The organism is Pauljensenia sp. UMB3104 (assembly GCF_030217285.1).
Classification (GTDB): Bacteria; Actinomycetota; Actinomycetes; order Actinomycetales; family Actinomycetaceae; genus Pauljensenia.
Window position 1 is genome coordinate 1 of the sequence record NZ_JASONN010000003.1, and the last position, 56,814, is coordinate 56,814.

At 66.2% G+C, this 56,814-nt stretch carries 57 protein-coding genes (1 of these 57 only partly in view); 33 read left to right on the forward strand and 24 right to left on the reverse strand.

Annotated features, from left to right (window positions below; translation table 11 throughout):
• Nucleotides 1–165 precede the first annotated feature (165 nt).
• From QP415_RS02160 to QP415_RS02190, 7 genes are read left to right on the forward strand one after another with little or no spacing between them, the layout of a single operon-like run.
• Nucleotides 166–471 (forward strand): hypothetical protein, encoded by a 306-nt coding sequence (locus QP415_RS02160; protein WP_048676086.1) that lies wholly within the window; start codon nucleotides 166–168, stop codon nucleotides 469–471.
• A gap of 44 nt (nucleotides 472–515) precedes the next feature.
• Complete coding sequence (locus QP415_RS02165; protein ID WP_048676089.1) at nucleotides 516–1,604, forward strand: glycine zipper; 1,089 nt, start codon at nucleotides 516–518, stop codon at nucleotides 1,602–1,604.
• A 4-nt stretch (nucleotides 1,605–1,608) separates the two neighbouring features.
• Entirely contained in the window at nucleotides 1,609–2,037 is a 429-nt protein-coding gene (locus QP415_RS02170) for a hypothetical protein (RefSeq protein WP_048676092.1), read from the forward strand.
• Nucleotides 2,037–2,195 (forward strand): hypothetical protein, encoded by a 159-nt coding sequence (locus QP415_RS02175; RefSeq protein WP_204370745.1) that lies wholly within the window; start codon nucleotides 2,037–2,039, stop codon nucleotides 2,193–2,195. The genes QP415_RS02170 and QP415_RS02175 overlap by 1 nt, the downstream gene beginning before the upstream one ends.
• A complete protein-coding gene (locus QP415_RS02180; protein ID WP_048676097.1) occupies nucleotides 2,192–2,614 on the forward strand; it encodes a hypothetical protein in 423 nt (140 codons plus the stop codon). Before QP415_RS02175 ends, QP415_RS02180 begins: the two co-directional genes overlap by 4 nt.
• Nucleotides 2,611–3,102 carry a hypothetical protein gene (locus QP415_RS02185; protein WP_204370746.1) on the forward strand — a complete coding sequence of 164 codons (492 nt, stop codon included), beginning with the start codon at nucleotides 2,611–2,613 and terminating at the stop codon, nucleotides 3,100–3,102. Before QP415_RS02180 ends, QP415_RS02185 begins: the two co-directional genes overlap by 4 nt.
• Nucleotides 3,099–3,863, forward strand: a complete 765-nt coding sequence (locus QP415_RS02190) for a hypothetical protein (RefSeq protein WP_048676099.1) — start codon at nucleotides 3,099–3,101, stop codon at nucleotides 3,861–3,863. The genes QP415_RS02185 and QP415_RS02190 overlap by 4 nt, the downstream gene beginning before the upstream one ends.
• Before the next feature lie 227 nt (nucleotides 3,864–4,090).
• Here QP415_RS02190 and QP415_RS02195 read toward each other — a convergent pair whose 3' ends face one another.
• The 5 genes from QP415_RS02195 to QP415_RS02215 all read right to left on the reverse strand — a co-directional run bounded on the left by QP415_RS02195 (nucleotide 4,091) and on the right by QP415_RS02215 (nucleotide 9,001).
• Nucleotides 4,091–4,507, reverse strand: a complete 417-nt coding sequence (locus QP415_RS02195) for a hypothetical protein (protein ID WP_048677568.1) — start codon at nucleotides 4,505–4,507, stop codon at nucleotides 4,091–4,093.
• A 165-nt stretch (nucleotides 4,508–4,672) separates the two neighbouring features.
• Nucleotides 4,673–5,500 (reverse strand): glycerophosphodiester phosphodiesterase, encoded by an 828-nt coding sequence (locus tag QP415_RS02200; protein ID WP_285098354.1) that lies wholly within the window; start codon nucleotides 5,498–5,500, stop codon nucleotides 4,673–4,675.
• On the reverse strand, nucleotides 5,497–6,597 hold the full coding sequence (locus tag QP415_RS02205; protein WP_048677567.1) for a peptidoglycan DD-metalloendopeptidase family protein: 1,101 nt from the start codon (nucleotides 6,595–6,597) through the stop codon (nucleotides 5,497–5,499). The genes QP415_RS02200 and QP415_RS02205 overlap by 4 nt, the downstream gene beginning before the upstream one ends.
• Nucleotides 6,598–6,641: 44 nt before the next feature.
• Nucleotides 6,642–7,676 carry a hemolysin family protein gene (locus QP415_RS02210; RefSeq protein WP_016461342.1) on the reverse strand — a complete coding sequence of 345 codons (1,035 nt, stop codon included), beginning with the start codon at nucleotides 7,674–7,676 and terminating at the stop codon, nucleotides 6,642–6,644.
• Nucleotides 7,673–9,001 (reverse strand): hemolysin family protein, encoded by a 1,329-nt coding sequence (locus QP415_RS02215; RefSeq protein ID WP_048677566.1) that lies wholly within the window; start codon nucleotides 8,999–9,001, stop codon nucleotides 7,673–7,675. Before QP415_RS02215 ends, QP415_RS02210 begins: the two co-directional genes overlap by 4 nt.
• Nucleotides 9,002–9,320: 319 nt before the next feature.
• Here QP415_RS02215 and QP415_RS02220 point away from each other — a divergent pair, with 319 nt between their 5' ends.
• The 10 genes from QP415_RS02220 to QP415_RS02265 all read left to right on the forward strand — a co-directional run bounded on the left by QP415_RS02220 (nucleotide 9,321) and on the right by QP415_RS02265 (nucleotide 20,094).
• Nucleotides 9,321–13,181, forward strand: a complete 3,861-nt coding sequence (locus tag QP415_RS02220) for a multifunctional oxoglutarate decarboxylase/oxoglutarate dehydrogenase thiamine pyrophosphate-binding subunit/dihydrolipoyllysine-residue succinyltransferase subunit (RefSeq protein WP_285098360.1) — start codon at nucleotides 9,321–9,323, stop codon at nucleotides 13,179–13,181.
• A 54-nt stretch (nucleotides 13,182–13,235) separates the two neighbouring features.
• A complete protein-coding gene (locus QP415_RS02225) occupies nucleotides 13,236–13,838 on the forward strand; it encodes a GDSL-type esterase/lipase family protein (protein WP_034468004.1) in 603 nt (200 codons plus the stop codon).
• An 18-nt stretch (nucleotides 13,839–13,856) separates the two neighbouring features.
• Nucleotides 13,857–14,519 (forward strand): hypothetical protein, encoded by a 663-nt coding sequence (locus QP415_RS02230; RefSeq protein ID WP_048677563.1) that lies wholly within the window; start codon nucleotides 13,857–13,859, stop codon nucleotides 14,517–14,519.
• Between the two features lie 47 nt (nucleotides 14,520–14,566).
• On the forward strand, nucleotides 14,567–15,280 hold the full coding sequence (locus tag QP415_RS02235; protein ID WP_285098365.1) for a hypothetical protein: 714 nt from the start codon (nucleotides 14,567–14,569) through the stop codon (nucleotides 15,278–15,280).
• Nucleotides 15,281–15,287: 7 nt separating this feature from the next.
• A complete protein-coding gene (locus QP415_RS02240; protein WP_285098368.1) occupies nucleotides 15,288–16,013 on the forward strand; it encodes a hypothetical protein in 726 nt (241 codons plus the stop codon).
• 36 nt (nucleotides 16,014–16,049) lie between these two features.
• Complete coding sequence (locus QP415_RS02245) at nucleotides 16,050–16,919, forward strand: hypothetical protein (protein WP_016461349.1); 870 nt, start codon at nucleotides 16,050–16,052, stop codon at nucleotides 16,917–16,919.
• A 77-nt stretch (nucleotides 16,920–16,996) separates the two neighbouring features.
• On the forward strand, nucleotides 16,997–17,746 hold the full coding sequence (locus tag QP415_RS02250; RefSeq protein WP_285098372.1) for a hypothetical protein: 750 nt from the start codon (nucleotides 16,997–16,999) through the stop codon (nucleotides 17,744–17,746).
• A 186-nt stretch (nucleotides 17,747–17,932) separates the two neighbouring features.
• Entirely contained in the window at nucleotides 17,933–18,634 is a 702-nt protein-coding gene (locus tag QP415_RS02255) for a hypothetical protein (protein WP_285098375.1), read from the forward strand.
• A gap of 19 nt (nucleotides 18,635–18,653) precedes the next feature.
• Entirely contained in the window at nucleotides 18,654–19,340 is a 687-nt protein-coding gene (locus tag QP415_RS02260) for a hypothetical protein (RefSeq protein ID WP_285098377.1), read from the forward strand.
• Between the two features lie 40 nt (nucleotides 19,341–19,380).
• Nucleotides 19,381–20,094, forward strand: a complete 714-nt coding sequence (locus QP415_RS02265) for a hypothetical protein (RefSeq protein WP_285098379.1) — start codon at nucleotides 19,381–19,383, stop codon at nucleotides 20,092–20,094.
• A gap of 78 nt (nucleotides 20,095–20,172) precedes the next feature.
• Here the strand turns inward: QP415_RS02265 and QP415_RS02270 are convergent, their stop codons facing one another.
• The 4 genes from QP415_RS02270 to QP415_RS02280 all read right to left on the reverse strand — a co-directional run bounded on the left by QP415_RS02270 (nucleotide 20,173) and on the right by QP415_RS02280 (nucleotide 22,808).
• A complete protein-coding gene (locus QP415_RS02270; RefSeq protein WP_285098382.1) occupies nucleotides 20,173–21,057 on the reverse strand; it encodes an alpha/beta hydrolase in 885 nt (294 codons plus the stop codon).
• A gap of 536 nt (nucleotides 21,058–21,593) precedes the next feature.
• Nucleotides 21,594–21,668, reverse strand: coding sequence for a 50S ribosomal protein bL37 (locus tag QP415_RS13735; RefSeq protein ID WP_106406425.1), 75 nt, complete (start codon nucleotides 21,666–21,668; stop codon nucleotides 21,594–21,596).
• A 211-nt stretch (nucleotides 21,669–21,879) separates the two neighbouring features.
• Complete coding sequence (locus tag QP415_RS02275) at nucleotides 21,880–22,179, reverse strand: TIGR02949 family anti-sigma factor (RefSeq protein WP_016461355.1); 300 nt, start codon at nucleotides 22,177–22,179, stop codon at nucleotides 21,880–21,882.
• Nucleotides 22,176–22,808, reverse strand: coding sequence for a sigma-70 family RNA polymerase sigma factor (locus QP415_RS02280; protein ID WP_285098385.1), 633 nt, complete (start codon nucleotides 22,806–22,808; stop codon nucleotides 22,176–22,178). The genes QP415_RS02275 and QP415_RS02280 overlap by 4 nt, the downstream gene beginning before the upstream one ends.
• A gap of 197 nt (nucleotides 22,809–23,005) precedes the next feature.
• Between QP415_RS02280 and QP415_RS02285 the strand changes: the two genes are divergently transcribed.
• The 4 genes from QP415_RS02285 (at nucleotide 23,006) to QP415_RS02300 (ending at nucleotide 27,774) form a co-directional block, all read left to right on the forward strand.
• Nucleotides 23,006–23,533 carry a DoxX family membrane protein gene (locus QP415_RS02285; RefSeq protein WP_048677400.1) on the forward strand — a complete coding sequence of 176 codons (528 nt, stop codon included), beginning with the start codon at nucleotides 23,006–23,008 and terminating at the stop codon, nucleotides 23,531–23,533.
• Entirely contained in the window at nucleotides 23,530–24,882 is a 1,353-nt protein-coding gene (gene aroA / locus QP415_RS02290) for a 3-phosphoshikimate 1-carboxyvinyltransferase (RefSeq protein ID WP_285098390.1), read from the forward strand. Before QP415_RS02285 ends, aroA begins: the two co-directional genes overlap by 4 nt.
• Nucleotides 24,882–25,967, forward strand: coding sequence for a ribosome small subunit-dependent GTPase A (gene rsgA / locus QP415_RS02295; protein WP_048677398.1), 1,086 nt, complete (start codon nucleotides 24,882–24,884; stop codon nucleotides 25,965–25,967). Before aroA ends, rsgA begins: the two co-directional genes overlap by 1 nt.
• 1,354 nt (nucleotides 25,968–27,321) lie before the next feature.
• Nucleotides 27,322–27,774, forward strand: a complete 453-nt coding sequence (locus tag QP415_RS02300) for a hypothetical protein (RefSeq protein ID WP_048675164.1) — start codon at nucleotides 27,322–27,324, stop codon at nucleotides 27,772–27,774.
• A gap of 45 nt (nucleotides 27,775–27,819) precedes the next feature.
• On the opposite strand, the gene QP415_RS02305 is transcribed toward QP415_RS02300, so the two are convergent.
• A complete protein-coding gene (locus tag QP415_RS02305) occupies nucleotides 27,820–28,548 on the reverse strand; it encodes a glutamine amidotransferase-related protein (RefSeq protein WP_048675166.1) in 729 nt (242 codons plus the stop codon).
• A 101-nt stretch (nucleotides 28,549–28,649) separates the two neighbouring features.
• Here QP415_RS02305 and QP415_RS02310 point away from each other — a divergent pair, with 101 nt between their 5' ends.
• Together QP415_RS02310 and QP415_RS02315 are read left to right on the forward strand one after the other, a co-directional pair.
• Entirely contained in the window at nucleotides 28,650–29,855 is a 1,206-nt protein-coding gene (locus QP415_RS02310) for an exonuclease SbcCD subunit D (protein WP_048675062.1), read from the forward strand.
• Nucleotides 29,852–32,926 (forward strand): SMC family ATPase, encoded by a 3,075-nt coding sequence (locus QP415_RS02315; RefSeq protein ID WP_285098398.1) that lies wholly within the window; start codon nucleotides 29,852–29,854, stop codon nucleotides 32,924–32,926. The genes QP415_RS02310 and QP415_RS02315 overlap by 4 nt, the downstream gene beginning before the upstream one ends.
• 3 nt (nucleotides 32,927–32,929) lie before the next feature.
• Here QP415_RS02315 and QP415_RS02320 read toward each other — a convergent pair whose 3' ends face one another.
• From QP415_RS02320 to QP415_RS02330, 3 genes are read right to left on the reverse strand one after another with little or no spacing between them, the layout of a single operon-like run.
• Complete coding sequence (locus tag QP415_RS02320) at nucleotides 32,930–33,400, reverse strand: DUF6912 family protein (protein ID WP_048675067.1); 471 nt, start codon at nucleotides 33,398–33,400, stop codon at nucleotides 32,930–32,932.
• A gap of 2 nt (nucleotides 33,401–33,402) precedes the next feature.
• Entirely contained in the window at nucleotides 33,403–34,590 is a 1,188-nt protein-coding gene (locus QP415_RS02325) for an AAA family ATPase (protein ID WP_016461367.1), read from the reverse strand.
• The gene (locus QP415_RS02330; protein ID WP_232207443.1) at nucleotides 34,587–35,225 is read right to left on the reverse strand and encodes an SAF domain-containing protein; all 639 of its coding nucleotides are present in this window, start codon (nucleotides 35,223–35,225) and stop codon (nucleotides 34,587–34,589) included. Before QP415_RS02330 ends, QP415_RS02325 begins: the two co-directional genes overlap by 4 nt.
• Nucleotides 35,226–35,370: 145 nt before the next feature.
• On the opposite strand from QP415_RS02330, the gene QP415_RS02335 reads away from it, so the two are divergent.
• A complete protein-coding gene (locus QP415_RS02335; protein ID WP_016461369.1) occupies nucleotides 35,371–35,583 on the forward strand; it encodes a helix-turn-helix domain-containing protein in 213 nt (70 codons plus the stop codon).
• Here QP415_RS02335 and QP415_RS02340 read toward each other — a convergent pair.
• Nucleotides 35,577–36,143 carry a hypothetical protein gene (locus tag QP415_RS02340; RefSeq protein ID WP_048675071.1) on the reverse strand — a complete coding sequence of 189 codons (567 nt, stop codon included), beginning with the start codon at nucleotides 36,141–36,143 and terminating at the stop codon, nucleotides 35,577–35,579. The genes QP415_RS02335 and QP415_RS02340 overlap by 7 nt on opposite strands.
• Before the next feature lie 138 nt (nucleotides 36,144–36,281).
• On the opposite strand from QP415_RS02340, the gene QP415_RS02345 reads away from it, so the two are divergent.
• Entirely contained in the window at nucleotides 36,282–37,001 is a 720-nt protein-coding gene (locus QP415_RS02345) for a LysM peptidoglycan-binding domain-containing protein (RefSeq protein ID WP_016461371.1), read from the forward strand.
• Nucleotides 36,998–37,489, forward strand: coding sequence for an Rv3235 family protein (locus QP415_RS02350; RefSeq protein ID WP_016461372.1), 492 nt, complete (start codon nucleotides 36,998–37,000; stop codon nucleotides 37,487–37,489). Before QP415_RS02345 ends, QP415_RS02350 begins: the two co-directional genes overlap by 4 nt.
• 81 nt (nucleotides 37,490–37,570) lie before the next feature.
• On the opposite strand, the gene secA is transcribed toward QP415_RS02350, so the two are convergent.
• The 6 genes from secA to mtrA form a co-directional block, all read right to left on the reverse strand.
• Entirely contained in the window at nucleotides 37,571–40,417 is a 2,847-nt protein-coding gene (gene secA / locus QP415_RS02355; protein ID WP_034475350.1) for a preprotein translocase subunit SecA, read from the reverse strand.
• A gap of 183 nt (nucleotides 40,418–40,600) precedes the next feature.
• On the reverse strand, nucleotides 40,601–41,245 hold the full coding sequence (hpf, locus tag QP415_RS02360) for a ribosome hibernation-promoting factor, HPF/YfiA family (RefSeq protein ID WP_048675078.1): 645 nt from the start codon (nucleotides 41,243–41,245) through the stop codon (nucleotides 40,601–40,603).
• 174 nt (nucleotides 41,246–41,419) lie between these two features.
• On the reverse strand, nucleotides 41,420–42,157 hold the full coding sequence (locus QP415_RS02365; RefSeq protein ID WP_204370686.1) for a hypothetical protein: 738 nt from the start codon (nucleotides 42,155–42,157) through the stop codon (nucleotides 41,420–41,422).
• A 14-nt stretch (nucleotides 42,158–42,171) separates the two neighbouring features.
• Nucleotides 42,172–43,821, reverse strand: coding sequence for an LpqB family beta-propeller domain-containing protein (locus QP415_RS02370; RefSeq protein ID WP_016461376.1), 1,650 nt, complete (start codon nucleotides 43,819–43,821; stop codon nucleotides 42,172–42,174).
• Nucleotides 43,818–45,437, reverse strand: coding sequence for an MtrAB system histidine kinase MtrB (gene mtrB / locus QP415_RS02375; RefSeq protein WP_016461377.1), 1,620 nt, complete (start codon nucleotides 45,435–45,437; stop codon nucleotides 43,818–43,820). Before mtrB ends, QP415_RS02370 begins: the two co-directional genes overlap by 4 nt.
• On the reverse strand, nucleotides 45,418–46,101 hold the full coding sequence (gene mtrA, locus QP415_RS02380; protein WP_016461378.1) for an MtrAB system response regulator MtrA: 684 nt from the start codon (nucleotides 46,099–46,101) through the stop codon (nucleotides 45,418–45,420). The genes mtrB and mtrA overlap by 20 nt, the downstream gene beginning before the upstream one ends.
• Nucleotides 46,102–46,243: 142 nt before the next feature.
• Here mtrA and QP415_RS02385 point away from each other — a divergent pair, with 142 nt between their 5' ends.
• From QP415_RS02385 to QP415_RS02405, 5 genes are read left to right on the forward strand one after another with little or no spacing between them, the layout of a single operon-like run.
• Nucleotides 46,244–47,578 (forward strand): DUF4013 domain-containing protein, encoded by a 1,335-nt coding sequence (locus QP415_RS02385; protein ID WP_016461379.1) that lies wholly within the window; start codon nucleotides 46,244–46,246, stop codon nucleotides 47,576–47,578.
• 5 nt (nucleotides 47,579–47,583) lie between these two features.
• On the forward strand, nucleotides 47,584–48,210 hold the full coding sequence (locus QP415_RS02390) for a DUF4129 domain-containing protein (RefSeq protein ID WP_285098594.1): 627 nt from the start codon (nucleotides 47,584–47,586) through the stop codon (nucleotides 48,208–48,210).
• On the forward strand, nucleotides 48,207–49,364 hold the full coding sequence (locus QP415_RS02395) for a DUF4350 domain-containing protein (RefSeq protein WP_285098416.1): 1,158 nt from the start codon (nucleotides 48,207–48,209) through the stop codon (nucleotides 49,362–49,364). Before QP415_RS02390 ends, QP415_RS02395 begins: the two co-directional genes overlap by 4 nt.
• On the forward strand, nucleotides 49,357–50,574 hold the full coding sequence (locus QP415_RS02400; RefSeq protein WP_016461382.1) for an AAA family ATPase: 1,218 nt from the start codon (nucleotides 49,357–49,359) through the stop codon (nucleotides 50,572–50,574). The genes QP415_RS02395 and QP415_RS02400 overlap by 8 nt, the downstream gene beginning before the upstream one ends.
• A gap of 8 nt (nucleotides 50,575–50,582) precedes the next feature.
• Nucleotides 50,583–51,914, forward strand: a complete 1,332-nt coding sequence (locus QP415_RS02405) for a DUF58 domain-containing protein (RefSeq protein WP_285098420.1) — start codon at nucleotides 50,583–50,585, stop codon at nucleotides 51,912–51,914.
• 16 nt (nucleotides 51,915–51,930) lie between these two features.
• On the opposite strand, the gene QP415_RS02410 is transcribed toward QP415_RS02405, so the two are convergent.
• Entirely contained in the window at nucleotides 51,931–52,923 is a 993-nt protein-coding gene (locus QP415_RS02410) for a stage II sporulation protein M (RefSeq protein WP_034475354.1), read from the reverse strand.
• Between the two features lie 18 nt (nucleotides 52,924–52,941).
• On the opposite strand from QP415_RS02410, the gene QP415_RS02415 reads away from it, so the two are divergent.
• Nucleotides 52,942–53,775, forward strand: coding sequence for an RDD family protein (locus tag QP415_RS02415; protein ID WP_285098422.1), 834 nt, complete (start codon nucleotides 52,942–52,944; stop codon nucleotides 53,773–53,775).
• Between the two features lie 3 nt (nucleotides 53,776–53,778).
• Here QP415_RS02415 and QP415_RS02420 read toward each other — a convergent pair whose 3' ends face one another.
• Nucleotides 53,779–54,231, reverse strand: coding sequence for a DUF3499 domain-containing protein (locus QP415_RS02420; protein ID WP_048675096.1), 453 nt, complete (start codon nucleotides 54,229–54,231; stop codon nucleotides 53,779–53,781).
• A 186-nt stretch (nucleotides 54,232–54,417) separates the two neighbouring features.
• Between QP415_RS02420 and QP415_RS02425 the strand changes: the two genes are divergently transcribed.
• Nucleotides 54,418–54,723: a metallopeptidase family protein gene (locus QP415_RS02425; protein WP_016461387.1), complete on the forward strand. Its 306-nt coding sequence runs from the start codon at nucleotides 54,418–54,420 to the stop codon at nucleotides 54,721–54,723.
• Here QP415_RS02425 and QP415_RS02430 read toward each other — a convergent pair whose 3' ends face one another.
• On the reverse strand, nucleotides 54,724–56,274 hold the full coding sequence (locus QP415_RS02430; protein WP_048675102.1) for a DUF5719 family protein: 1,551 nt from the start codon (nucleotides 56,272–56,274) through the stop codon (nucleotides 54,724–54,726).
• A protein-coding gene (locus QP415_RS02435) for a glycosyltransferase family 2 protein (protein WP_285098427.1) crosses the window boundary here: on the reverse strand, nucleotides 56,271–56,814 show its end. It continues 2,618 nt past the right edge of the window; the window shows 544 of its 3,162 coding nt (coding positions 2,619–3,162); the start codon falls outside the window, past its right edge; its stop codon occupies nucleotides 56,271–56,273. The genes QP415_RS02430 and QP415_RS02435 overlap by 4 nt, the downstream gene beginning before the upstream one ends.

Here is a 56,814-nt window from a genome sequence, read left to right on the forward strand (position 1 = left end):
TCACCAACTACATCACCCGAGCACTCCTCGAAACAGGAGGATTCAAACCCCAACTACACCCCCAATTATGAAGAGCCACTAATCTTTTCAATGATGACTTGACGCTCACTTTGACGGAGGGCTATCCTGATCTGTTACTGCTGACCGAGTCGTAAGGGGAGACAGTTGTCCGGTGGAATCGTGTGGGATGCGGACGAAGTGTCTCGTGCCGTCAACATCCTGGAGTACTCGAGCGAGAGTGTCGCCTCTGAGACTCTCGAAGCACCCAGCGGCGCTGGGAGTAATGAAGCGGATCTGGCAGCGAAGATCGAGAAGATCAATAAGGTCATCCAGATGGCTTCCTTCTGCTCTCTAGCTGTCGCTCACGGTCTGACTGCCGCATCTGAAGCTTTTGCTGCAACCGACAATGACGAAGCAACAAACTTCTTTGCGTTGCGCGAGTATCAGTATCGGTCGAACAGAGGCGCATGATGACTACCGGTGACGACGCAGGACAGTATGGAGTCTCGTTTTCCATGCCGTTTCTCATCGATGTTGATGCTCTCTTCGCGTTCGAGGAACAGTGCTCACTGAGTGCGGGGGCGTTGCGCCGCGCTGACGGTGACGCGATTCAAGCTTCATCCATCATTACCCAGCAAGAGGCTCTTCTTGTCGAAGATTGCCGACGTGACCTTCAGGTCACGTCAAACGTGTGCGAAGAGGCATCCAATGATCTGAATACCCTCAAGAACGCTGTGTCGGAGTTCGCTTGGTCGATGCGATCAGTACGTGACGAGTACCTAGGAATCGCGCAGACCGCAAGAGACTGCGGACTGCTGGTTGACGGTGACACGGTGATCCTTTTCGATGAAGATGTGGAGGACTGCGCGCATAGTTTTGAGGAGCTGCGCGCGCAAGCGGAGGTTCAGCGTCTCAACTATGAGCGTGCCGAGTACGTATTTTCACTCGCACTAGACGACCTCAAAGTAGATGTCTATGAACAATGGATTGAACCCGTTTTCAACGGACTCAAAAGCCAGTTCGTTTTGGACGATGAGCACCCATATGCCAATTTACTTCCCTACACAATGGGAGCCACCGATCTTCTCGGTCAGACTGCATCCGCGGCCACGATTCAGCTCAACAAAGGGCTCTACCAGCCGCCTGCAGAATTTTTCGCCACGGGCGACCTATCGAACTGGAAGTTCATACCAACAGGAACACAGGTAACGGAACCCGTTGGAACCCGAACGATAGCCCCCGTCTTGGGAAAGGCCGGAAAGGTTGCCGGCGTCGCGGGGGCGGTCGTCGACGGCGGTATCACTGCTTATGACACGTATCAAACCGATACCGAGCAGCACCCCGAATGGAGCGAGGGGCATAAGGTCGCGCGAGCTGGAGTGAAGGGAAGCTTGACAGGGTTGGGCACATGGGGAGGCGCCTGGTTAGGAGCCAAAGGCGGTGCCGCCATTGGCGCTGTCGTCTCGGGGCCCTTCGCACCCGTTGGCGCGGTCGTCGGCGGCCTAGTCGGCGGCGTCATCGGCGGGGTGGCTGGCCATTACCTAGGGGCAGAAGCCGGAGACCTGGCCAATGACGCTATCGTCGAGCCAATTAATGAAGGATAATCATATGAACGAAAATCTTAAACTGGCAATTTTCGGGATCAGTGTGGGAGTATTCGGAATGGCAGTGTGGTATGCGGAGATGTTTACAGACATTAAGACCGCAAACCTCTGGCGCCGAATGAACGGTAAAGGAAAGATCGGCAGAAACTACGCGGCAGTTGGCGCACCTGCAATGGCTTGCGTTTTCTTTTTTACTGGCGTTTCAGGCATCATTAGATACTCTAATTTGCCTAGGACATGGCTCACATGCGTCGCCGCGATAGTATTATTCGCCGCTTCAATCACTCTGATCGGACTGCTACCCATCAACTTCCCTAATTTCATATACCCCGATTGGCAGTACGCCAAGCGCCATGGGCTCTTAGACGACGATGGCAACATCGACCAACAGGCGTGGACACACCACCACGCCAACAAAAATGATCTATGGTGATGAACGGCAACGATACCCCTCAGGCAGGTGTTATTGGCCTTGTCGGCGGCGTCATCGGCGGGGTGGCTGGCCACTATTTTGGAGAATATGTTGGTGATGCGATAAACGATCAGGGTGTAGATCGTATCGCAACGAGCATGGGAGAGAACCGCGCATGAGAGAACAACTATTCGGTATTCTATGCGCTTTGTTTATTGGTGTTCTTGGCGTTGTCACTTGGTATGCTGAAATGTTCACCGACAACAAGGCCGCCGCGCTATGGCGTCGCATGAACGGAGAAGGTCGCATCAGCAAGAACTGGGCAGCTATTGGATCTCCAGCTCTTACGTCTATCGCGTTTATCTATATTCTTCTTACGCTCATTGAAAAGCATGCCCCCGACTGGCTTACCTTTAGCCTCGCATGCTTGATGATGCTCCTCCTCCTCATAATTCTCATTGGCCTTCTACCCATCAAGTTTCCCCGGTGGGTCTACGCCGATTGGCAGTACGCCAAGCGCCATGGGCTCTTAGACACCGATGGCAACATCGATCAGGAGGCATACGAGAAACACACAAAAGGCAAGGGATTCTGGTGAACGAGCAGGTAACGATGGCCCTTTCCTCGGGATGGAGGTTCCTCACCCCGGAGGAATACGCACAGCTCGGTCCCCTGGCAGATGATCCCAGCGTTCGCCTCGTCGCCGTTGCTCAGACAAAAGATGCGGGCAACGTTCCGACCTTCGTGGTGACCGGCGGAGCGCTCAACACCGACGCGAGCGACGACGACGTCTACGCGGACACCATCAGGCAGGTGGAGGAAGCATTGCCTGGATTCCAGCTTATTGACGACTTCGCGTGGCCGGTTGCACCGCACGGCGCCCGCTGGCGCACCGGCGTGTACATTCTCGAAATTGTCTCTCTGACACTCAGCCAGCTCACGTGGATCACACGCACTGCGCCCACGACGCAGCAACCGCCGCAGCGTTTCCTGTGGACCGCGACGTGTACGTGCCCCAGCGTTCTATTCCCAATGGTCATCGATGATTTCATCACGATGGCTCAAACCCTGGAGGTGGCGCCGTGAGCGACCATCCAATCGAAAGCGACTCCTCGGATCAGATTATCGTCACCGTTGAGCAGGCCGATGCCCTGCTCGAGATGATTGCCAGTGAGGAGAATGCCGGGCGCATTTCAAGCGCCGCACTCTCCAGCGGACTGGTGTCACTCGGGTTGGCCGGCGCCAACGGCTTGGCCGGCGATGCCGCACGAATCCTCGAACCTGTGCGCACCGCGCGCGCCCGAATCGTTATCCGCGTCGTATCCCCCAGCATGCGCGGCGTCGTACGCGACTGGAGGATCTGGCCCACAATGCCGCGTTCCGTCGTGATGCGTTCCGATGTGGACGGCGTGCACTTCAGTCAGGTGGACTACTGCGAGGTCCCACACATCACAGCCCTTGCCTCCCTGCTGCACGCAGGCCCCACCATCCATGACGGGCCTCCTTACATTCCCGCGGATTTCGTCGCTGCGATTCGTTCCCTGGATGCACAAGGCGCCCAGGATGTACTCAACGATCTCGTGACATATGGTCCCGCGGAGTCACACTTCGCCCAGGACTGTGTCTCGGGGCGTTGGAGCGTCGTGACTTGCGTACGCGAACAGATACGGCGTCGACAGTGGCGGACGGGACAGCACGTCGACTGCTTTGTCACCGACCACATGCACGCGCAAATCCACGCGCCGCTCGACGACAAGGCTCTCGCACGAATGCCGTCGCACCCGGTGCTGGATGCGCCGCCTCGCGCAGCAATCTGGGCAATGCTGATGGGGCTACTCGCTCCCTAGCGTCTGCCCGCTGAACACCCGGTACCCACTGCCAGCACAGCAAGACTCCCCCACGAGCCGGATTCATCGACAGCTCATCGCCCTGTTGCTCGTGCGCATCCGCCGCGCGGGCCTGGACGAGGCCGTGGCCGACTTCAGCGGCAACGAGTGAGTCAGCGGTCCTGACACATGCGTCGTGGGGGGCGGAGCCGAGCGGCTCCGCCCCCCACGCTGTGTAGTGTCAGACCCTAGGGAGAGTCTTCCTTGTCTTCCTCTTCGCCGGTTTCCCCCTCGTTTCCCTCGTCGGGCCACTGTTCACTGAGGGGATCGGGGTAGGTGGGATACCAGTCGGCAGGATAGCGGATCGGTAACAGGCCGCCGACCATGACGATCCCGGCGACGATCTCAAGGGCAGTGAGCCCGAAAAGCGCCCGTGGCGAGGCACCGTAGTAGGCCACTACCTTGATGAAGGCGGCGAGGTAGCACAGGCACAGAAACGCCGGGATGCAAATCGCGCGCACATTCTTGGAGACCTGGCTGTTGATGTTCGCGTTGCGCCAGGCGACGCCGATTCGGCCGGTTGAGTTCGTCTCCACCCACAGGATGGCAGCGAGCAAGATCCACAGGCCGAAGAGGCACAACGATGTGACGATGCTGTCTTGCATGGGCCCCTTTCGTGTCTCTACTCATGTGGGTTGTCGGACCAGTGTGAGGGCGCATGGGGCTGTGGCCTGGCATTGCCAGAGCTTCCAGGGCCTCCCAATGGCGAACGAGGACGCGTTAACGGGTGCGCACCCTCCGGTGCGCGCCCGCCTTTTCAAGCAATAGCCTCAGTCCCTCGGGCCCGAGGCAGCGCCGGGAGCCGGAGGCTGAGTCCACAGGCCGCGAGCCTTCAGGAAGTCGCGCAGGAAGACGGGGCGGTCGGTGATGATGCCGTCAACGCCGACCTCGAGGAGGCGCAGCACGTCGGCCACCGTGTTGATGGTCCACACGTGCACGGCCAGGCCCAGGGTGTGGGCGGTGGCAACGAAACGCTCGTCGACGACGCGGATGGGGCCCTGGTGCATGGGGACCTGGGCGGCGATGGCACCTTGACGAGGGCCGGGCACGTGCCACCAGGCGGGGTTCGTGGCGCTCTTCGCGGCGCCCACGAGGCGCACGACGGCCTCGGTACCGAGAGACGTGGCGACCGCGCGGGCCGGGTCCGAAGCGGCCGTGTCGCGCACGGCGCGCAGGCGCGGCTCGGAGAAGGAGGCAACCAGCACGCGGTTAGCCGCACCATGGTCGGCGATGACATCGAGGAGCGGCCCCTCAACGCCCGGCTCCTTCGCGTCGATATTGAAGTACATATCCGGGAAGGCCTCGAGAACCTGCGCAAGCAGAGGAATCTGCTCGCCGGAGTCACGGTGGCGCAGCTTCGACAGCTCGCGCCACGTCATCTGGGCGATCGCGCCGGTCCCGTCGTAGCAGCGATCCACGGTCTCGTCATGGCAGAGGACGACCTTGCCGTCGGCGGTGATGTGAGCGTCGGTCTCCACGTGGCGGATCCCGGCCTCGTACGTGTGCGCGAAGGCGCTCATCGTGTTTTCGGGCGCCTCTTCACTGCCGCCGCGGTGGGCGAAAATGATGGGTCCCTGACGCATCGTGACGGGCATCATGAGCAAGACTCCTGTCCGAGATAAACAGCTTTGTTTGTCTGCATCCACGCGTCCGGGTCCACGGGGGTGTCCGAGGAGTCGTGGATTTCGAAGTGCAGGTGGGGGCCCGTCGACCAGCCGTTGTTGCCAACCGCGCCGATAACCTGCCCGGCGGTGACGGTGTCGCCGACCTTCACCTTAATTTTGTTCATGTACTGGTGCAGGTAGGCGGAGTGGAAGACGGTGCCGTCGGACTTCGTGTGCTTGATCTGCACGTAGGCGCCCGAGCGCGAGTTCTCCGCGACCTCTTCGACGACGCCGCCGTACACGGCCGTAATGGGGGTGTCGAGCGGGGCTGCCATGTCGATACCCTCGTGGGCCAGGAGCTGGCCGGAGACGGGCGAAATACGCATCGTGAAGGGCGACGTGATCGTGTAGGACCCCTCCGGCAGCGGCCAGTAGATCGTGTCGGCAACGACGCGCACGTTGCGGTTGCCGTCCGCGCCGTTGCCCGACGCGCAGCCGGTGATAGACACGGGGGCCTTCGCCTTGGCGCGGGAGTTCGCGGTGAGGGTGCCGTCCAGGGCGGTGGCCTGGGGCAGCGCGGAGGACACGGCCCAGCTGGGTCCGCCCACCGAGGTGCCGAAAGCACGCGCGGGCACGGTCAAGGACGAGTCAGAGCCGACGCGTCCCGTCATGGGCACCGCGATCGTCGTGCCTGCCAGGCCCAGGACGAGGAGGGCACGCAGCACGTAGCCCACGGGGTGGACGTTTCGGCGTCGGCCAGCGGACGAGGCCGGGGCCTCGCTCCCGGGTTCGGCCTCGTTCTCGGATTCGATACTCCCCTCGGGTTCGCCCGCGCTCTCGGGTTCGCCCGCGCTCTCGGGAGCGGCCATGGGCGAGGCCGGGGCGGCCTCGTCGAGTGCGGCCTCGTCAGGCGTGACCGCGGCGCGAGGGGGCGGCGGCGCAGCGGGATCCAGGTCGAGCGGAATCGCCGCGGTAATCGGGGTCTCCTGGGAGTCCTCTCCGCTCTCGGAGCGCGCGGCGCGCAGCTGCGACCGCTTCGGCAGCGGGCATTCGATGTCGCTCACGCTCTCCCCCTTGTCTGTGTTCGTCACGAAGTTTTGACCTCGACCTAATGTACCTTGCGGATCGCGGCTCGTCACGGGCGCTGGAGAACGTCTCGGACTTCGCCGACCAGTAGCTCGAGGATGTCTTCGAGGAAGAGGATGCCGACGACGGCGCCCGCATCGCGCACGAGGGCGCAGTGCACGCCGGTGCGCTGCATGTGGCGCAGTGCGTCTTCGACCTGGTCGTCGGCGGACACGGCCTCGAGGCGTCGGATGCGCCACGGGGTGATCGGCTGCTCGCGATCCTCACCGGTGGCGTACAGGACGTCTTTGAGGTGCACGTAGCCGACGATGGAACCGTCGTCGCCGGCGATCGGGAAGCGCGAGTAGCCCGTGTGGGCGACCTGTTCTTCCACGTCTGCCGGTGTGGCACCCTCGGGCAGGACGATGAGCTTGTCGAGGGGGACCATCGCGGTCCCGGCCGTCTCCTCGGAGAATTCCAGGGTGCCGCTGAGCAGGCCCAGCTCGTCGGTCAGCACGCCCTCCTCCTGCGAGGCGACGACGATCGATGCGACCTCCTCGATCGTGTAGGAGGCCGAGATTTCCGAGCGCGGCTCGTAACCGGACAGGCGCACGAACCAGTTCGCAAAGCGATCCATGGCCTCGATAATCGGGCGCAGGACGTGGCCCAGTCGCACGAGGACGGGCGCGAGGATCAGCAGCATGCGCACGGGGGCGGCGATCGAGATGTTCTTCGGGACCATCTCGCCGAAGACAACGTGGCAGAAGAGAACGACGACGAGGGCGGCGGCGAAGCCGACGACGTGGCTGGTCGCCTCGGGCGCGCCCAGGCGCTCGAGCGGCGACTCGACGAGGTGGGCGATCGCGGGCTCGGCGACGACGCCCAGGGTCGTGGACGCGACCGTCACGCCGAGCTGACAGATCGCCAGCATGAGGGACACGTGCTGCAGCGCGTACAGCGCAGCGGCCGCACCGCGCGCACCCTCGTCGGCGAGAGGCTCGACCTGCGAGCGACGCGTCGAGGTGACCGCGAACTCGCCGGCGACGAAGAAAGCGTTGACGGCCAGCAGGGCCACGGTGATGGCGAGACCAACTCCCACGCTCACAATGACACCTCCTCTTCCTCGGCCTCGGGGGCGGGCGTGATCGCCACCTGAGCGACGCGCCGTCCCTGCATCTGGGTGACCTCGATACCGATGCCGTCCACGCTCACGCGCGATCCGACGACCGGAATCTCGCCCAGCTCGTTCATAACGAGGCCGCCAATCGTGTCGTAGGGGCCATCCTCGGGCAGGTTGATGTCCGTGCGGCGCGCGAGCTCGTCGGGGCGCAGCGTGCCGGGCACGAGGAACGTGCCGTCGGGGCGCGGGCGGATGCCGAGGCGACGCTGGTCATGCTCGTCGGAGACCTCGCCGACGATCTCCTCGACGACATCCTCGAGGGTGACGATGCCCGACACGCCGCCGTACTCGTCGACGACGACGGCCATCTGCAGGCCCTCGTCGCGCAGCTGGACCATGAGGGGGCCGATCGGCACGGTCTCGGGAACCGAGGGCGCGTCGGTCATGAGAGACGAGGAGATGACGGGGACCTCGGCGCGACGATCGGCGGGCACAGCGACCGCGCGGCGCAGCGAGACCAGGCCGAGGATGTCGTCGGAGTCGTCCCCGATCACCGGGAATCGGGAGTGTCCGGTTTCGCGGGCCAGGTCAAGCACGTCCTGGGCGCTGTCACCCTCGCTGAGGGTGTGCAGGCGGCCGCGGTCGGTCATGACGTCGGCGGCGCTGAGGGTGGACATGCGGATCGTGTTGACGAAGAGGTCGGCCGTGGACATGTCGAAGGTGCCTTCTTCGACGGAGTGCTCGACGAGGGCGGCCAGCTCGGAGGCGGAGCGCGCCGAGGAGATCTCCTCCTGGGGTTCGATGCCCATGCGGGCGAGCACCCAGTTCGCGGTCCCGCCCAGCACCCAGATGACGGGGCGGGCGATGACGGTGAAGGCCATCTGGAAGGGGACGACACGCACGGCGGTGGCCAGGGGGTGGGCCAGGGCGAGGTTCTTGGGGACGAGCTCGCCGAAGAGCATCGAGAACACGTTGATGAACGCGGCGGCCACGAATGCCGCGATGCCGGTCGCAAGCCCCCAGGCGAGGCCGACCGATCCGAGCAGGTCCTGCAGCAGGTCCGCCAGCGCGCTCTGCGTCGTATAGCCGAGCAGGATCGTGGTCAGCGTGATGCCCACCTGCGCGCCGGACAGCTGGGTGGACAGCGTGCGGGTTGCGCGCAGGACGGAGGCGGCCCCTCGGTCCCCTTCCTCGGCCTTCTTGTCGAGGACCGCCTGATCGACCGCGACGAGCGAGAACTCAGCGGAAACGAAGACGAAAGTGCCAGCGGTCAGGACGATACCGAGCAGAAGCATGAGGGCGGTCGTCATCGCGTGCCCCCCTCAACGAGGCCGGGGCGCCTCGCGGGTACGCGCGCGGAAAAGGGGTGAGAAAGAGCGGCGATAAAGCCGGCAGTGTCGCAGTCCATGATGGTTACAGTCTAGCCGCCCAGCCCGCCTCTCCCAGCGCGCATTTCCACACACCGCGGGGCATGTGCCAACAATCATTCTTCAACGGACCAAAGACCCTTGAAGTACACGCCAAAGGTATACCAGGTTTCGTGAAGACGATCACGCGGCGGTACGATTGTCAAGGTATGGCCGCGCAGGATTTGCCCATGCGCGCGGCGCGACACTTACGGAGGAATACGTGCCCACTCCCACCGCTTCCCAGCCCGATCCGCAGTGGTACATCGCAAAGATGCGAGACCTCTACGAGCGCGATCCACAGCTCCTGGATCCCTCCTGGCGCGCCTATTTCTCCACCGAGTCCGCTCCCCCACAGCTGCGCGCCAAGCGTCCCGACATCCCCGAGGGCGCTCCCTCAACGCCGGAGCCGGCCCCGGCCTCGTCGGCCCATGCCGCACCCCCAGTTGACCACGTCGCCCCCGTGACGGTCACCCCGCCGACCCTCGACATCGAAGAGGACGGACCCGAAGCGGCCGCCACCCAGCACGCACCCATCGTCTCCGTGACCCGCTCGGACCTGCCGCCCGCCCCACCCGCCGCCGTCGCGGAGGCCACCAGCCCCTACACGCGCCAGCAGCACGGGCGCGCCGCCTTCACGCTCTTCCAGGGCGCCCCCTCGCACGACGAGCTCCACATCCTCAAGTCCGCCGCGCGCGCGACCGCAAAGCACATGGAGACCTCGCTCTCCATCCCCACGGCCACCTCCCAGCGCCAGATCCCGGCCAAACTCCTCATCGAAAACCGTGCCCTCATCAACGCGCACCTGGCGCGAACGGTCGGCGGCAAGGTCTCCTTCACCCACCTCATCGGCTACGCGCTGGTGGAAGCACTGTGCGAGATGCCCGACCTGAACGTGCGCTACACGATCGAAGGCGGCAAGCCCGCCGTCGAGCAGCTCGCGCACATCGGCTTCGGCCTGGCCATTGACGTGGCCGACGCGCAGGGCAACCACTCCCTGAAGGTCCCCGTCATCCACGACGCTGACACCCTGACCTTCGCGGAGTTCGTCGACGCCTACCAAGACCTCGTCGCGCGCGCCCGCAACGCGACGCTGACGACCGCCGACTTCCAGGGCGCCTCGGTCACCCTGACGAACCCGGGCACGCTGGGCACCACCACCTCCGTGCCGCGCCTCATGGTCGGCCAGGGCCTCATCATTGGCGTGGGCGCCACCGACTACCCGGCGGAGTTCCGCGGCGTCTCCCCCAAGCGCCTGGCCGCCCTCGGCATCGGCAAGACGATGTTCTTCTCCTCCACCTACGATCACCGCATCATCCAGGGCGCGGCATCGGGCCGCCTCCTGGCCCTCGTGGATGCCAAGCTCTCGGGCCGCGACGGCTTCTACGAGCGCGTCTTCACCTCGATGCACGTGCCCGCGCGCCCCTACGCGTGGGAAGCGGACTACGACTACGACCCGAACCACGAGAAGGGCAAGCCCGCGCGCATCGCGGAGCTTATCCACGCCTACCGTTCGCGCGGACACCTCGCCGCCGACACGGACCCGCTGGCCTACCGCGTGCGACGCCACCCCGACCTCGATATTTCGTCCTACGGCCTGAGCGTGTGGGACCTGGATCGTCCCTTCCCCACGGGCGGTTTCGGCGGCTCCGACCAGATGCTGCTGCGCGACATCCTCACGCGCCTGCACGACACCTACACGCGTACGGTCGGCATCGAATACATGCACATTCAGGATCCCGAGCAGCGCGCCTGGGTCCAAAAGCGCATCGAGCGCCCCTACGAGGCCCTCTCCCCCGAGGCACAGCGCCACATCCTGGGCACTCTCATCCGTGCCGAGGCCTTCGAGGAGTTCCTGCAGACCAAGTTCATGGGCCAGAAGCGCTTCTCGCTTGAGGGCGGCGAGTCCCTGATCCCGCTGCTCGACCACATCCTGGCCGACTCGGCGCGCACCGGCATCCACGAGGTCGCCATCGGCATGGCGCACCGCGGCCGCCTCAACGTGCTCGCCAACATCGCGGGCAAGTCCTACGCGCAGATCTTCGACGAGTTCGAAGGCAACTACATGCCTAACTCCGTCCAGGGTTCGGGCGACGTCAAGTACCACCTGGGCACGTGGGGTGTCTACTCCCTCGACGACGGCCTGGCCACCAAGGTCTACATGGGCGCCAACCCCTCGCACCTGGAGGCCGCCGACGGCGTCCTGGAGGGCATCGTGCGCGCCAAGCAGGAGCACCTGGGAGACCCGGACCTGCCGATCATCCCGATCCTCATCCACGGCGACGCGGCGTTCATCGGCCAGGGCGTCGTCCAGGAGACCCTCAACCTCTCCCAGCTGGAGGGCTACAAGACCGGCGGCACAATCCACATCATCGTCAACAACCAGATCGGCTTCACGACCGGCCCGACGCAGGGCCGCTCGACCGGATACGCGACCGACCTCGCCAAGGGCCTACAGGTCCCGATCCTGCACGTGAACGCAGACGACCCCGAGGCCGTCATCCGCTGCGCGCACCTGGCCTTCGAGTACCGCAACGCCTTCCACAAGGACGTCATCATCGACATGGTGTGCTACCGCCGTCGCGGTCACAACGAGGGCGACGACCCGTCGATGACGCAGCCCGTCATGTACTCCCTCATCGACCGCATCCCCTCCACGCGCGCCGTGTACATCCGCGGCCTCGTGGGTCGCGGTCAGCTCACCGAGGACGAGGCCCGTCAGTCGATCGCCCAATACGAGGCGGAACTCGGGCGCATCCTCGAGGAGACCCGCGCGGGCGGTGCTTCTTCCGTGTCCGAGGTCAACCCGGGCAGCCGCACGCACGACCCCGCGCTCACCGCCGGCGTCGGCGAGGCCGGGGAGTCCCCCGACGGGGAATGGACCATGCCGGAGTCCCAGATGCCCGGAACCGGCATGATGATCGGCTGGACGTCGGCGGCCCCCGCCGAGCAGCTGCGTCGCATTGGCCGCGCACACACGCGCTTCCCCGAGGGCTTCGAGCCGCACCCGAAGCTGCGTCAGCTGTGCGAGCGCCGCCTGGAGATGGCGCTGGGCAACAAGCCGATCGACTGGGGCTTTGCGGAGCTCCTCGCATTCGGCACGCTCCTCATGGAGGGCACCGGCGTGCGCCTGTCCGGTGAGGACGTGGGCCGCGCGACCTTCGTGCAGCGTCACGCGATCCTGCACGACGCGAATGACGGACGCGAGTTCACCCCGCTGCGCTTCCTCACTGAGAACCAGGCGCGCTTCGACGTGTGGAACTCCCCGCTGAGCGAATACGGCGTGCTGGCCTTCGACTACGGCTACTCGGTGGAGAGCCCCGAGACCCTGACGATCTGGGAGGCACAGTTCGGCGACTTCGCGAACGGCGCGCAGACCGTCATCGACGAGTTCGTGTGCTCGGCCGAGCAGAAGTGGGGCCAGCGTTCCTCGCTCGTCATGCTCCTGCCCCACGGCTACGAGGGCCAGGGACCCGACCACTCGAGCGCGCGCATTGAGCGCTACCTGCAGCTGGCCGCCCAGGACAACATGTGGATCGTCCAGCCCTCCACGCCGGCGAACCACTTCCACATGCTGCGCACGCAGGCCTACAAGCGCCCGCGCAAGCCGCTCATCGCGTTCACGCCCAAGCAGCTGCTGCGCCTGTCGGCGGCGTCCTCCCACATTGAGGAGTTCACGTCGGGCGGTTTCCAGCCCGTCATCGGGGACACCACGATCACCGACCCCGCGTCGGTGACGCGCGTTCTGCTGTGCTCCGGCCGCCTCTACTACGACCTCGCGAAGGAGCGCGAGCACCGCGGCGACACGTCGACGGCCATCATCCGACTGGAGCAGCTCTACCCGCTGCCCGAGGCCGAGCTGGCCGAAGTCCTCGCCCAGTACCCGAACGCGTCGGTGACGTGGGCGCAGGACGAACCGCGCAACCAGGGCGCGTGGCCGCACCTGGCGCTCAACCTCTTCCCGTCGCTGGGACGCCCGGTCCGCGTGGTCTCGCGTCCCGAGTCCGCGACGACCGCCGCGGGACGTGCCTCGCTTCACAAGGAGCAAGCAGCTACCCTTATTGCGCAGGCCTTCGAAGGCTAAGAGGGACCGCGCGCATCATCTGGGTGCGCGCGGGAGGCACAGGAAAGGAACACCATGCGGATCTGCTTCATCGGAGACGAGCTCGTCGCCGGCGTCGGCGACCCCCGAGGCCTCGGCTGGGTCGGTCGCGTCAACGCTCACTCGACCTTCGATCTGCCCGCCACGTTCCTGACCCTCGCCGTTCCCTCTGAGACGACGAAGCAGATGGCCGCGCGCTGGGAGGCCGAGGTCCTGCCGCGCCTGGCCGAGGGCGAGCCCCACGGCCTCGTCATCGGTGTGGGTCCGGGCGACGTCGCGGCCGGCATCTCGACGGCCCGCTCACGCCTGAACCTGGCCAACATCACCGACCGGGCGACCGCGCTGGGTATCCCCAGCTTCGTGGTCGGTCCCCCGCCGCTCGCGGGCGTGGACTCCGGTTCGCTGAAGGCCCTGTCCTCCTCGTGCTCCGAGGTGTGCGCGCGCCGAGGCATCCCCTTCGTCGACTGCTACACGCCGCTGGTCGCACACGACCAGTGGTTCGAGGACATGGCCGCCTCCCTCGCCCGCGGAGGGGACGGCCAGACCCTGCCCGGCCAGGCCGGCTACGCCCTCATGGCGTGGATCGTCCAGCACCAGGGCTGGTACGAATGGACGGGAGCGACCCCGGCGGACGTGTGAGCGCAGGAGGAATTGAGCATGTATCCGCGCCGTTCGCGTTTCTCCCCTCAGATACGTCCGGGCACCGCCCGTCAACAGCGCGCCATGACCATATGGGCCTACGTGTTCCTCGCGTCCATAGGCGTCATGTTCGCCGCGTTTGTTCTGTCCGGTAATTTCGGTGTCCATGAGTTGATCTGCGTGATGATCGGCTCTGGCGCAGAGGTGGTCCTCGGCATCTGCTGCTTTGTGGCCCTCCCAACGCTCGTTCACGCAATGCGCGATGCACTGCAGGGACCGGGCGACAGCCGCCCAGCAATCGGCACATTCATCATGATTGCCGCCGCAGCACTCATCGGAACGACGATGGTCGTCATGGGTGGTGGGGCCTTCGCAGAAGGCTACGAAGATGCCCGCCAAGGCCCCCAGACGAAGGCCGTCACAAGCTGCGAAAAATACTTTACAGTGACCGAACACGGGCGTCGCGGCAGCAAATACTACCGCAACTATTTTACTCTCCATTTTGACGATGGAACGTCACGCCGCTTTGAGGTCACGACGGACACAGAAGGTGAGTTTGCGCAGCCGACGAGCCCCTACTACGCCGTCTATCAGGCCTGCGTCGCCCGCCCTGCCACCACCTCGATCGTCGTCGACTACTACCCGCGCAGTGGGATCATGAAGGCCATCCGTGAGGCGTGACGCGAACGCGCCCCGGCCTCGTCCATCCCACACACATCAGTGAGACTATGAGCAACCAGTACCCCATCTCTCCCCCGCCAGGTCCCGTCAACCGCCCCCCGGCCTCGTCGATGATCGAGCGCCTGCCGCGGGGGTTCTCAGCGCGCGCAAACCTGCTCGCATTCGTCGTCATCGGCTTCTTCGGCACCATTGCCTACGCCTTCGCGTCGCTCGGCAGGTACGTGCACTTTGGGTTCTGGCGGCTCGTGTGGGTGGCCGCATGGTGCGTCATCGGCCTGATTGCCGCGATCGCGTGCGCGCTCCTCTGTACCTATCTGCGCAGGCGTGGACACCGCGCGCAGGCCGGAGGGAACGCGTCCTCCGGCAAGCTCTACGCCATTGTCACAATCGCGGTGGGTGTTATCGGAACCGTCGTCATTGTCGTCTCGGGTGTCTATGGAATCGCCGTCGCCCGGGACTTCGCGGAGGGGCCACACACGATGAAAGTCACCTCGTGTCAGCTCACCCAGAAGGCGCACTACAAGCCGTCGGACAATCACAGCAAGGTCATCGACTACTACGACAATCACTTCGCCATGACCCTGGAGGACGGGACGACGCGCACACTCACGCTCGAGACCGAGAGCTCCGACGACCTCGCCAAGGAGGGCGGCATCTCCGCGATCATCTACGAGACATGCAAGGCGCGTTCCGGCGCGACATCCCTGACCGTGGACGTCTACAGCCACAGCTGGATCGTCGTCGACGCGCGGGTGGAATGAGGTTCACATGCCCCAGCAGAAAACCACCACCCGCGAGAAGCTGCTCGTCTGCGCGATCATCATCGCTTTCATGTCCCTCAACATCGTCATAGGGTCCTTCTTCTCACCTCGCTCATGGTCGCCGGCCGTCGTCACCGCAGCGGCCTCCTATCTGATTATCTTCATCGTCGTCGCAGCCGCCGTCGGCATCCGATTCCTGTACCGGGATTGGAAGACGCCTCCCCGCCACGCCCTCGACCACCCAGCCGCGACACTGCCTGCGAACCTCGCTGGACCCACCCCGACGCCCGCGCGCGCCCAGTCGGCCAGCCGCGAGCGCCCGGCCCCTCCCACACCGCCCGGCGATTTCGCGACCATCGACGGTGCCATCAGCTACGCGCAGCAATCCGGCTTTTCCATCATCAACCTGTTCACCGAGCACACGCCGCTCAATGACTTCCGCGAGGCCGTGGGCGCGGAAATCATCTACCTGGTTCTCTCCCACATCGCCGAGCTCGACAAGAACGCCTCGGTGAGCGTCACCGGGTCCGCGATGGACGGGGCGCTGACGCTGACCATCAGCGCCCTCACGCCTGAGGCGTCCGTCCTGGGCGGGCGTCGCATGGGTGAGATACGTGCCCTCATCGATAGCGTGAGCGGTAGTGTGGAGACTGACGAGCAAGTCGGCGCCTGGTCGCTCACTGCGCACCTGGATTCTCCCACAAGCGCACCCGACCCCGCGCAGACACCCTAGGCTCGTCGTCATGCACCCGTTCGACAGGTAGCAGCCATGAGCAATCAGTACCCTTATCTCTCCCCCTACGATCCGTCCACTGACGGCAGTCAGCCCGCCAATCAGCCGCAGGTGCCGCAGCCGCAAGCGGGCGACGCGCAGCCTTCCTTGCCGCCGCTGTCGTACCAGGGTTGGTCATTCCAGGGGTCCCCATACGGGGAGGCGTACGCCGCATCGTCGGACACTTCTGCAGCCTCTCAGAGTGTCCCGTCTCCGGCAGATCCTTCCGGCGAGGACAAGGCGCCGAAGAAGCACACGGGGTGGTGGATCCTGCTCACGCTCGTGGGCCTCCTCCTTGGCACAGTCCTCTATTTCTTCGGTGAGATGTTCGACTTCGGCACGGAACGGATCGTCTGGACTCTCATCAAGTGCGCCGTCGCACTCATCTTCGCCCTTGCCATGATTCCCCTCTATGCTGTTACGCGGCGCAATTACCTCGCGGCGAGCGCGCGGGGCGATGAGAAAGTGGCACAACAACGCCAGCTCGGCCTGGGGATGGTCGGCGTCTTTGGCCACGGGTTCGCCATTTACGCGCTGTCGAACGGCGTTCCCGCGGTGCTTGACGTCGCCGACGGCCCACACACTGTGACGGTCACGTCATGCAGCTTCGAGCAGTACAAGACGAGTCGGTCACGCTACCGCGGCGGCGTCTCGACCGTGTACGAGAACCAGTTCATCATGACGTTTGAGGACGGCTCAACCCACACGCAGACCGTCGAGACGGACAGCAAGGATGAGATTGCGAGGCAAGGGGACGTGACAGCCGTCCTCTACGAGGCCTGCGCCCTTCGATCCGGCAACGCGACCATGACCATCGGTTACTACACGCACTCGAGGGTCGTCGCGAGCGCGAGGATCAACAACTGATCGGTCGGCCCGCCCACCCGGCAGGCCGACGCACGCACCCCGGCCTCGTTCGTGTCCACCCAACTGACAAGGTTCTTATGAGCAACGAAGCACGCCTCTCCCCCTTTCAGGCCCCGACGCCCGTAGCATCGGCAGGCCCCAGCACAGTGGTGCAGGTTCCACCGACGAACGTGTTCGCGACGCCCGCGCCCCCGCGTACGCCAGAAGGCTCGTCGAGGGGACGGGCTCGCTGTATCGTCGCGCTTGTCATCGCCTTATTCATTGGCGAGTGCGTGGCGATCCTCCTGTGGGTAAGCACCACGACCTATGGCTTCACCAGGATCCTGTCGCTCGCGTTCGCCTACGGTGTCGCTTTCCGGATCATGAGGGTGTGTCTGGCAGCAATCATCTGGCAGCTGATTCGCTTTCGACGGGCTCGGCTGGCAGGATCGGCATCCGGCCGTCGCAAGCGGCACGCAGCCCTCGCATTGCCGGTCATTCTCCTCGTCCCGAGCGCATACATCGCCCTCGTTCACGGAACGCCCGTCGTCCTGGACCTCGTGACGGGGCCTCGAACCGTCACCGTGTCATCCTGCACCCACAAGATGCATACGCACCAGATTAAATGGGGAGACTACTGGAGCAGACCAACGTTCACCCGCAACTTCACGATGACTCTACCCGACGGAACCACCCGTCAAACAGTGATCGGCCTGCGCCTGTTCGGGCATGCCGGCGAGATCGAGAAGCCTCTGTTCGATGCGTGCGTCACGCACGGCGGGGAGACCTCGATGACACTTGACGTCTACTACCGGACCTGGGTGATTAGCGGTGCCAGGCTGGACTGACAAGGCTCGCCGTCTCTCCGTCCGCACGCGCGCTTCGACAGCGTGCCCATAACCATCGGTTACTACACGCACTCGAGTGCCATCGCGAGCGCGAAGATCAACAACTAATCGGTTGGCCCGCATACCCACCAGCCCCACGCGCGTACCCCGGCCTCATCCCAACCTCTCTGGTCTGAAAGGGAACCCATGTCACACAACCCCGCTTCCTCTCCTCGTCGGGCCTCCTCGTCCGCGCAAGGCCCGACACGCACAGGCGTCCTCAAGAAAATCGCCACCGCCATCGGGGCCGTCCTCGTGGCTCTCGTCATTTCCGCCTATGGGATCTTCTTGGTCATCGGAGAGCACACAGACTTCGGCCGCGAGCGCGTCGTGTGGTATACGCAGGCCTGCGGCGTTGGGCTCGTCATCGTCGCCGGGCTCCTCATCGCGTGCGCGTTCGCCTACCTCGGCGTGTGGCGGGCCAAGCGCAACGTCGATATTGAGAAGTACAACCAGCGTTCCTTCGGCATGGCCGCCCTGTGCGTGATCGCGTTATACGTGGGATTCCGGTCGATCAGCCAGGGCCTTCCCGCCTTCCGCGACCTGAAGGAGGGCACCACCACCGTCACCGTCACCTCGTGCAGCTTCGAGCAGATGCCACGGTCAAACCCGGGGACGCGCGGTGATCATACGCCCGACAACGGATGGGACAACACCTTCACGATGACGCTCGCTGACGGCACCAAGCACCTCACGGTCATCGAAACATACAATGCCAACGACATCGCCTCGCGCGGCGGTCTCACGGGCGTCCTCTACGAGGCCTGCGCTCGGCGCTCCGGATCCGCCTCTATGACCATGGAGGTCTACCCCCACACGTGGTCCATCGTCGATGCACGCATCGACTGACAAAGCACAGGAGACAGCCATGAGCACGACCCCGTATGAACCTTCCTTTCCGCCATCGCGGCAGGACTACAGGGAGCTCATTGACCACCACTACGTCATCCGCGGCCTCACGTTCGCCCCGCTCATCCTGTTCCCGATCGCGATGAAGACCGGCGCGCAATACGGGCCGCTCAGCCTGTGGACGGGCATCGGCATGAACCTCAGCATCCTCCTCACCTGCCTCACGATCCCGCTGGCGATTCCCGTGATGCTGCGCGACGCCCGCGAGGCGCAGGCCCGCGGCGTCGACAAGGCGATCCCCCGCCGACGCCGCTGGAAAGCCGCCGGACGAGTCGCCATCGCCATCTCTTTCGGGATACTGAGCACCGTGCGCATCGTCCCCCTCATCCAAGACCTGGCAAGCGGGCCCAAACCCGTGACCGTCACCAGCTGCACGAGTAGCGTCGCCGACCGTGAATGGCGCAGCGGCAGACGAGGATCGCGCACAACCACCATCTATCAGGTCTACGAGATCACCATGCAGCTCGCAGACGGCTCCACCCGCGTCCAAGACATCAGCCTGCAACCGCAGGACTCCGAACCCGCCAACTCCCTCGCAATCTACGACACCCTCTACGACGCCTGTGTCACCCATCCGGGGCAGACACCCATGACGCTACAGGTCATGCCCCGCAGCTGGCGGATCATCGAGGCCCACCTCGGCTAGCACCGGGCCCCACGGCCTGCACACACAGGACACAATCCCCATGAGTTTTCCCAGCACCCCTCCCCTGCCTCCAGTTCCTGATACTCCCCCTACTCCTCCCCTGCCTCCGACACCCGCACCCGCCGTCACGAAGCCGGACCGCCACACAGGACGCTCCCTGTTCCTGCTCCTCCTCGTCCCCCCGGCGTTGATCATCACGATCATCGTCGTCATGCGCAACATGGGCTCGTATGGGAAAGGCAAACTCGTCGGCACCATCATCCTGTGTTGCCTGGGCCTCCTCGTCGTGATCGGCGCCGTCGCCACCCTCCTCGCCTCCGTGCAAGACCTGCGCGCCGCGAAACGCTCCGGGGACCGGCGGGCGGTACGCAAGCAGCTGGACAACCTCGCCTCGATGACCTGCGGCGTCCTCGTCATTGCCGCACCGGTCTTGTACTTCCTCACGCCCGCGGTCATCGACCTGGCGCAAGGCCCCCAACCACGCGCTGTCGCCTCCTGCAGCTACGCCCAAGACACCGTCACACGATCACAGTGGTTCACCGGAGGCACCAGCTACAACAACCACTTCGTCATGCGCTTTGACGATGGCACCCAGCACACCTTCACCATCGCCACCTCTGAGCAGGACATCTCCCAGCTGTCGGGCATCATTCATCCGCTCTACGAAGGCTGCGTCCTCCACCCCGACCAGACGCCCCTGACCATCGACATGTACGTGCACAGTAAAACCCTGGTGGACGCGCGCCTCGACTAGCTGCCGGGTGACGCCGGGCAGCCTGCAGCCTTCGCCCTCGATCGACGAGGCCGTGAAACAGCCCGTGAAACGCCTCGGTTACGCTTGGGTGAGGATCCCCGAGATGAAGCGAGCGCTGCGGTCGAGGGCGGCCTCGGCCTCGGGAATGGTGGGAACGCCCAGGACATACACGTGGAAGCCGCCCGGCTCCACGCGCAGGCGCACGTCCACGCCAGCGCGGGCGGCGTTGCGCGCAAACTCGATGACGTCGGGGCCGACAATATCCGCGTCACCTTGGAAAATACGCATCGGCGGCAGGCCAGCGGGGTCGCCGTACAGGGGGCTGACCCGCCAGTCGGCCGGATCCAGGTCGCCAGCCCACGCGCGGCCGGCCCACGCCAGCCCGGGCACGCGCAGGATCTTGTCGCGGCCCAGTACCTCCTCGATCGCCGGGTTCGTCATGGTGACGTCCACCCACGGCGCATACAGGACGAGGCCGTCCACCTGTCGCTGCCCCGCATCACGCCGCTGCATGGCGAGGGAGACCGCTAGGCCGCCACCCGCCGAGTCGCCAAAGAGGATGACGCGGCCGAACTCCGCCTGGGCCTCGTCGATGATGGGCTGGACAAAGTCGAACGCTTCCGCCGCAGTATGGTTGGGGGCGAGCGGATAGTCCGGAATAATAACGGGCAGCCCGGTGCGGTCGATGAGGCCCTCGACAATCCCCCACTGGCCAGCGACCATCGGGTACGCATACGCTCCACCATGCAGATAGATGAGCACACCGCCCGAGCGCAGGCCCCGCTTCGGGAACACGCGGGTCACGCCGTTGCCGCTCGTCGCTGTGAAACGCGCTCGCATCGACGCGGGCATCGGGTGGGGCTGTGGGGCGTGGAGCGCCATCTGCTCAGTCGCTGCCTCGCTGTGCAGCAACGGAGGCACAAGCCCCATACAGAAGTGGACAACGCGCATCTGGAGGGACATGGAGCCTCTTTCGCTCTTTCGGATCGACAAACGGTTTCTGTTCGCATCGGGACGCACCCGCGCGCCAGCACGTACCAGGATACGCCGCGAGAGTGGTTCGTTTCTCACTGCGAGTGTTCATCGTGGCTATCGGGAGGAAACACCAGTGGTGGTAGGTAGCGGTGGCTGACGGCTGTATCTACTCGCCGCCGGAATCTGGAGAGAGCCCATCGGACGAACCTACTACGCGGATAGGTTATGACGATGCGGATAGCTTATTAACCTATCCACATGTGAATAACCTATCCGTACACGGACAACCTATCCGCATGCGCGCGGCCCAAGCATGATCAGCAGCCTATGAGCACACCGCACACCGTTGTCCAGCGCTGTAGGAACGCAAATCCAGCGGCGCACACCCCAGACGTCACGCGCGCCTCGCGCAACGGCACCTGGCCCAGACAGCGGCGCGTAAACAACGCGCAAACACAACACATAGACAACGCGCAAACAAAACGCGCCCGGACCATCCGGTCCGGGCGCGCAACGTATTCGGCTCAGGCGTTAGGACGCTTGCCGTGGTTCGCGCCGTGCTTACGACGATCGCGACGCTTACGACCCCGCTTCGACATGTCATTCTCCTTGGGTTTGTTGTCTAGACTGAAGCATTTTTGCACACATTGACCCAAACCACCAAGGCACAGGCGGTTCCCGGCGACGAAGGTCACCGAAAAACGGGTGGTTCACCAGGCCTCGTCGATGCGCGAGTTGGCACGCGGCGCGAGGTGGCACGCGAATGGGCGCCGACGCCGCGACCAAGCGGGTAACATCCCCGCGCAAGGTTCAACGCCAGCTGACGGACACGCTCGTAATGGAGGCGACGACGCGGGCGCGCAGGGCATCCGAGGCCTGTTCGGACTCGTAGCAGCCGCGCATGAGGGCGCGCACGTGACGTTCGGCGTCCAGGGCGTCGGAGCAGTGCTCGCAGGTGGCGACGTGCTGGATCATGAGGGCGCGGGCGCGGGCATCGGGCCCGGGCACGGATCCGGCGTCGATGAGGCCGCTGCGGCGGTCGCATTCCTCGCAGTCAATCAGTTCGTACAGGGCGTCGAGGACGTCCTGGCAGGTGACGCGCGTGTTCACTTGGCTCCTCCGATCCCGTATTCCGCGGCGACGTCGGCCAGTGCGGAGCGCAGGTTCTTGCGCGCCCGGTTCAGTCGGCTCATGACGGTCCCCATGGGAACTCCTAGTTCTTCGGCGATTTCCTTGTAGCTCATACCTTCAACGTCAGCCATGAGGACAACCATCCGGTGTTCCTCTGAGAGCGAATCGAGGGCCTCGCGCAGCTGCGTGGAGGGCAGCGCCTCGAGGGCTTCGATTTCCGCGGACTTGAGGCCGACCTCCGCGTGGGAGGCGGCGTCGGCGAGCTGCCAGTCTTCGACGGTGTCGCTGGAGGCACGCTTGGGCGAACGCTGTTCCTTGCGGTAGCCGGTGATGTAGGTGTTCGTCAGGATTCGATACAGCCAGGCTTTGATGTTGGTGCCGGGCTTGTACTGGTGGAACTTTTGGTAGGCCTTGAGGTACGTCTCCTGGACCAGGTCCTCCGCGTCGGCTCGGTTGCGGGTCATGCCCAGGGCCGCGCCGAAGAGTTGGTTCATGAGGGGCATCGCTTCGTCCATGAAGCGCGCCTGGAGCGACGCGTCGTCCGGGGTCGACGAGGCCGGGGCAGGCTCGGGCGCCTGCGCCGCTGGTTGGGGGGTTGTTGCATCCATCGCTTCCCAGCGTAGTCGCGCAAGCGTGCGGCGCGAATGGGAGTGGTCGATGGGATCTCATACTGAGGGCAACGCCTCAGATGCGTCTTTATTCCACAACCAACCCATCTGTGCGTTGCACCACTTTCACCCCGTTGTTTGGGAGCCTCAGGGCCGTTCGGCTTCCCCCTGGGGCAAAGGTGTCGAAGAATAGGGGTATGAATCTGCTGCGCGTTGTTGCCCGTCCCCTGCTCGCCGCCCCGTTCATCGCCGACGGGGTTGATGCCCTCATGCATCCGCGTTTCCATGTGGAGCGCGCCGCGGGCGTTCGTCCCCTCATCGACAAGGCGACCGACGCGGTTGGCCTGGAGCCGCTGACGGACCAGCAGCTGGCCGTCGCGACCCGAGTGACGGGAGCGGTCACGGTCGTCGCGGGTCTGCGTTTCGCGCTGGGGCGCAAGCCCCGCGTGGCTGCCCTGACTCTCGCCACAATCGGCGCGCCGATGGCCCTTGTGCACGCTCCCCTGCCGGGCACGACGCGCGGCCTGTCGAAGGAGCAGATCAAGCGTCGCCGCTACCGCACGCTCAACAAGGCGGGTCTGGCCGCCGGCGTTCTTCTCGCGTCGACGGATCGTGTCGGCCAGCCGTCGGCTCTCGTTGCGCGTTCGATGCGCCGCGATCAGCGCCGCGCGATCGCTGCGGCTGAGGCCGCGGTCGTGGAGCGTCTGAGCGGCTCCGCTTCGTGAGCGCGCCCTGGCCCGCTCCCCTGGCCCCCTTTCCCGTGGATGCCACGGTCGAGGTGCCGGGTTCTAAGTCGATCACGGCACGCGCCCTGTACCTGGCGGCCGTCGCTGATTCTCCCTCCGTCATCAGAGGTGCCCTGGATGCGCGCGACACTCGTCTGTTTGCGGCAGCCTTGGAGGTGATGGGCGCGCGCGTCGAGGACGAGGGCGCGGGCACCCTGCGCGTCACCCCGATGTCGCTGCCGCCCCGAGGCGGTCGCATCGAGTGTGGACTGGCCGGAACGGTCATGCGTTTCCTGCCGCCCCTCGCTGCCCTGTCCCCCGAGGAGACGCTTTTCGATGGGGACGAGCAGGCCTACGCACGCCCGCTCGGCCCGCTCCTGGACGCCCTGGTGCGCATGGGCGCGACCGTCACCTATCACGGGGAGCGCGGGCACCTGCCTTTCACGATTCATGGCCCGATCCACACGCCGCTGGGCGCGCAGGCGTGGGTGGATTCCTCGTCCTCTTCGCAGTTCCTGTCCGCGCTGCTTCTGGTCTCTCCCCTCGTGGGCGATCCCCTGTTCGTGTCGGCTCCGGGCATCGTCCCGTCGATGCCGCACGTGGAGATGACGCTGGCTTCCTTGGCGGGCGCAGGTATCGACCTGGAGGTCGTGGACGAGGGCCGCGCGGATCTCTCGACCTGGCACATCTTCCCGTCGCGCCCCATCGGCGGCGACATCACCGTCGAGCCGGACCTGTCCAACGCCGGCCCCTTCCTGGCGGCCGCGATGGTGACGGGTGGGCGCGTGCGTATCCCGGCGTGGCCGGGGGCAACGACGCAGGCGGGCGACGCCTGGCGCGCGCTGCTGGGGCACATGGGCGCGACCATCACGCTCGACGAGGAGGGCCTGACCCTGACGGGTCCTGGCGCCGGCAACTACCCGGGCATCAAGGCGACCATGGCCGAGGTCGGCGAGCTCACCCCGACCCTGGCCGCGATCTGCGCCTACGCCTCGACCCCCTCGCACCTGAGCGGTATCGCGCACCTGCGCGGACATGAGACCGATCGCCTGGCGGCGCTGGCCGCCGAGATCAACCGCGCGGGCGGGCTGGCCGAAGAGACCGAGGACGGCCTGATCATCACGCCGCGCCCGCTCCACGCCGTGCAGATCCGCTCCTACGCGGATCACCGCATGGCGACTTTCGGCGCGATCCTTGGCCTGGTGACGCCCGGCATCACGGTCGACGACATCGCCTGCACCTCCAAGACGCTGCCCAACTTCGAGGCCATGTGGCACTCCATGGTCAGCGCCAACGACCACGGAAGCACCCAGGCTGCCCCGGCCTCGTCGATCGAGGAGGAGGAGTGATGGCCCGCCGCGACACTGGAACCGACGACCCACGCGTGCGCGTACGCGCCGGCAAGGGCTCACGCCCCCGCACGAAAGACCGGCCCGACTGGTCCTCCAAGCCGCTGGGCCGCGTCATCGGCATCGACCGCGGCCGCTACCAGGTGAGCCTGGAGGCGGCCGGCACCCGTGTGGTCGCCGTGCGCGCCCGCGAGCTGGGGCGAGGCTCCGTCATCATGGGCGACCGCGTGCGCCTGACCGGCGACCTGTCGGGGCGCCCCGACACGCTCGCGCGCATCGTCGCCGTCGAGGAACGTTCCTCGGTGCTGCGCCGTTCCCTCGAGGATGCGCCGGATCAGCGCGGCGAGAAGGCGATTGTCGCGAACGCGGACACCATGTGCATCGTCGTGGCGCTGGCGGATCCGCCGCCGCGCACCGGAATGATCGACCGCTGCCTGGTCGCCGCCTACGAGGCGGGCCTGTCCCCGATCCTCGTCCTGACGAAGGCGGACCTGGCCAGCGCGGACGAGCTGATCGCCGCCTACCAGGACTTTGACGTACGCGTGGTGCTCACGAGCGCCGAGGCCGGGGAGGCCGACCCGGGTATCGCGAAGCTGCGGGACCTCCTGACCGGCCACTGGTCGGTGCTCGTCGGGCATTCGGGGGTCGGAAAGTCCACGCTCATCAACCTCCTGGTACCGGGCGCGGGCCGCGCGACGGGGCACGTCAACGAGGTCACGGGGCGCGGGCGCCACACGTCGACCTCCTCAGAGGCCTTCGAGCTGGCAGAGGGCGGCTGGATCGTGGATACGCCCGGCGTGCGCTCCTTCGGCCTGGGGCACGTGAGCGTCGCCGACGTGCTGGGAGTTTTCCCAGACGTCGCCGAGGCCGCCGCGTGGTGCCTGCCGTTGTGCTCACACGACGAGGAAGAGCCCTCGTGTGCGCTTGACGCTTACGCGCGCGCGACCGGTCCTTTCGCCCTCGACGAGGCCGAGGAGGGTGACGCGGATCGGGTGTGCTCCGAGCGCGCTTCCCGCGTGGCGTCGGTGCGCAGGCTCCTGGAGGCCGTGGCGACGGCGGAGGCCGCCAGCAAGGCGGCCCGGTAGACAAAAGTGGGCACTAAAAGTGCTTGACAGCGCCCTCCTCGCGTGGACAATGAGGGTATAGCGATGGTCGCTACACATGATTACAAGGATGTGATCACTATGAAACTGCCGTCAAAGCTATCGCAGCCTGCGTCTGCACTGCATTCTTGTCAGTCGGCACGACCCTTCCCACACAAGCTGCCGGTCGATTAACGATTCTCCCAACGGGCGAAACGACAGTCGAGGAGACCGAATCGGCCGAGGAAGCCAACGCTGCCAGCGTTGTTGCCGCTGCTCTCATTGCAATGAGGTTTGGGTACGACGCTGCATTTAATGAGGGAGTTAACCAGGCCAGCACCGGCGGCCTCACATGGAGCGAGTGGCAGGGCGCCAAGGGCTGGAGAATCTACTACGCAGCCAACACTATCGGCCTCCTCGGAACCGCCGGATACCTTGGTTTCCGTCACGGGTTCACGAAGGAGTGTTGGTCTCACTACTCCTGCTACGCGCACTAGCGCCAGCTACAAGCAGCTCAACTCTCGAGGAGGAAAGAGAGATGCAACAGTTTCAACCAGCCCCAGTCGGCGCTCCCGATGCAATGCCGACAGCCACAGACAGAGCGCTGCGCGCAGTGTTTGCCTCCATTTTTTTCGCGATCACCATCGCATCCATCGCGTTTTCCATCGCAGCGTCAGGGAGGCCTTCACGCGAACTGACGACCGCCATGTGCGCGGCACTTGCTGCCTGGCAAATGGCAGGCTATTCACGCTCGTGCGCACGAACAACCTCGCGGCTGTGGCCTCGCGCGCTCGAATGGACAGGAATCGCGTGCGCGATTATCTCAATAGGGGCAGCAGTGACGAGTGTGATCACCAGCAACGGTGGCGGTTACGACTATTTCTCGATTCCCTCGCGAGTCGCGAATGGTGCCCTGCTCGGCACACTCTGTTGCCTCATAGCGCTGCTCGTGCTCAAGTACCGAACCCGAGACATCCACGCGTAAACCGCGACACGCCAGTAGCGCACTGGTTCTAATCGAACGTTGGAAGCTGTGCGCAAAGCTACGCGTCACAAAACGCGAGGGGGTCGTATCCATACTGCAAGCTGGATACGGCCCCCTCGCCTCGGATTTTCCATCTTATCTTTTGCGATTGACGAGGCCGGGATGAGGACGCGGATCGGGCGCGCTCCGAGCGCGCTTCCCGCGTGGCGTCGGTGCGCAGGCTGCTGGAGGCCGTGGCGACGGCGGAGGCCGCCAGCAAGGCGGCCCGGTAGACAAAAGTGGGCACTAAAAGTGCTTGACAGCGCCCTCCTCGCGTGGACAATGAGGATATAGCGATGGTCGCTATCTCTGGTTCACAAGGTCGTGATCGCTATGTCCACCATCGAGCAGAACCTCATCGGCAACACCGCAGGGCTTTCGCGGGTCGACAAGGTCCTCCGCTACTTCTTCTTAGCACTGTTGATCGGCACGTTCATCTACTCGATCGGCGGCACCTTTGTCGGAAGGGACAACCGTCTGCATGACTACGTGCTCGCCTGCGCCATGACCCTCCTCGCTGTCTGCGCCCCTGGCTATTCGCGTCACATTCCTGGCGCACACCGGGCACTTCGGGCCTGCGAGTGGGTGGTGATAGGTGCCGTGCTCGTGTGCAACGCGGCGGTCATCGTCGGTGATGTCACGGACCACGGCGTCCGCCCCGATCCCTACAACATGCCGTCGAACGTTGCCATGGGCGCTGCACTTGTCGCCCTCTGCTTCCATACGGTTCTCCTCGTCTCCAAGGAGCGGGCGCGCCGACGCGGACTGATTCCCCCGGCCAGCTAAAGCCGGGGCATGGGCCGGTCGCCCGCGCGTCAGGCGCGCGGGCGCTCAGCGCTGGAAGCGGCGCACGAAGTTGCGCAGGATGACGCGCGAGGGATCCGTGTTCACGGTCGCGACCTGGGCACGGATCGCCTCGGCCTTCTCCACCGGGTAGTAGCGGCCCGCGTACTGGTCGATGCGTACGTTGACACCCTCGAGGTCCATCTCGGGGTGGAACTGGGTCGCCCACGCGGCCTCGCCCACGCGCACCATCTGGATCGGGGTGTCGTCCCCGGCTAGGAGGACCTGCATGCCCGGGGCCAGCTCGCGCACGGCCTCGTGGTGGCCGACGTAGGAGTGGAAGCGGTCGGGCGTACCCTCCAGGAGTGGGTCGTCGCGGCCCGCGTCGGTCTTCGTCAGCGCGATACCGCTGATTTCCTCGCCGTGGTGGGTGTCGATGACGCCGCCCAGGTGCAGGGTGAGGGTGCCCAGCCCGTAGCACAGGCCCAGGATCGGGAAGGATTCGCCCAGCGCCCGGTCGTAGAAGGAACGCAGCCAGGCCTCGGCGCGCACCTGGCGTTCTTCCTTCAGGTGGTCGTCGGCGTTCGCGTCCCACGGGGATCCGCACACGAAGGCGCCCGAGTATTCGGACAGGTCGAGGTCGGGCAGTTCCCTCTCCATGCGCACCTGTCGCACCTGGTCGGGGGTCAGTCCCGAAAAGCGAGGCAGGTCGGCGCTCTCCGCGGCCAGGACGGGGCCGTCGTCGCGGGAGGTCAGCATGAGGAAGGGCTTGGTCATGCCCACCATGCTATCGACTACCTGCACGCATGCAGAAGGTGTCCGCCCTCCAAGCATGTGTGACGGACGCAGATGTGGGCGGGCTCTGCCACACTGGAGACATGTTGATTCTGCACACCTCCGACTGGCACCTGGGGCGCACGCTGCACGGCGCGTCCCTGGGCGACAGCGCGGACGCGTTCATCGAGTGGCTGGTTGCCCTGGTGCGTGAGCGCGGCGTGGACGCCGTGCTCATCTCGGGCGACGTGTTTGACCGCGCGGTTCCGCCCGTGGATGCACTCGCGCGGATGCGGCGCGCACTGCGCGAGCTGACGGAGATCACGACGGTCATCCTGACGTCGGGGAACCACGACGGGGCGGCGCGCCTGGGCCTGTTCGCCGACATGCTCACCCCCTCGCTGCACGTGGTGACGGACCCCGAGGCGATCGGCACGCCCATCGAGGCCGGGGGCGCCCTCGTCTACCCGATGCCTTACCTCGAGCCCGACCTCGTGCGCCAGTCCCTGTCGGACCTGCCCCCTCAGGGGGATGCAGGGTTACCCGCTCCCCTGCCCCGCTCCCATCAGGCGGTTCTGGCGGCGGCGCTGCGCCGCGTGCGCGCGGACCTGTCGGCTCGCCGGGACGCGGGCGACCAGCGCCCGGCCATCGCGATGCCGCACGCCTTCGTGACGGGTGCCCAGACCTCGGACTCGGAGCGCGATATCCAAGTGGGAGGCGTGCCCTCCGTGTCGGCGGATCTGTTCGACACGCTCGGGGGTGAGGAGCCCCTGGCTCACGGCCTGGACTACGTGGCCGCCGGGCACCTGCACCGCCCGCAGAGCATCTCGGGCGCATCCGTCCCGATCCGCTACGCGGGCTCCCCCATCGCGTATTCCTTCTCCGAGGCCGGGGCCACCAAGTCCGTCACCCTCGTGACCACGGACGCAACCTCGGTGACCGACATCGAGGTGGTGCCCATCCCGACGCTGCGGGGTATCGCGGTGCTCGAGGGAACCATGGAGGAGCTGCTCACGGATCCCGACGAGGCCACCACGGCCTCGTACGTGTCGATCACGGTCACGGACGAGGCGCGCCCCGAGCGCATGGTGCCGCGCATCCGAGAGGTCTACCCGCACGCTCTCGTCGTCGTGCACCGCCCCTGCCAGGCGCCCACGCTCGCGCCTGCGATGACCGTGCGCGCCTCGCGGGATCCGCGCGAGGTCACGGAGGAGTTTTACGAGGCCGTGGGCGGTCGGGCGCTGAGCCCACAGGAACGCGAGCTCGCGCTGGACGTGTGGACGCAGCTTCGAGGAAAGGACATGCAGTGAAGATTCGGTGGCTGCGCATCACGGGCATCGGCCCCTTCGCGAGCGAGCACACGGTCGACTTTTCGGCCTTCGAGGACTCGGGCCTGTTCCTCCTGGACGGCCCCACGGGCGCGGGAAAGTCCACGCTCATCGACGCGATCACCTTCGCCCTCTACGGGGACGTGGCGCGCACGAAGGACGCTTCGAAGGACCGCCTGCGTTCCAATCACATCTCGGATTCGGATCCGTCGGAGGCGGACCTGGTGTTCGAGGTGGCGACGGGCATCTACCGGGTGACGCGCACTCCCGCGTACACGCCGGCGGGCAAAAAGTCGCAGCGCAATTCAAAGTCGACGCTCACACGGGTCGTGGAGGATCCGGACGCGCCGGACGGGTGGCGCACGGTGGAGCCGATCGCGTCGGGGCCGCGCGACGTGGGCTACGAGATTCCGCGCATTGTCGGTCTGGATAAGGACCAGTTCCTGCAGACGATCGTGCTCCCGCAGGGCAAGTTCTCTCAGTTCCTCAACGCCACGTCGGATGCTCGCGAACAGATCTTGCGCGACATTTTCGACACGCAGATCTACGTGGATTTCACGAAGGCCCTCGTCGATGCGGCTGCCTCGTCGAAGCGCGGCATCGAGGAGCGGCGCGTGGCTGCCGTTAGCGCTTTCGAGCGCGTGCGGGCGTTGGATGACGCCCTGAGCGAAGACGCGCACACGGATGCCCCCGGCTCGGAGGAGCGCGCAGCCGAGGCCGAGGAGGCCGACCAGCTGGACGCGGGCGCGGAGGATGCCAGCGCGGTGAGGCGATGGGCACAGGATGCGTGTGATCGCGCGCGAGAGGCGCACGCGCAGACCCTGCGCGTCGCCGAGGTGGCCACAGCGGCCGCGCGGGAGGCTTCCCGCGCCCTGGCCGAAGGCCGCGCACTCGCAGAAGCGCAGGCGGAGCACGCACGCGTGAGCGCGAAACTCGCCGAGCTCACCGCAGCGGAGGAAGCGGTCGCATCCGATCGCGAGCGCGCGAGTCAAGCCCGCCGGGCCCTGGCCGTGGCGCCTTTTGACGCGGCCGTCACCGAGGCCACGGCGCGCATGGAGTCCGCCGGAGACCAGGTCACGGCTCTGTCCCCCGCCCTCGGAGACGAGGCCTCGGTCGCCCCGGAATCCCTCACGCCCGAGGCCGTCTCCGCTCTCGGCGAGCGGGCACAGGCCCAGCGCGACGAAGCATCGCGAACGAGGGGTTCCCTGGAAGAGGCTCTCGCCCTTGAGCGCTCACTGCCTGACCTACGCGCGCAGATCGAGTCGCTGCGCTCCCGCCGCGAGCAGGCACTGGCGCGCATCGCGTCGATCGAGGCCGAGCGCGAGGCGTTGCCCGGGCGCATCGAGCAGGCCACCGAAGCCCTGCGTCTCATGCGTGCGGACGCCGACACGCTGCCTGAGGCCGCGTCCGCGCTGCGCGCCATCAACGAGCGTCTGGATGCCTCCATGCAGGCGGACCTGCTGCGCTCGGCCCTCCTGGGCGCGTCGGACGAGCTGCGCGAGGCCACGGCCACCGCGAAGCTCACGAACGCCGCGGCGGCGGACGGGCACGACCTGTGGATCGCGCAGAGTGCCTCGGCGCTCGCACGTGAGCTCGAGGAGGACACGCCCTGTCCCGTGTGCGGGTCCACGGAGCACCCCAGCCCCGCACCGGCTGCGGACGGGGAGATCACGCGCGAGCAGGTCGCCGAGCTCGACCAGGCGCGCGACCGCGCGGAGAACGCGCTGCGCGACGCGCAGGCGCGCCACCAGGACCTCGTGCGCCGTATCGCCCAGCTCAACGAGGTGGCCGGCGCCCCGACACCGACGCTCGAGACCGAGCGGGATCGGGCCGCCGACATCGTCGCGAAGCTCGAGGCCCTCGGCCCGCAGATTGCCGAGATCGAGGCGGCTCTGGAGCAGGAACGCGTGCGTCTGGGCGGCCTGACGGACAGCCTCGCGAGTGCGCGCGAGGCCGCCGCGTCCCTCGCGTCGACACTCCAGGAGCGCGAGTCGGCGCTGGCCTCTGCACAAGCTCGCGTAGAGACCGAGCGCGCCGACTTCGTGTCCCTCGGTGAGCGCGCCGCAGCCCTGGATGAGCGGGCGCACCGGGCGGCCTTGCTGGCCAGAGCCTGCGCCGATTGGGACAGTGCCCGCACTGCGCACGTGAAGGCGCAACACTCCCTCGCGGAGGCGCTGGAGGAACAGGGGCTCGAATCCGATTCCTGGCGATCCCTCCTCCTCCCGCTTCCCGAAGTCGAGGCGCTTGAGGCGCGCGCGGCGGCTCACGACAAGGAGCTCTTCGCGGCGCGTGAGGCCCTCGCCTCCGAGCGCCTGACCCACGCGGCAGCAGCGCCCGCGCCGGACCTCGAGGCTCTCACTGAAACCGCCCGCAAAGCCGAGGAGGACGCAGCCGGCGCCGCCCGGGCCTCGGGAATCCTGGAGCAGCACTGCGCGCAACTGGAGGCGGCCCGAGCATCCCTCAAGGAGGCGCTGGACGCGCTCGAGCGCGCCCGAGAACAGGCGGGTCCGATCCGACGACTGGCCGACATTGCGACGGCCTCCGGGCCAGAGAACCTGGCGTCCACTCCCCTGTCGGCGTGGGTGCTCATCGCGCGCCTCGAGGAGGTGCTGGCAGCCGCAAACCCGCGCCTGGCAGCGATCTCGTCGGGACGCTACGAGCTCGCCTCCGTCCCCGACGACGGCACCGCCTCACGCAAGTCCGGGCTGGGCCTGGCAATCATCGACCATGACACGGACGCGATGCGCAGCCCACGCACCCTGTCGGGCGGGGAAACGTTCTACACGTCCCTCGCGTTGGCTCTGGGCCTCGCGGATGTCGTCTCAGCCGAGGCCGGGGGCGTCGAACTGCGCACGATGTTCATCGACGAGGGCTTCGGGTCGCTGGACTCGCACACGCTCAGCCTCGTGATGGCCCAGCTTCAGGCGCTGCGTAGCGCTGGACGCACGGTCGGCGTGATCTCGCACGTCGAGGAGATGGCGACCCAGATTGCGGACCAGATCCAGGTGCGGCCGCTGCCGGAAGGAGGATCGACCCTGAGTGTGCGCGCTTAAGCGTCAGCCCTTGTGCAGCGCCAGGACCGCGGGGCGCTCGGAGCGGTCGAACCAGGCGAGGGAGGACTCCCACAGGGTGGCCACAGCCTCGTCGGCTTCCTCCTGCGTCTCGGCGCTCAGCACGGCCTCCACCGCGGGCGCAGCGTCGGGCAGGTCCGCGAGGATCGCTGCCACGTCCGACCAGGTGTATTCGAAGGCCGCGGCCTCGAAGATGTGAGGCTCGATCTGCTCGCCGGGGGCAAGCGTCGTGGAGGTGGGTGTGTCGACGGCCAGGACGACGCGCGCTGCCCCGGCCCCTTCCGTCTCGCGCGCCAGGGCCAGGGAGGACAGGGCGGCCTCGGTGATGGCGTCGTCCTCGAGGACCTCAATGTCCTCCCCGCTCATGGCGGCCTCGGGTACGCACAGGACGCCGCTGCGCACGGGCGGCAGCGGAACGGACAGGTCGGACAGGACGGCGGGAACGTAGACGCGCATGCTCACAGTGTAGGCATCCACTGCGCGACAATCGCCTCCAACTCGTCGGAGGCCTTGCAATGCGTGCCGCTTTCCCCCAACGCTTTGCCGCGTAGGGCAGCGCGCTGCACGCCCGCATCTTCGCTGACAACGTGGAAGACCTGTTCGGGCATGAAGGCGCCGATCGCGTCCTGCAGGGATGCGACGGGGCGCGCTCCGATCGCATCCGTACTGACGCGGTTGACGATGAGGGTGATCGGGCAATCGACACCGTGTTCGGCCCACCAGCTGGCCAGGAAGGAGAGGCGGTTGATGCCGACGATGTCCCCACGCGCGACGATCACAAGCCGGTCGACGCGCTCGAGCACCCCAAGCGCGGCATCGTCCCTGCTGGCCCCGCGGCTGGATTTTTCGAGGGACGTGGAGGCGATATCAACGACGCTGTAGCGGGCACTCAGTCGCAGGGCTCCGATGATCGATTCGATGCTCGGACGGCTCACTTCGCGCCACCGGTGCCCGGTGACCAGGCCGGTGATGACGCGCAACCCCTCGGATCGCTGGACCGCAGCGGACTGGACGTCCTGGGGCGTGAGCGGCCCACGCGAGGCGGTGCGTGCCAAGATGGACAGGCCCGAGGCCTGGACGGGCACTCCGAGAAGGTGCGCAATCGTCGGGTTCGCGGTGTCCGCGTCGACGAGGAGCGTCGGCGCAGTGCGCGCAAGGATCGTCGCGATACCCGCAGCGAGGGTCGTGCGCCCGGGCGCTCCGCTGGTCCCCCACACCGCGATGACCGTGCCCGGGGACGAGGGCGGTGGAGGTGGCGGGGGTTGTACATCCGCGATGGAGGACTGGAGGCGAACGTTACGTGTCGCCGCTATCAGCGAATTGACGACCTGTTCGGGGCTGCCGGGAGCTGCGACCGAGGCGACGCCGAGGGAGACAAGCCGAGCCCTGAGCGCATGCGAGCCAAGCGCAACGACCGCCATGCCGCACGAGCGCAGCGCATCCACGGCCTCGGCCGTCAGGTCGGGGTCGGCGCCGTCGATGACTGCCAGGTCCGCGACCCCCGCGCGGCCGGCAGCAATGACCTCAGCGAGGTCCGCGCAGCGACGAACGATCGCGAGGGTCTCCCCATGGCGTTGTATTGCCTGGATGAGGGGCGCTTCGTATCGCTGATCGGCGAGGATAACAACCCCGTGAACGGTACTCATGGCGCACCAACGGGCACGGCAGCGAGGCCATCCGTTGAGCTCTGAGCGGCCAGCAGGACGGGCAGCGACGAAGAGTTCGCCAGGATCTCGATGCGCGTTCCCCTCCTCGTTTGAGACGAGGAGGATGCTTCTATCGCGCGCACGAACGTAAAGGATCCCTCGATTTCGTGTGCCTGCTCCGCCCCCTGGGCCTGCGTGCGCGTGGGAACCGTCCACAGCTGGATCCTGGTACCGTCGGCCACCCCGTCGGGCAGGCCGGTTGTCACGGTCACCGCGAGACGCACCGTCTGGTCGCCGCCCTCCGATGCGCTCTGCGCGATATCGGAGCGCATGATGATCTGACCGGGCACGAGCTGGCGCGTCGCAATGGATCCCATGGGCGCCTCGGACGTGGGCGCATAGACGGAACCATCCACGCGGAGGTCGGTTTCTCGCACATTCTCGGCCGTGATGGCTTCACCGGGCGCGATCGTACTCGTCACGGTGTAGACACGGGATCCGCCCCGAAGGAAGCCGCTGAGGACACTGAAAGCGATCACGGACGCGATGACGAGGACCACTCCGATAATGAATCGGCGGTCTATCTTGCCGGGGGCGCGCGCCGGAATCGACACTGAAGCTGAGACGCGTTTCACTCTTCTATGATGCACGTTCGACCGGAAAAGCGGTAGGTTGCCGACTATTCATCAGAACCAACCGAGCACATCGGTCATATGTCGGACAAAAAATTGCCGACTCAAACCAATCAAACGAAGCAATCTCAACTGATAGCATGTTGCCATGGCAACACGATTCCTCACTCTCGCTGATGTCGCCGAGACCCTGAATCTCACGATGTCAGCCACCCGCGCCCTCGTTTCCTCCGGCGAGCTCCCGGCCATCCAGGTCGGCGGCAAGCACGTGTGGAGGATCGAAGAATCGGTCCTGGAGCAGTTCATCCAGGACCAATACGTCGCGACGCGCGAGCGTCAGAAGGCGGAAAACGCTCAGTAATCGGTCGACCATCGCTGGCCGAGCACGCGGAGTCGACGAAGCCCCGCAAGCGCCAGCGAGACGACCATTTCTTCCTGTTCATCGCGGCCGTCATAGCTGATGGCCGTTCCACTGAGGGCGACATCGACGTGGTCCGCATAGACCGCGTCGATGATCCCCCTGTGGTCTCCTCCGTCGGATTCGATGGCGACGCCGACGCCCCGCGTACTCAGCTCGCGCAGAACGTGCCCAACGCCAATCCCACCCCTGATTGACGACTCGCGAGCCACGCTACGGCCGAGCGGCCAGGCACCGACGACGGCGGACAGCCAGACGAGGCTATCTCCCCCTTCGCCGCGCAGGAGCACCCACGTGCGAGTCGAGTCAAGAACCTGCCCCGACACCACGTGCCCGCCGCGCAGCGCGAGGGTGACAACGCCCACCGCGCCAGCCAATCGCGCCGAGAGGGTGACGGATGCGCGCTCCGCATCCGTCAGCTCATCAATGAGATCTTCTAGGTCGCGCACGCGCTCCTCGTCGAAGCGCGACTCCAGCTCGGCCATGAATGCTGACATGTCCATTCCCCAACGATGCCACATCCCAGCTCAAAGCGCCGCACATCACATTTTGATCTTATTATTCCAAACGTATTGACACGAACCAATAAGAAGCGGATAGTTATCTGCACCGAATCCGTCTCACTCGATGAAGAGTTCACCATGACTGATGATTCACGCACTCCCCATGGGCAGGAACACCTGTCTGATGCTTTCCTCTGGCTGGTTGGCGCGCCGCTGACCGTCCTCGACGCCCTGTACCTCACCAGACTCGCACCACCCGTTGACCCAGAGCACCCCGACACACTCATCCTCTGGGCACTCGGGGTAGCCGCATGCCTCCTGTTGTCGTGGAGCCTACTCAGCTCTGTTTGTGCGCACCTTGTCCTCCTGCGCGCTACCCCTCCCATTGTGCGCCACATCGCACACACGGTGGTCACACGCTACGGCACCAGGCTCTCGCGAACGTTGCTCGCCCGTGCCGGTGCCGGAGCACTCATCGGCTCTGCGCTGGTCACCGGCGCCCCGGTGGCTGCGACGCTCGCGGCTCCGCAGGACCTCACCACCCCCGGGGTCTCACTCACCTGGGCGGATAGCCCACGCGCCACGCAGGAACCAACGCAGACAGACCCGGTCGGCTTGACGACACCCGCACCCGCGCAGGACGCACCTCCCCCACCCACGCCCCACAGGCCCAACTCGATCACGGTCGCGCCCGGCGACTCCCTCTGGTCGATTGCCGCATCCCTACACCCAGACGCGGACGACGCTTCCATCGATGCGGCGTGGCGCGCGATTCGTGAGGCGAACGCGGACATTCTCCCAGATCCAAACCTCATTCACCCCGGACAGATACTCACCCTCCCCCAGGACCTGCCATGAGCACGCAAATCGCACCCCGGCCTCGTACGGCCGAAGCACCCAGACGCCGGGGCAGCACGAGGCCGACGCCCACCCGCCCGATCCAGCCAGCCCCCTTCCGCTGGAGTCGCGACGAGGCGCTCCCCCACGGACACGCTGTCGCTGGCGCACCCCAGAGCCCACTTCACCCCGATCCGCAGCCCCTTCCCGATCCCGACCGGTGGGCGGCGACGCTCGCACGCGCGGTCGTCGAGGTCGTCACGGGAGCACGCCAGGCACCGCAGCTTCGCCGGTGGCTCTTGCCCGAGCTCTACGGCGCTCTGGCAGCCGTGCACCTGTCCCCCTGCGCGCGCGGCACACGTCCCGTCCACGTGCGCACCTGTCCGATCGACGCCGCGACCACCGAGGCAGCCGTCATCATCTCCACCGCTGCCCGAACGTACGCTCTCGCCCTGCGCCTGGAGGAATACCACGGGCGCTGGATGATGACGGCGCTGGAGCTCGCCTAGCCCATCGACGAGGCACGCCCACGGGTAAAGCAAACGGGTGAGGGGCTCCCCAGAGAACCCCTCACCCGTCTGAGCGATCAATCAGCGACGGCGACGCTTCTTGGCGGCGGCGCGACGCTCGGCGCGGTTACCGCCGGACGAGGAGGTGCCCGACGCGATGCCTTCGGCGGAACTGTAGTTCACGCGGCTCGGCGCCTTCTCCCGGCCCACGTTACCCATCACCGAGCGGGCGTGAGCCACGGCCTCACGCGCGGCCTCGGAAGACGCGGACTCGGCGGCCGCAACATCCTCGACGCTCGGCTCGGAGGCCTGGGGCGAGGCGGGGGCGGACTCGGACGCGACGGACGCGGAGGCAATCGAGCCACCGGCCTGCTCCTCGGCGGAGGCCAGGGCACGCTCGAACTGCTTGGCGTAAGAGAACACCTGCTGGACGGACTCCTCACGGATGCGCTCGACCATCGCCTGGAACATCTGAGCACCCTCGTCCTTGTACTCGACGAGCGGGTCACGCTGACCCATGGCGCGCAGGCCAATGCCTTCCTTCAGGTAATCCATCTCGTAGAGGTGCTCACGCCACAGGCGATCGACCACGGAGATGACGACGCGGCGCTCAAGGGTGCGCATGGGCTCCTCGCCCAGCTGCGCCTGCGCCAGCGGGTTCGCATTCAGACGATCTTCGGTATCCGCGTACACGGCGTGGATGTCGCCGACCAGCTCGGTCACCAGGTCATCGCGCACGAGGGACGCGGCGCCACCGTGCTCCTCCAGGACCTCGTCGATCGTGACCGACGGCGGGTAGTAGCCGCGCAGGTTCTCCCACAGGGAGGGCAGATCCCACTCGTCCACGGCCTTGTCGGCGATGGCCTCATCAACCAGGCCGGTGACCAGGGACTCCATGAAGGCGCGCATCTGCGGGCCCATGTCCTCGCCCTCGAGCACCTTGCGGCGCTCACCATAGATGGTCTCGCGCTGACCCGTCATGACGTCGTCGTACTTCAGGACGTTCTTACGGATCTCGAAGTTGCGTGCCTCCACCTGGTGCTGGGCCGACGCGATCGAGCGCGACACCATGCGGTTTTCCAGCGGCATATCCTCCGGATAGGCGCCCGAGGCCATGATGCGCTGAGCCATGCCCGAGTTGAACAGGCGCATCAGGTCGTCTTCCATCGACAGGTAGAAGCGGGACTCGCCCGGGTCACCCTGACGGCCGCTTCGTCCGCGCAGCTGGTTGTCGATACGACGCGACTCGTGGCGCTCCGAACCGAGCACGTACAGGCCGCCCAGCTCGCGCACTTCCTCGCGCTCAGCCTCAACGGCGGCTTCCGCGGCCTCGAGGGCCTTGGGCCACGCCTCGCGATACTCCTCCGGGTTCTCCTTCGGATCGAGCCCCTCGGCGGCCAGGTTCGCCTGGGCGAGGAACTCCGAGTTACCGCCCAGCATGATGTCGGTACCACGGCCGGCCATGTTCGTGGCGACCGTGACCGCGCCCTTGCGACCGGCCATCGCGACGATGGCGGCTTCGCGGGCGTGCTGCTTAGCGTTGAGCACCTGGTGCGGAATGTGCTTCTTCTTGAGCATCTGGGACAGCAGCTCGGACTTTTCGACCGAGGCGGTACCGATGAGGACGGGCTGGCCGGCCTCGTGGCGCTCGACGACGTCCTCGATGATCGCGTTCAGCTTGCCCTTCTCCGTCGGATAGACGAGGTCGGGCTGGTCCTTGCGGATCATCGGCTTGTTCGTGGGGATCGGGATGACGTCGATCTTGTAGGTCGACGCGAACTCGGCAGCCTCGGTCTCAGCCGTACCCGTCATGCCCGAACGCGAACCCTCGGGGTAGAGGCGGAAGTAGTTCTGCAGCGTGATCGTGGCCAGCGTCTGGTTCTCCGCCTTGATCTCGACGCCTTCCTTGGCCTCGATCGCCTGGTGCATGCCGTCGTTGTAACGGCGGCCCGGCAAGACACGGCCCGTGTGCTCGTCGACGATGAGGACCTCGCCACCATCCACGATGTAGTCGCGGTCCTTGAAGAACAGCTCCTTGGCTCGGATCGCGTTGTTGAGGAAGCCGATCAGCGGGGTGTTCGCGGCCTCGTAGAGGTTCTCCACGCCCAGCTGATCCTCAACCTTGTCGATGCCCGGCTCCAGGATGCCGACGGTCTTCTTCTTCTCATCGACCTCGTAGTCCTCGTCGCGCTTGAGCATGCGCGCGATGCGAGCGAACTCCACGTACCAGCGGTTCAGATCGCCATCCGCGGGGCCCGAAATGATGAGGGGGGTACGGGCCTCGTCAATAAGAATCGAGTCAACCTCGTCGACGATGACGAAAGCGTGGCCACGCTGAACCATGTCCTCGGGCACCTGCGCCATGTTGTCACGCAGGTAGTCGAAGCCGAACTCGTTGTTCGTGCCGTAGGTGATGTCGCAGGCGTACATCTCGCGGCGCTCGGCCGGCGTCTGGCCCACGAGGATACAACCGCACGTCATGCCCAGGAAGTTGTACACGCGGCTCATCAGGTCCGACTGGTACTTCGCCAGGTAGTCGTTGACCGTCACGACGTGCACGCCCTTGCCGGTCAGCGCGCGCAGGTACGAGGGCATTGTGGCGACCAGGGTCTTACCTTCACCGGTCTTCATTTCCGCGATCTTGCCCTGGTGCAGGGCAATACCACCCATGACCTGCACGTGGAAGGGACGCATGCGCAGGATTCGCCACGAGGCCTCACGCACCGTCGCAAACGCCTCCACCAGGATGTCATCCAGGGTCTCGCCCTCTTCGAGGCGATCCTTGAACTCCTGAGTCTTGGCCTGCAGCTCCTCGTCGGTCAGAGCCTCAAAATCCTCCTGCAAGGCATCAACCTGCGACGCAAGCCGATCCAGCTTGCGCAGCATACGCCCTTCGCCAGCGCGAAGGATCTTGTCAATAATCGACACGAATAGCTCCTGACGTTCCTCGCCCGCCCCCTTGTAGAGCGGACAGTCAAATCCACCCATTAGTTTACGAACTAACCGCCCAAAGTGGAAACGCCCGCGCGAACATGGACGCATTTAACGCTCACAGCGCACACAGGGGCGCCCCGGGCCTCGTGCCCGGGGCGCCCCACGGTCCTTCAACCGTCAGATTGTCGTGTTCAAGCGAAGCACGCCGTACGTCCACCCGTGGCGGTGGTAGACGACGCACGGCTGGTTCGTGTCCTTGTCGACGAAGAGGAAGAAGGGGTGGCCGACCATCATCATCTGATCCAGGGCCTCATCCACGCTCATCGGCGGGGCCTCGTGCACCTTCTGACGGACGATGATCGGGGTATCACCCCACTGCTCCTCGCGAGCCTCTCCGACCTTCAGGTCCTCAGCGCTGCGCAGCGGCTTGGGAGCCTCGGGTTCGGGTGCGGCAACCTCTTCGACGACGGGAGCTTCGAGGATTTCGGCTTCGGCCAGGTCGCGCGGGTACCGGCGGCGGTGGTCCTTCACGCGATCACGCAGGCGGCGCAGGCGCTCATAGAGCTTGCCGGCGGCGATGTCGACGGCCGCGTAGCGATCAGCGGACTGAGCCTCAGCGCGGATGATCGGGCCCTTACCGTAAACGGTCAGCTCAATGCGCTCGGCGGTGTCGGCCTGGCGGGGGTTACGTTCGTGAGTCAGCTCCACGTCGACGCGCTGAGCGCGGGGGTAGAACTGAGTGATCTTCGAAACCTTCTCCTCCACGTAAGCCCGGAAATTCGGGTGAATCTCGGCATTACGTGCGACGACGGTGATGTCCATGTGTTTCCTCCATGGTGTGCGGCGGGCGTCGTTGCCCGCAGGTGGGGATTGTTCGGTGCTCACTGCCCGAACCGTGGTCTGAGCTATCACCTCCCGCACTGACGTGAGGAGCGTCCCTGCTGCTCACGCTATCGAAAGTCTATAGTCACATCATACCCCAGCCGGTGACGCACGTCATGAGATAAGGCCGGGTCGGCACAGCGTCACAACCGCCGCAAGCCCACCCAGCACACGCTCCATTTCCCGGACCGTTGCCCCCGTCGTCACCACGTCATCGACCGCCACAACGACAGCACCGCGAGGCGGGACCGCGAGCGCCCGCATCGCCCCCATACGCCCCACCGTGCGCTGGGCCCCCGCTTTGCCCGACTGAGAGGTCGCACCCACGCGCAGGCGCACCGCATCCACCACCCGCACGCGCACGCCCACCCGCGCGCTCGCAGCCAACGCCCGGGCAACGGCGCACGCCAGCGGCAACGCCACCTGCCTGCCCCGCAGGCGCCTCTTCCACGACGAGGGCGCAGGCACCACCCACACGTCCACCGCTCCCCCACCCACGGGCGCCCTCCCCTCACGGGAACCCCCAGCGGCAGCGGGCGACCCCGCCACGCCCAGCACCCGAGCCACGGCGGTGCCGAGGCGGGCGCCGGCCTCGTCAAGGAAATCGCTCACGTCCGTGCGCGCGGAATGTTTGGCGGTGAGCACGATGCGCCGCAGGGGACCCGCGTAATCCCCCATGGCCAGCCCGGGTAGGTCGCCGTGCGTGCCCTCGATGATCGTCGGGACCGGCTCGACCTGGGCGAGACGCCGACATGAGGGGCACAGGACCTCGTCCCAGGCGCGGCACCCCGCGCATTGGACGGGAAGGATCGCTCCGATCAAGCCCCGCGCGAGAGTGCGATGACCGCGCACGCCCACCACGGCACCTAACCCGCGTAGCGCGCGGACGAAAGCGGCTCGGGGGCGTTTTGCCACAGCGCGCCCGAGCGGATCAGGACCTGTGTCTTACCCGCCTCATCGGTGCCCGTGATGACGATCGAGGAGGAGGACGCGCCGGCGCTCATCGTTCTCACGCGGACGGGCAGTGACACGCTCGAGGGCAACCCACCGAGGGGAAGGGTGATGAGCTGATCGTCGGCGCTTCCTGCCTCGCGCACGACGAGGGCCAGACCCGTCGACGTCGTCCACGAGCCATCGATGACGGTTCCACGCTCGAGACTCACCTGGGTCAGGGATCGCACCGCCTGTGGGCGTCCCGCGGGGCCACGTTCGACGACGCCCACCCACGCACTGGAATCGTTTCCGCGAATAACGAGCGCGCGCGTCCCGTCCGGCGAGATGCGCACGGCGCGGATGTCGCCCGCACTCTCGGACTCGACACTCACGGGGAAGACGCCGTCCGCCCCACCCGCGACCGACACCGAGGCCGCCGACGTCGAGGCACCCCACACCCACCCAAAACGATCAATGGAGGGACCCAGAGGCGCAGCGCCGGGAATATAGGCAACGGATGCGCCCGCTCGCTGCGCGTACACGCCGTCGGCGCTACTCCAGGCGATGAGCGACGGATCCACCGGGGACGCCGTCGGAGAGGAAGCCCCCGACACCGAGGCGAGCATCGTCACCGCCGTACCCGAGACGATCCCCACCCCATCCGGCCCGGCACCGACGAGAGTGTCGAGGGAATAGGTGGGCGCAGCAGGAGGAGTGGGCGCGTCCAGGGTCTCGCCGGACAGCGACACGCTCACCTGGGACACATCTGCCGCCTGGGTGAGCGTACGCGTCAGCTCCCATGCGAGGCTCTCGCGGCCGCCCTCGCTCGCGGGCATGACGGCATTGAGTTCGACGTGCGCGACTCCATCACTAACATCGACGCCGTGGGAGGGGATCGTCGTGCCTGCAGGAATAGCGTTCGCCGTGACGGGAGCGAGGGCCTGGCTGGGCCCAGCGACGAGGCCGGCCAGCAGGTACGAGGCGAGGCGACGCGAAGGATACCACCGAGGATCCGCGACCAGGTCGGAGCCGTCCTGGGTCGGAAAGTAGAGGTTGACGAGCGAGTACGAGGCCGTGAACGCCGCGCGACTCATGAGGACCATGTTGTCCGGCGCGTTGATGCGCCACTGTCCGTCTTCGCGCACCAGTGTGAACGTGTGCGATGCCGTCGACGCATCGACGCGCGTGAGCACGCCGGACGAATCAACGCTGGCCACGCCGAGCACCGAGACCGTCACATCGACCTGCGAGGCTGTCTCGGAGCCGGCGGTGATGGCGGGCGTGGTGTCGGTGTCATAGAGAAGAATCTCCGTGTCCGGCTGCCAGGTGCGAGCGGAGGAAGCACTCAGGAAGAGGCGGGCGGTCGCAAAGTCGTCCTGCGGCCCGGCCGCACACGCCAGGAGAAAATCATTGACAAGCGTCGCAGCATCGGACCCGTCAGAGGGGCCCTCCGCCGAGAACTGAACGCCGCTGCCGTCACGGGAGGACACGTCGAAGGGAGCCGGAGCCGACGACCGGGGCAGGGACGTACAGCCCGCGAGAATCAGGCATGCGAGCGCAGCGAGGACGAGGGGGCGTTTCATTCGGCCTCCCACAGGGCGAGGGGACGGCTGGCGATCTCCTCGCCGGCTCGCTTGGGCAGTGTCATGAGGAAGGAAGCTCCCTTTCCGGGCTCGCCGTATGCCTGCAGGCGCCCGCCGTGGATGGCGACGTCTTCCGTCGCGATCGCGAGGCCGAGGCCGGTGCCTCCGGTCGTGCGCGCTCGAGCGGTGTCCGCACGGTAGAAGCGATCGAAAACGTGGTCAGCGACCTCCTGGGTCATTCCCACACCACGATCGCGCACGCGGCAGGCCACGTCCGTCTCAGTGGCCGCCACGGTGATCGTCACGGTCGTGCCGTCCGCGTGCTCGATCGCGTTGACAACGAGGTTGCGGATCACGCGTTCAATGCGGCGCTCATCGATCTCTGCACCAGCTCGCACCGGAGCCACGATCTCAACCGTGACGCCCTGGCGCTGCGCGAGATCGGCGCACGCTTCGACGACGCGTGTCACGATGGGGCGCAGGTCGCGTTCCTCTGCATCCAGCAGCGCGCTCGCGGCGTCGTATCGCGAGATTTCCAGCAGGTCGGCGAGCATCTGCTCCATGCGTTCGGTCTGGTCATGCAGGAGCTCCGCGGAGCGGCGTGCGTGGGCGGGCAGCTCGTCGCGGTTATCCCACACGACGTCCTCGGCCATGCGGATCGTCGTCAGCGGCGTGCGCAGCTCGTGAGACACGTCGGAGACGAAGCGCTGCTGGAGCTTCGCGAGCTCGTCGTAGCGCGAGATGGTGTCCTGCAGCGAGGACGTCATAGCGTTGAATGCTCGCCCCAAGTCCGCCATCTCATCATCGCCGCGCACATCAACGCGCACGTCCAGGTCGCCCTCGGAGGCCTTCGTCGCCGCCTGGGCCGTCACGCGCACGGGCAGGAGCAGGCGATGGAGGAGCGCAAATACGCCGATCGGCAGGGCGACGATGACCGGCAGGGAGGACAGGAGCAGAACCCGCAGAACGACATCGACCTGAGCTTGGTCGGCGGACAGCGAATACAGAATGTAGAGCTCGTGCGTGCCCGCTCGGGGCAGCTGAACCTGGGTGCCGACGAGGATCCCCGGCTCTTCCTTCTTGCCGTCGCTCGACCGGATGGCCACCGACTGCCACTGCGCCCCTCCCCCGGCAACCGCCGCGCGCATCTGCGCCGTCACGAGACCACGCATCTGCTCATCCTCAATCTGGTTGATGCGCAGCGAGGCCGCGGTGCCTTCGGAGCGCAGCAGCGCCACATTGGTCGCGCCCGCGCCTGCAGCCGAGGCCTTGAGCGAAGCCAGCGCCCCACGCGCGGACTCCTGCACCTGCGCGGGAGACGAGGCCGTCGACGACGAAAAGACAGACTGAGCCGAGGAGAACCGAAGGGACGCGTCGGCCAAGATCGCATCCCTGCGCGTCTCGAACATGGACGTGCGCAGCTGGGAGGCGATGATGACGCCCGAGACGAGAACAATCACGAGGACCGCGAGCGTAATCGCAACCGCGAGCCGAGCCGACAGGGAGTGACGGATGCGGCGGGCGAGGTGCGAGGACGCAAGGAATGCCCACGGCCTCGACGACGTAATGGCGCCCACGAGGCGCTTGAGCGCGTCCCTACGCTCCCGCGCCTGCACGGTATCCCACCCCGCGGACGGTCACAACGAGCTCGGGGCGCTCCGGGTCACGCTCGATCTTCGAGCGCAGACGCTGCACGTGCACATTCACCAGCCTCGTGTCCGCCGCGTGACGGTAGCCCCACACCTGTTCGAGGAGCTCCTCACGCGAGAAAACCTTCCAAGGCGCGCGAGCCAGCGTCACCAAGAGGTCGAATTCGAGGGGAGTCAGAGCAATGACATGCCCGTCTCGCTTCACGACGTGACCGGCCACGTCAATAGACAGGTCCTGCAACGTGAGTCCCTCGTCCACCTGAGCGTCCTCGCGTCCGCGCAAACGGGCACGCACGCGGGCCACGAGCTCCTTGGGTTTGAAAGGCTTGGGCACGTAGTCGTCAGCTCCGGCCTCCAGTCCCGTGACAACGTCAGACGTGTCGGAACGAGCGGTCAACATAACGATCGGCGCATCCGAGATACGTCGAATCGCACGACACACGTCAAAACCGTCCATGCCCGGCAGCATCACGTCCAGCAGGACGAGGTCGGGGTGGCTCTCTTGGAATTGAGCCAGCGCCTGGGATCCATCGGCGCAAAAGACGACGTCGAAGCCCTCATTGTGAAGGACAATACCGATCATCTCGGCCAGGGCGACGTCGTCGTCGACGACGAGGATGCGCGAACTCATGTCACGATAGTGTCACGAAATCGTCACGAACGCAGAAGACTCGCGCATCAATGACCCAATTTCTGCCCTGGACAAGGTTTCACGCGACGGCCGCGTATGGCAGGATTGGTGACAGACCGACACCATCAACATGGAGGCACGAATGAGCACCCCGTGGACCGCTCCCGACTCGTCGAACCCGTATCAGCCCACCGGGGCACAGCCAGGGGCAGCGGGCGGCCAGGCGTATGGCTCTCAATCCTCCTACGGTGGTCAGCCCGGATACGGTGGCCAGAACAACTACGGTGGCCAGCCGGGCTACGGTGGCCAGCCGGGCTACGGCGGTCAGCCCGGATACGGTGGCCAGCCCGGATACGGCGGTCAACCCGGATACGGCGGTCAACCCGGATACGGCGGCCAGCCCGGATACGGCGGCCAACCCGGCTACGGCGGACAGCAAGCATACGGTGGCCAGCAGGGTTATGCCTCGCAGCCCGGCGCCTCCGGCTACAGCGTGAACACCAACCAGTGGGGATGGGAAGCCAAGCCCGGCATCATCCCCCTGCGCCCGCTCACGATCGGTGACCTGATGAGCGGTTCGTTTGCCGCGATCCGTCAGAATCCGAAGATTCTCTTCGGATTCACCATGGCGGTCATGGCGGTCGTCTCCCTCATCTCCATGGTGACTGCATTCCTCCCAACCGCGCTCGGGTCGGTGGCCGATTCAAACGACCCTCAGGCGCAGCTGGCGGGGACGGAGGATTTGGCTGTCCTGCTGCTGACCAGCCTGGCATCTCAGGGTGTGCAGACACTGTCGATGGTTGCGGGCACCACCATCATCATGGGCATGCTGGCGACCACGGTGTCGCAGATGATGATTGGCAACAAGGTGACCCTCTCGCAGGCCTGGGCGATGACGCAGCCTCGTCTGGGCGCCTTGATCGGCACGTTCATCGTGACCGGCATTGTCACGATGCTCCCGGTGATCATCTGGGGCCTCCTCATGATCGCATTCTTCTTCGTCTACGCCGCCGACGACTCGACCGGTGGGGTCCTCCTGGGCATTGGTCTCTTCCTTTTCATCCCCGTCGTCGCCAGCGTCTACTTCCTGAGCATCAAGTTCGCTTTCGCTTCCGTCATCACGGTGCTTGAGGAGATCGGACCGATCGCGTCCTTGAAGCGTTCGTGGAACCTGATCAAGGGCTACTTCTGGCCGACGCTTGGGCGAATCTTCCTCGTCTCGTTCATCGCCGGTTTCGTCGCCGGTTTCATCGGAGGTTTCATCGCCGGCATCACGGGAGTCACCGCGTTCGCCATGGCCGATAATGAGACCGGTTCGATGATTCTTATCGCGATCACAACGGGTCTGACGACCCTCGCCAGCGGCCTCGTCACGCCGCTCACTGCCACCTATGAGACGCTCATGTACGCGGACCTGCGTATCCGTAAGGAGAACTTCGCGGCGGTCCTCATGCAGGCGAGCGTCCAGCCTCAGTGAGTCCCATGCTCAGCTGTGAGGTTCCGCTGACGCCCGACCAGGGCGAGGCTCGTGACTGGCTCCTCAAAGAGCTTGCCAAGGGCGAATACGGCGAGATCCGTGGCCCAATCGTCGGCTTCGTCAAGAATTTGATCGACGATTTCTTCGAGCTCCTGTCGTGGAAGGGACAGGGCGCCCCACCGATCTCGCTGATCCTGGCGATTCTGGCGATCATTGTGATCGCGGCCCTGGTCATTGTGCTCATCCTCAACCCGATTCGTCTGGCGAGACGGCGCAAGTCGGGCGCTGTCTTCGAGGAGGAGACCAGCGCGCCGCAGGTTCAGGCGTCCTTCGACGAGGCCGTGGCCGCTCAGGATTGGAACCTGGCGTACGTGTGGGCCTACCGTCTCATGGTTCTGGGCCTCGATGACCACGACATCGTCTCCTCGACTCCGGGCCTGACCGCCCGCGAGGCCGCCGACGCGGCGACCCGGGTCGCCCCCGGCCTGGCCCCGCAGCTGTCCGCATACGCCGAGTCCTTCGACCAGGTTCGCTACGGTCGTGCCGCGGTCTCGCGCGACGAGGTGGACGCGCTGCGTTCCTTTACTCCGGTCCTCCTCGATCTGTGTAGCCACGCGAAGGACGAGTCATGAAGTCCCGGCAGGTCGCGATCGTCACTCCCACGGCGCGTGAGCGTTTCTCGGCGGCGCGTCCGATGCTCCTGCTCATTGCGGTCACGGTGATTGCCCTGATCGGTTCGGCCTTCCTCAGCCAGATGGGGTACAACAACGCGCCCGTTGGCATTCGCAATAAGCACGGTGATGGCGCCCGCGCGCTCGCCCAGGTGCTCGGCGACCACGGGGTGTCCGTGCGCGAAGTCGGAGCGAAGGGTGCATCCGAGGTGGGCGATGACACGACCCTCGTCGTCATTTTTCCCGCGAGGATGAGCGATTCTATCGCCAAGGCGGTCGAGACTCGGGCGAACGTCGTCTACGTCGGACTCGAGGAAGAATACGATTCGTCTGCTCCCTACCTCGACGGTCTTCGCGCGAAGCGTGACTGGCACAGCTCACGTGTCGTGACGGCCAGGTGCAACTCCGAAACGGCGACGCGCGCGCAGTCGCTGACGTCCTCCGCCTACGCGGTCAGTGGCAGCACAAGCAGCGCAAACGGCTGGGCACTGTGCTTCCCCGGGGAAGACGACACCTACGCATACGCCGAGAAGGCCGAATCAGGGCATTTCCGCGCGATCATTCCCGATTCGCTGCGCCTGCGAAACCGCGCGATCACCGACGAGGGCAACGCGGCCCTCGCGATCAACGCGATCGGGCGCACCTCCAAGGTCGCCTGGTATTCGCCACAGACGACGGATAGCCTCGGCCACGGGAAAGACGACAGCGCCGAGGCCCCGTACCTCGCACCCGCTTTCCTCCTCACGATCGGGGCGTGCCTGATTGCCGCGATCGCCCGAGGCAGGCGCCTGGGCCCCCTGACGCCGGAGAAACTCCCCATTGAGGTTCCCGCCTCCGAAACCGTCATCGGTAAGGCCCGTCTCATGCGCTCTCAGCGGGCGTACGAGCACGCCGCCACGGCGTTGCGTAGCGCCAGCGCCACACGCATCGCGACCGCACTGGGTATCGCCCACACTGGCGACCGCGAAGCTCTGATCCGTGCGATTGAGCAACGAGGCCTGCTCACGTCGCGCTCGACCGCCCTCTTGTGGGGTCCTCCCCCCACGTCCGAGAAGGAACTGATCCGCCTCGCCCACGACCTCGACGCTCTCGAAAAGGAGATCCGCCATGACTAGCCCGATTCCCGGCCCCTCGTCCAACGGTGTGCCCCAGCCCGGCCCCGCTCCCGAGGGCGCGCCCCAGCAGGTTCCGGCGCCCTCGGCGGCTCCGGGCGTCTACGCGCCCCAGGGTGAGGTGCCCGCGCAGGGCGCCCCGGCCTCGTACGTGCCAAATGCCCCCGCTCCTCAGGGCACGCCCCAGGGGGCTCCGCAGCAGGCCACCTCCTACTCGGCGCCCACCGGCGAAGGGTGGTCGGGGCGTTCGCTCAGCGAGAGCGAGCGGCGCACGCAGGAATCCCTCCTGGCTCTCAAGGCCGAGATCGGCAAAGCCGTCGTCGGCCAGGATGGCGCGATCACCGGCCTGATCGTTGCCCTTGTCGCCGGCGGTCACGCCCTGCTGGAGGGTGTGCCCGGCGTCGCGAAGACGCTGCTCGTGCGCACCCTCGCCCGCGCACTCGACGTCGACATGGCACGCATCCAGTTCACCCCCGACCTCATGCCCGCGGACATCACGGGGTCCATGGTGTGGGATGCGGGCCATTCCGAGTTTGTGTTCCGCGAGGGGCCGGTTTTCACGAACCTGCTGCTCGCCGACGAAATTAACCGCACTCCCCCCAAGACCCAGTCCGCGTTGCTGGAATCGATGGAGGAGCACACGGTGTCGATCGACGGCGCCACGCGCACGCTTCCGGATCCTTTTATGGTTATTGCCACCCAGAACCCGGTCGAGTACGAAGGCACCTACCCCCTGCCCGAGGCCCAGCTGGACCGTTTCCTCCTCAAGCTTGAGCTCCCCCTGCCCTCGCGCGAGGCCGAGATCGACATCATCGCCCGCCACCAGGCCGGCTTCAACCCAATGTCTCTGGCCGAGGCCGGCATCCAGCCCGTGGCGGGTGCCGCCGACATTCATGCGGCACACGAGGCTGCCTCGCGCATCGAGGTCGCGCCCGCAGTCATGGCCTACCTCGTGGACCTGTGCCGCGCGACGCGTACGTCCGCTGCCGTGCGTGTGGGTGTCTCTCCGCGTGGCGCGACCGCGCTGCTGCGCACCTCTCGCGTATGGGCATTCCTCCAGGGACGAGGCTTCGTCACCCCCGACGACGTCAAGACGATGGCCCCCGTGACCCTCGCTCACCGACTGGGTCTGCGCGCCGAGGCCAACCTGGAAGGTGTGGACGCCACCGACGTCATCACCGGCGTCCTCGCGGCCACCCCCGTTCCTCGCTGAGGCTCCCCGTGGCGATTTCGGCGCGCAGCGCACTCCTCGTCCTGGTGGGCCTGATCCCGCTCGCTTTCGCCCCATCCCGCGGCTTCGCGTGGATGTGGTGCGGCATTGTCGTGCTCGTCTGTCTGCTGGATGCCCTCGCCGCCCCCTCGCCGCGCACTCTGCGCATGAGCCGCGAGGTCACCGGACCGATCCGCGCCGACCAGAGCACCGAGGCCTCGCTGCGCCTGACGAACACGACCAAGCGCCACATGGTCCTGGACGTGCGCGACGCGTGGCCTCCGTCCCTGCGTCAGTCGCCGTCCTTCCGGCGTGTGCGCGTGCTCCCAAAGTCCGCGGAGAAGATCACGACGCTCCTGTCCCCCACCAGGCGAGGAACACGACACGCGGACGTCGTCACGATTCGTTCCTGGGGTCCCCTGCACCTGGGGGCTCGCCAGGTGTCGATCAGCGCACCCCTGACCCTGTCGGTGCTGCCGGAGTTTAAGGCGCGGGTACTTCTCCCCTCGCGCTTGGCCCGCCTCCACGAACTCGAAGGGACAACGCCGACGACGCTGCGCGGCGCAGGCACCGAGTTCGACTCGCTGCGCGCGTACGTCGTGGGAGATGACCCCCGCGACATCGACTGGCGCGCGTCCGCCCGCTCCACCGAGCTCATGGTGCGCCAGTGGCGTCCCGAACGCGACCGCCACGTCGTCATCGTCGTGGACTGCGGTCGCGCATCCTCCGCGCTGCTCGGCGCCCCCGAGAACGAGGAAGTCGACTCGATCGCGCTGGGCCGCGCGCCACGCCTGGATTCCTCGATCGAAACCACCCTGCTCCTGGCAGCATTGGCCGATCGTGCGGGCGACAAGGTCCACGTCATCGCCGTCGATTCACGCGTGCGCGCCCGCGTCTCCGGCGTGCGCGGGGCCAAGATCATCGAGACGCTCGCGCACGTGTTCACGGACTTGAACCCGCGCCTGGATGTCACCGACTGGTCGAGGGCAGCTGACGCCGTCGAAGAGACTGTGCGCCACTCGGCATTCGTCGTCATCGCCACGAAGATCCCGCCCGCCGGACTGGAAACCGAGTTCACCGACGCCCTGGCACGCCTGACGAAGCGCCATACGGTACTCGTCGCATCGGCGACCGACCCCGACGAGATTCGTGCCCGCAACGGGCGGGAGGACGCTGACGCGGTATTCCTGGCAGCATCGGCAGCGCTCGCCGAACGGTCCGACGCTGCCGGGGCGGCGGACGTGCGCCTCGCGGGTGCCCTCACGCTGCAGGCCTCGGCGGGTCTGTTGCCCGCCCGCACGGCCGACCGCTACATCGAGTTGAAGAAGAGCGGACGCCTGTAAGCCCGCGAGCGCGGTGTCAGCCCGCCACCGGCTGGTAGTAGCCCGCGTCGATACCGACGTCGGCGTCCTGGCCCGCCTGTTGCGCCCTGCGCCCGAGGATCAGCGTGTACGCCCACACAGCTGCGGTCATCAGCACCCCGAGGGCGATCTTGACGGCGTCGGGCAGCTCCGAGGGCGTGACGAAGCCTTCGAGAACACCCGAGCCCGCGAGGAGGATGGCGCAGCCCGCTGCCACCGTCATAGAGCTACGCGCGGCCACGCCCACCGCTTGGTAGCGCGTCGCGGCGCCGGGGACGAGGAGCGCCCAGAAGACCCTCAGGCCCGCTGCGATCGAGATGAAGACGGCGGTCAGTTCGGGCAGTCCGTGCGGCAGGATGAAACGGAAGAAGTGCCAGGGCCCCGCGTAGACGGTCACAACAGCTCCGGCCACCCCCACGTTCGTCGCGTTGGTCCACAGGATCTTCAGCGGGTACACGCCGGTCACGCCCGTCACCACGCCCTGCAGAGCAATCCACGCGTTGTTCGCCCAGACGGAGAGCCCAAACTCCGCATTCGTGTCCTGGTGGTAGTACTCGACGAAGTCACTGTTCGCGTATTGGCGCAGCTGCTCGGGCGTCCCCAGCTGGTTCATCGCCTCCGGGTGGGTGACCAGGTAGTGGCCCTCAATGAGAGCGAGCACGATGGACACGACCATGACGCCCACCGTCACCCATCGAATCTGATAGAGGGCGTAGGGCAACGACACCTTGAAAAAGCGTGCAATCACGGTTCCGTTGATGCCCGCCGTTCCCGCTAAGCGCCCACGAGCTGCCGACAGGATGCGCGAGAGCTCCGCAATGACGTCGGGATCGGGACTGGTCGTACGCACGCGCGCCAGGTCGGTGGTGGCAGATCGGTAGAGCCGATCAAGCTCGTCGATCTGCTCGCCTGTCAGAGAGCGGGTACGCGTCAGTTCCTCGAGGCGTTTCCACTCCGTTTTTCCGCTCACCCGCAGCACATCGATGTCCATTGGACTAGCGTGTCATACATGAGCGCGCAACGCAGTCAATCACGCGTCATTCAAGACGACTACGTCCGCACGGGTGAAGCCGTCTCCCTCGACGTCACCCCTGCCTCGCCCCCCGAACGCTTCGCCGCAGCAGTCATCGACGGCACGACGTACCTGGGGGCGGCGCTCCTCGTTTTCATCAGCGCCGCACGTACCTGGTCGAACGACTCTGCCTCTCTCGTGCGCGTCTTCATGATCGGCTTGGTCGCCTCGGTCATGTTTTTCGTCCCCTTCGTGGTCGAAATCGCCACGAAAGGCCGTTCGCTCGGCAAATGGGCGCTCAACCTGCGGGTCGTACGCGACGACGGCGGCGCAATTACCGCTCGCCACAGCGCTGTACGCGTCGGCGTGGGAATCCTGGAAAACTGGCTGACGTCGGGCGGCCTCGCGTTCTTCACCGAACTCGTCAACAAGAAGGGCAAGCGTCTGGGGGATATCGCGGCAGGGACGATGGTGTGCTCCCAGGGAGAATCGGTCTTCTACCCTCCCCTGGTGATGCCTCCCGGGCTCGAGGAGTGGGCGGCCTCGGCGACGATCCTGCCCCTCGACGATGCTCTCGCGGCCGAGGCTCGCGCGTTCCTGGGAGCAAACCGCTCCATCGATACGAAGCTGCGCGGGCAGGTCGCGACTTCCCTCGCTGAGCGTCTCGTGAAGCGCGTTCAGACGCCTCTGCCGCCGGGACTGCACCCGGAGATCGTGATTGCGGCCATTCTCGTGGCCCGCCGTGATCGCGAGTGGGAGCGCGAGTGTGAGCGTCGTGCGCGCGGCAAGGCGCGATTCCACGAGGCGACGCAGCCTCGCTTCGGCCTGTAGGGGTTAGTCCTCGGAGTCCGCCTCAGAGCCGTCAACCACCGTGAACTGCGCACGCCTGCGCGCGTACGGGCTCGAGGGGTCGAGCGGGCTCGACGTGTCGGGGCTTCCCACGGAGCGCGCGGGGCCAAACGGACCGGTTTGAGGCCTGCGAGCGCCGGGAGCGGGAGTCGGCTCAGCCTGCGCCTCCTGAGCGACGCGACGCACGGCGTCAACGAGCGCGGCGAGGTCATCTCCGGAGGGCGGAGCCGGTTCGAAATTGGTCGCCAGACGGACAACCTGCCAGCCCAGCGGCGCGGTGAGATTCTGCGCGTGTTCCTCGCACAGGTCATACGAGTTGGGATCCGCGACGGTCGCAAGGGGGCCGACAACGACGGTTGAATCTCGGTAATCGTAGGTGAGGGTGGCGACGGCGGCGGTCGAGCAGCCGGGTTTGGAGCAGTGGCGTTGGGCAATCACGTCCCTAAGAGTACGACACTCTGTGCGCCGATGGCCCACTCCCGCGCGCCATGTGCCTACCCTGAGGGGGTGTTTTCCACGCGCCGCCACATCTCGAGCCGCAACCGCCACGGTCGCGGTCCTCGCGGTCCCCTCTTTTTCCCGGGAACACCGGCGTGGAGGACGCGGCGCGAGGACTTCGATCTGATGGTGCGCGAACTCGTCACTGAGCTCATTCGTCGCTGGCCTCAGGTGTCCACGATCGAATTCGCCGTGGAGGATGTTCCGCCGTCAGATCCGGCCCCCTGGGAGTCTCACAGCGTCGTTGTCGCACGCATTTTCCCGGCCGATCGTCGTCGCGGTCTGCGGGACCGGATCGTGGTCTACCGCCTGCCGATCACGCTGCGCTGCCCGCCCGAGGAAGTCGCCGTCATGACGCGCAGGGTCCTCATCGAGAGGATCAGTCACATTCTGGCGCTGCCGCCGGACGAGATCGACGACGCGATGCGCTGATTAGTTGGCGGTGCGGATGGCGCCGGTGACAGCGCTAATGCCCTCCGTGCCCACGTTCCACGTGGTGCTCATGCGCCCCACTGCGGTGTCGGCGGTGATGACCAGGGCTGCCTGGATCGGGGTATCCGCACTGATGGTGCTCGCGCTGTCCGGAAGACTGACGAGGGTGGGGACTCCCGGAGCGACGTAGATCGTTCGGTTTCCCACGCGCACCGGAACAGCTCCCGGGGTCGAGGCGGAGGTACCGCTCGACTGCGCATCGCGTGATTCACCCGATTGGGAGGCTCCGGACTGCGAGGTGACGGGAGAGGGCGACGCCCAGATGTCAGGGGTGGCGCTCGGACCGGGCGCAGCGGACTGCGCGTTATCCCCCTGGCTCGCGGTTGCAGCGCCAGCAGCATCGGCGGGCGCGTACAGGAGGAGGCTCGCGGACGAGGCGTTCACGCCGGAGTCGGTGGCAATCGATGTGGCACGAAGGGGGGTCGAGGAGAGCACGGAGGTGGTCATCGTCGTCAACTGGCTAGCGCCGGGAACCGAGGCCTCGGTGAACGTCGTCGCGGGGCTCGCGTTGGAACGCATGATCCAGGCGCTGAGACGCTCGGCCCAGGGGGCGCCGACGGTGATCGTCGTCGTCTGTGCCACGACCTCGCGATCCGAGGTGACGACGAGCGCGATCGGAGTAGCGTCGCTGGACGCGCCATCGAGTGGCATCTCAAGGGTGGTCCCCTCGGCGACGGTCGCTTGACCGCCGGAGAGCGGGTGTACGCCCGTCGAATCGGCGACGGAGACGCTCACGTGGGCATCACCCGAGGGCGACACGAGGCGCAGGAGCGACGTGCCCTTGGGATCCACTCCCAGGATCGTCTGCGAGGTCGCGGGCACGACTGCGGAGGCGAGCGTGGTCCCCTGGGGGATCTCACCGTTCATCAGGGAGGCCTGCACCCAGGCGGCGACGCCTCCCCCGTCTGCACGGACGTGGAGGGCGAGGGAGTTCTCGTCCGGGAACCATCCCGCGAGGAGCACCGACACCGAAGAGGACGCAGGAACGGTAACCTGGCGCGGCGCGGTATTGAGGGGGCCTGAGGCCCCGTATCCGTCAATGCTGACGACCGAGGCCGTGGGGCCGGGGTTGGAGAGGATGAGAACCATGTCGGCGCCGGAGGTGGTGGCGCCGGTCGCGATCCACTGCGAGGTGCGTGGCGCCGCGCATCCGACGGCACTCAGGCCCGCGAGTTCGCCTCCCCCCTGGCCGGCAAGGGTGAGGGCCGTGGGGATGACTCCCCCGTTGCCCGTGATGGACGCGGGCGCCGGGCTCGTGGGGGCGGATGCGAGCGAGGACCAGGTGGAACCGGCCGCAACGCTGGTCGTCTCGAAAGGATCGACGATGCCCGAGGGACACGCGAGGTGCACCTGTGACGGGTGGGCGCTCTGCGCCGTCCCGTCGACTCTGCTCGGGGAGGCACCGACCCACACGGAGGCAGAGGCCATGGCCGCCACGGCGATCCCCGCGCCCACGAGGGTCGTCAGGGAACTGATGCGGGGCTTTGTCATCTCTTCCTCCACGCGGATAGGGCGCTGGCGAGGGCAACGACCAGGCACGCACCCGCGGCGATGCGCCACGGAATGATCCACCACGCGCTGTACGTGAGCGTCAGGTGCCCAGCGGTGGGCATGTCGAATGCCTGCGACCATCCGTCGGAGGCAGCAACGGGGGTCAGCGCCACCCCATCGACCCACGCATGCCATCCAGAGTCGGCGCGCTCGGCCAGGACGAGGGTGCCTGCGGCGTCCACGTCGCCGTCGACACGCAGCTGCGAGGAACCAACCGGAGTCGTCACCCCGCTGGCTGACTCGACGCGAACGCGTGCCGGGGTCAACCCACCTGGACGCACGCGCCAGACGGTGCCGGACGTCGTGTCGCCGACCTTCTCGAGTCCTTCGGCGCGGTCGAGGCCGGAGGTCAGGGCGGCGGAGCCGCTCGCGCCGAGGGGAACGAGGATCGTGTCGATGTCGTGCGCGGCCAGCGTCTGCACGGTCGCGTCATCCGGATAAACGACCAGGGTATAGGCGGCCTGTGCGAGCGAGGCAGTG

Coding starts and splice junctions, on each gene's coding strand:
- QP415_RS02195 (WP_048677568.1), bottom strand. CDS start 4,507: ATGCAAGACAGCATCGTCACATCGTTGTGCCTCTTCGGCCTGTGGATC.
- QP415_RS02280 (WP_285098385.1), bottom strand. CDS start 22,808: ATGGATGCAACAACCCCCCAACCAGCGGCGCAGGCGCCCGAGCCTGCC.
- QP415_RS02170 (WP_048676092.1), top strand. CDS start 1,609: ATGAACGAAAATCTTAAACTGGCAATTTTCGGGATCAGTGTGGGAGTA.
- QP415_RS02415 (WP_285098422.1), top strand. CDS start 52,942: ATGAGCGCGCAACGCAGTCAATCACGCGTCATTCAAGACGACTACGTC.
- QP415_RS02335 (WP_016461369.1), top strand. CDS start 35,371: ATGGCAACACGATTCCTCACTCTCGCTGATGTCGCCGAGACCCTGAAT.
- QP415_RS02225 (WP_034468004.1), top strand. CDS start 13,236: ATGCGGATCTGCTTCATCGGAGACGAGCTCGTCGCCGGCGTCGGCGAC.
- QP415_RS02180 (WP_048676097.1), top strand. CDS start 2,192: ATGAGAGAACAACTATTCGGTATTCTATGCGCTTTGTTTATTGGTGTT.
- QP415_RS02390 (WP_285098594.1), top strand. CDS start 47,584: ATGCTCAGCTGTGAGGTTCCGCTGACGCCCGACCAGGGCGAGGCTCGT.
- QP415_RS02370 (WP_016461376.1), bottom strand. CDS start 43,821: ATGAAACGCCCCCTCGTCCTCGCTGCGCTCGCATGCCTGATTCTCGCG.
- QP415_RS02395 (WP_285098416.1), top strand. CDS start 48,207: ATGAAGTCCCGGCAGGTCGCGATCGTCACTCCCACGGCGCGTGAGCGT.
- hpf (WP_048675078.1), bottom strand. CDS start 41,245: ATGGACATCACCGTCGTCGCACGTAATGCCGAGATTCACCCGAATTTC.
- QP415_RS02245 (WP_016461349.1), top strand. CDS start 16,050: ATGAGCAATCAGTACCCTTATCTCTCCCCCTACGATCCGTCCACTGAC.
- QP415_RS02255 (WP_285098375.1), top strand. CDS start 17,933: ATGTCACACAACCCCGCTTCCTCTCCTCGTCGGGCCTCCTCGTCCGCG.
- QP415_RS02410 (WP_034475354.1), bottom strand. CDS start 52,923: ATGGACATCGATGTGCTGCGGGTGAGCGGAAAAACGGAGTGGAAACGC.
- QP415_RS02430 (WP_048675102.1), bottom strand. CDS start 56,274: ATGACAAAGCCCCGCATCAGTTCCCTGACGACCCTCGTGGGCGCGGGG.
- QP415_RS02350 (WP_016461372.1), top strand. CDS start 36,998: ATGAGCACGCAAATCGCACCCCGGCCTCGTACGGCCGAAGCACCCAGA.
- QP415_RS02265 (WP_285098379.1), top strand. CDS start 19,381: ATGAGTTTTCCCAGCACCCCTCCCCTGCCTCCAGTTCCTGATACTCCC.
- QP415_RS02425 (WP_016461387.1), top strand. CDS start 54,418: ATGGTGCGCGAACTCGTCACTGAGCTCATTCGTCGCTGGCCTCAGGTG.
- QP415_RS02270 (WP_285098382.1), bottom strand. CDS start 21,057: ATGTCCCTCCAGATGCGCGTTGTCCACTTCTGTATGGGGCTTGTGCCT.
- QP415_RS02230 (WP_048677563.1), top strand. CDS start 13,857: ATGTATCCGCGCCGTTCGCGTTTCTCCCCTCAGATACGTCCGGGCACC.
- QP415_RS02250 (WP_285098372.1), top strand. CDS start 16,997: ATGAGCAACGAAGCACGCCTCTCCCCCTTTCAGGCCCCGACGCCCGTA.
- QP415_RS02325 (WP_016461367.1), bottom strand. CDS start 34,590: ATGAGTACCGTTCACGGGGTTGTTATCCTCGCCGATCAGCGATACGAA.
- QP415_RS02305 (WP_048675166.1), bottom strand. CDS start 28,548: ATGACCAAGCCCTTCCTCATGCTGACCTCCCGCGACGACGGCCCCGTC.
- QP415_RS02200 (WP_285098354.1), bottom strand. CDS start 5,500: ATGATGCCCGTCACGATGCGTCAGGGACCCATCATTTTCGCCCACCGC.
- QP415_RS02175 (WP_204370745.1), top strand. CDS start 2,037: ATGAACGGCAACGATACCCCTCAGGCAGGTGTTATTGGCCTTGTCGGC.
- QP415_RS02385 (WP_016461379.1), top strand. CDS start 46,244: ATGAGCACCCCGTGGACCGCTCCCGACTCGTCGAACCCGTATCAGCCC.
- rsgA (WP_048677398.1), top strand. CDS start 24,882: ATGGCCCGCCGCGACACTGGAACCGACGACCCACGCGTGCGCGTACGC.
- QP415_RS02320 (WP_048675067.1), bottom strand. CDS start 33,400: ATGCGCGTCTACGTTCCCGCCGTCCTGTCCGACCTGTCCGTTCCGCTG.
- QP415_RS02340 (WP_048675071.1), bottom strand. CDS start 36,143: ATGGACATGTCAGCATTCATGGCCGAGCTGGAGTCGCGCTTCGACGAG.
- QP415_RS02400 (WP_016461382.1), top strand. CDS start 49,357: ATGACTAGCCCGATTCCCGGCCCCTCGTCCAACGGTGTGCCCCAGCCC.
- QP415_RS02260 (WP_285098377.1), top strand. CDS start 18,654: ATGAGCACGACCCCGTATGAACCTTCCTTTCCGCCATCGCGGCAGGAC.
- QP415_RS02310 (WP_048675062.1), top strand. CDS start 28,650: ATGTTGATTCTGCACACCTCCGACTGGCACCTGGGGCGCACGCTGCAC.
- QP415_RS02285 (WP_048677400.1), top strand. CDS start 23,006: ATGAATCTGCTGCGCGTTGTTGCCCGTCCCCTGCTCGCCGCCCCGTTC.
- mtrA (WP_016461378.1), bottom strand. CDS start 46,101: ATGAGTTCGCGCATCCTCGTCGTCGACGACGACGTCGCCCTGGCCGAG.
- QP415_RS02165 (WP_048676089.1), top strand. CDS start 516: ATGCCGTTTCTCATCGATGTTGATGCTCTCTTCGCGTTCGAGGAACAG.
- QP415_RS02345 (WP_016461371.1), top strand. CDS start 36,282: ATGACTGATGATTCACGCACTCCCCATGGGCAGGAACACCTGTCTGAT.
- QP415_RS02240 (WP_285098368.1), top strand. CDS start 15,288: ATGCCCCAGCAGAAAACCACCACCCGCGAGAAGCTGCTCGTCTGCGCG.
- QP415_RS02235 (WP_285098365.1), top strand. CDS start 14,567: ATGAGCAACCAGTACCCCATCTCTCCCCCGCCAGGTCCCGTCAACCGC.
- QP415_RS02215 (WP_048677566.1), bottom strand. CDS start 9,001: ATGACGACCGCCCTCATGCTTCTGCTCGGTATCGTCCTGACCGCTGGC.
- QP415_RS02300 (WP_048675164.1), top strand. CDS start 27,322: ATGTCCACCATCGAGCAGAACCTCATCGGCAACACCGCAGGGCTTTCG.